At 72.0% G+C, this 57,671-nt stretch carries 45 protein-coding genes, 1 tRNA gene and 1 pseudogene (2 of these 47 cut by a window edge); 18 read left to right on the top strand and 29 right to left on the bottom strand.

Going from position 1 to position 57,671, the window contains the following annotated elements; translation table 11 throughout:
• Nucleotides 1-750, top strand: the 3' portion of a protein-coding gene (locus IE252_RS30295; RefSeq protein ID WP_190092609.1) for an FkbM family methyltransferase. The gene continues 174 nt to the left of window position 1, outside the view; the window shows 750 of its 924 coding nt (coding positions 175-924); its start codon lies off the left edge, out of view; the stop codon is at nt 748-750.
• Between the two features lie 68 nt (nt 751-818).
• On the opposite strand, the gene IE252_RS30300 is transcribed toward IE252_RS30295, so the two are convergent.
• Entirely contained in the window at nt 819-1,577 is a 759-nt protein-coding gene (locus IE252_RS30300) for a glycosyltransferase family 2 protein (RefSeq protein WP_190092610.1), read from the bottom strand.
• Between the two features lie 4 nt (nt 1,578-1,581).
• Complete coding sequence (locus tag IE252_RS30305; protein ID WP_190092660.1) at nt 1,582-2,370, bottom strand: GntR family transcriptional regulator; 789 nt, start codon at nt 2,368-2,370, stop codon at nt 1,582-1,584.
• A 172-nt stretch (nt 2,371-2,542) separates the two neighbouring features.
• Here IE252_RS30305 and IE252_RS30310 point away from each other — a divergent pair, with 172 nt between their 5' ends.
• Nucleotides 2,543-2,782 carry a hypothetical protein gene (locus IE252_RS30310; protein ID WP_190092611.1) on the top strand — a complete coding sequence of 80 codons (240 nt, stop codon included), beginning with the start codon at nt 2,543-2,545 and terminating at the stop codon, nt 2,780-2,782.
• Nucleotides 2,783-2,832: 50 nt separating this feature from the next.
• The gene (locus tag IE252_RS30315) at nt 2,833-3,195 is read left to right on the top strand and encodes a hypothetical protein (RefSeq protein ID WP_190092612.1); all 363 of its coding nucleotides are present in this window, start codon (nt 2,833-2,835) and stop codon (nt 3,193-3,195) included.
• 70 nt (nt 3,196-3,265) lie between these two features.
• Here IE252_RS30315 and IE252_RS30320 read toward each other — a convergent pair.
• The 11 genes from IE252_RS30320 to IE252_RS30370 form a co-directional block, all read right to left on the bottom strand.
• Nucleotides 3,266-3,339, bottom strand: a tRNA-Thr gene (locus IE252_RS30320).
• Between the two features lie 96 nt (nt 3,340-3,435).
• Nucleotides 3,436-4,986, bottom strand: a complete 1,551-nt coding sequence (locus IE252_RS30325; RefSeq protein ID WP_190092613.1) for an alpha/beta hydrolase — start codon at nt 4,984-4,986, stop codon at nt 3,436-3,438.
• A gap of 118 nt (nt 4,987-5,104) precedes the next feature.
• The gene (locus tag IE252_RS30330; RefSeq protein WP_190092614.1) at nt 5,105-6,310 is read right to left on the bottom strand and encodes a DNA polymerase III subunit delta'; all 1,206 of its coding nucleotides are present in this window, start codon (nt 6,308-6,310) and stop codon (nt 5,105-5,107) included.
• Between the two features lie 102 nt (nt 6,311-6,412).
• Nucleotides 6,413-9,715, bottom strand: coding sequence for a dTMP kinase (gene tmk, locus IE252_RS30335; RefSeq protein ID WP_190092615.1), 3,303 nt, complete (start codon nt 9,713-9,715; stop codon nt 6,413-6,415).
• Nucleotides 9,716-9,949: 234 nt separating this feature from the next.
• Nucleotides 9,950-12,757 (bottom strand): type I DNA topoisomerase, encoded by a 2,808-nt coding sequence (topA, locus tag IE252_RS30340; protein WP_190092616.1) that lies wholly within the window; start codon nt 12,755-12,757, stop codon nt 9,950-9,952.
• Between the two features lie 248 nt (nt 12,758-13,005).
• On the bottom strand, nt 13,006-13,221 hold the full coding sequence (locus IE252_RS30345) for a hypothetical protein (protein ID WP_229848867.1): 216 nt from the start codon (nt 13,219-13,221) through the stop codon (nt 13,006-13,008).
• A gap of 276 nt (nt 13,222-13,497) precedes the next feature.
• Nucleotides 13,498-15,021, bottom strand: a complete 1,524-nt coding sequence (locus IE252_RS30350; protein WP_190092617.1) for a DUF7059 domain-containing protein — start codon at nt 15,019-15,021, stop codon at nt 13,498-13,500.
• A gap of 112 nt (nt 15,022-15,133) precedes the next feature.
• Nucleotides 15,134-15,859, bottom strand: coding sequence for a small secreted protein (locus IE252_RS30355; protein WP_190092618.1), 726 nt, complete (start codon nt 15,857-15,859; stop codon nt 15,134-15,136).
• Nucleotides 15,860-16,048: 189 nt separating this feature from the next.
• Nucleotides 16,049-18,442 (bottom strand): sodium-translocating pyrophosphatase, encoded by a 2,394-nt coding sequence (locus tag IE252_RS30360; protein WP_190092619.1) that lies wholly within the window; start codon nt 18,440-18,442, stop codon nt 16,049-16,051.
• Between the two features lie 250 nt (nt 18,443-18,692).
• Nucleotides 18,693-19,136: an ATP-binding protein gene (locus IE252_RS30365; protein ID WP_190092620.1), complete on the bottom strand. Its 444-nt coding sequence runs from the start codon at nt 19,134-19,136 to the stop codon at nt 18,693-18,695.
• Between the two features lie 85 nt (nt 19,137-19,221).
• The gene (locus tag IE252_RS30370) at nt 19,222-19,575 is read right to left on the bottom strand and encodes an STAS domain-containing protein (RefSeq protein ID WP_053728100.1); all 354 of its coding nucleotides are present in this window, start codon (nt 19,573-19,575) and stop codon (nt 19,222-19,224) included.
• A 79-nt stretch (nt 19,576-19,654) separates the two neighbouring features.
• On the opposite strand from IE252_RS30370, the gene sftH reads away from it, so the two are divergent.
• The gene (gene sftH, locus IE252_RS30375) at nt 19,655-22,246 is read left to right on the top strand and encodes a DEAD/DEAH box helicase (RefSeq protein ID WP_190092621.1); all 2,592 of its coding nucleotides are present in this window, start codon (nt 19,655-19,657) and stop codon (nt 22,244-22,246) included.
• A 43-nt stretch (nt 22,247-22,289) separates the two neighbouring features.
• Here sftH and IE252_RS30380 read toward each other — a convergent pair.
• The 7 genes and pseudogenes from IE252_RS30380 to ssd form a co-directional block, all read right to left on the bottom strand.
• Nucleotides 22,290-22,673 (bottom strand): annotated as a pseudogene (locus IE252_RS30380) (Rv3654c family TadE-like protein); the annotation flags it as partial.
• Complete coding sequence (locus tag IE252_RS30385; protein ID WP_308434572.1) at nt 22,670-23,149, bottom strand: TadE family type IV pilus minor pilin; 480 nt, start codon at nt 23,147-23,149, stop codon at nt 22,670-22,672. The pseudogene IE252_RS30380 and the gene IE252_RS30385, both read right to left, overlap by 4 nt.
• On the bottom strand, nt 23,136-23,342 hold the full coding sequence (locus IE252_RS30390; protein ID WP_229848877.1) for a DUF4244 domain-containing protein: 207 nt from the start codon (nt 23,340-23,342) through the stop codon (nt 23,136-23,138). Before IE252_RS30390 ends, IE252_RS30385 begins: the two co-directional genes overlap by 14 nt.
• Before the next feature lie 111 nt (nt 23,343-23,453).
• Nucleotides 23,454-24,266 (bottom strand): type II secretion system F family protein, encoded by an 813-nt coding sequence (locus tag IE252_RS30395; RefSeq protein ID WP_190092623.1) that lies wholly within the window; start codon nt 24,264-24,266, stop codon nt 23,454-23,456.
• A gap of 68 nt (nt 24,267-24,334) precedes the next feature.
• Entirely contained in the window at nt 24,335-25,213 is an 879-nt protein-coding gene (locus IE252_RS30400; protein ID WP_229848868.1) for a type II secretion system F family protein, read from the bottom strand.
• Nucleotides 25,210-26,403, bottom strand: a complete 1,194-nt coding sequence (locus IE252_RS30405; protein WP_229848878.1) for a TadA family conjugal transfer-associated ATPase — start codon at nt 26,401-26,403, stop codon at nt 25,210-25,212. The genes IE252_RS30400 and IE252_RS30405 overlap by 4 nt, the downstream gene beginning before the upstream one ends.
• An 80-nt stretch (nt 26,404-26,483) precedes the next feature.
• Nucleotides 26,484-27,575: a septum site-determining protein Ssd gene (ssd, locus tag IE252_RS30410; RefSeq protein WP_190092625.1), complete on the bottom strand. Its 1,092-nt coding sequence runs from the start codon at nt 27,573-27,575 to the stop codon at nt 26,484-26,486.
• Between the two features lie 457 nt (nt 27,576-28,032).
• Between ssd and IE252_RS30415 the strand changes: the two genes are divergently transcribed.
• Complete coding sequence (locus IE252_RS30415; RefSeq protein WP_190092626.1) at nt 28,033-28,869, top strand: HAD family hydrolase; 837 nt, start codon at nt 28,033-28,035, stop codon at nt 28,867-28,869.
• Nucleotides 28,870-29,275: 406 nt separating this feature from the next.
• Here the strand turns inward: IE252_RS30415 and IE252_RS30420 are convergent, their stop codons facing one another.
• Nucleotides 29,276-30,103: a Fic family protein gene (locus IE252_RS30420; RefSeq protein WP_190092627.1), complete on the bottom strand. Its 828-nt coding sequence runs from the start codon at nt 30,101-30,103 to the stop codon at nt 29,276-29,278.
• A gap of 102 nt (nt 30,104-30,205) precedes the next feature.
• Between IE252_RS30420 and IE252_RS30425 the strand changes: the two genes are divergently transcribed.
• Nucleotides 30,206-31,192: an ATP-binding protein gene (locus IE252_RS30425; RefSeq protein WP_190092628.1), complete on the top strand. Its 987-nt coding sequence runs from the start codon at nt 30,206-30,208 to the stop codon at nt 31,190-31,192.
• A 27-nt stretch (nt 31,193-31,219) separates the two neighbouring features.
• On the opposite strand, the gene IE252_RS30430 is transcribed toward IE252_RS30425, so the two are convergent.
• Complete coding sequence (locus IE252_RS30430) at nt 31,220-32,512, bottom strand: polysaccharide deacetylase family protein (RefSeq protein WP_190092629.1); 1,293 nt, start codon at nt 32,510-32,512, stop codon at nt 31,220-31,222.
• Nucleotides 32,513-32,810: 298 nt separating this feature from the next.
• Here IE252_RS30430 and IE252_RS30435 point away from each other — a divergent pair, with 298 nt between their 5' ends.
• The 6 genes from IE252_RS30435 to IE252_RS43445 all read left to right on the top strand — a co-directional run bounded on the left by IE252_RS30435 (nt 32,811) and on the right by IE252_RS43445 (nt 41,155).
• Nucleotides 32,811-35,129 (top strand): bifunctional SulP family inorganic anion transporter/carbonic anhydrase, encoded by a 2,319-nt coding sequence (locus IE252_RS30435; RefSeq protein WP_190092630.1) that lies wholly within the window; start codon nt 32,811-32,813, stop codon nt 35,127-35,129.
• 203 nt (nt 35,130-35,332) lie between these two features.
• A complete protein-coding gene (acs, locus tag IE252_RS30440; RefSeq protein ID WP_190092631.1) occupies nt 35,333-37,288 on the top strand; it encodes an acetate--CoA ligase in 1,956 nt (651 codons plus the stop codon).
• A gap of 519 nt (nt 37,289-37,807) precedes the next feature.
• Nucleotides 37,808-39,208 carry a Na+/H+ antiporter NhaA gene (gene nhaA, locus IE252_RS30445; RefSeq protein ID WP_190092632.1) on the top strand — a complete coding sequence of 467 codons (1,401 nt, stop codon included), beginning with the start codon at nt 37,808-37,810 and terminating at the stop codon, nt 39,206-39,208.
• A gap of 75 nt (nt 39,209-39,283) precedes the next feature.
• Nucleotides 39,284-39,745, top strand: a complete 462-nt coding sequence (locus tag IE252_RS30450) for a phage holin family protein (RefSeq protein ID WP_190092633.1) — start codon at nt 39,284-39,286, stop codon at nt 39,743-39,745.
• Nucleotides 39,742-40,698: an alpha/beta fold hydrolase gene (locus tag IE252_RS30455; protein WP_190092634.1), complete on the top strand. Its 957-nt coding sequence runs from the start codon at nt 39,742-39,744 to the stop codon at nt 40,696-40,698. Before IE252_RS30450 ends, IE252_RS30455 begins: the two co-directional genes overlap by 4 nt.
• A 277-nt stretch (nt 40,699-40,975) precedes the next feature.
• On the top strand, nt 40,976-41,155 hold the full coding sequence (locus IE252_RS43445) for a hypothetical protein (RefSeq protein ID WP_079126084.1): 180 nt from the start codon (nt 40,976-40,978) through the stop codon (nt 41,153-41,155).
• 33 nt (nt 41,156-41,188) lie between these two features.
• On the opposite strand, the gene IE252_RS30460 is transcribed toward IE252_RS43445, so the two are convergent.
• The 4 genes from IE252_RS30460 to nth all read right to left on the bottom strand — a co-directional run bounded on the left by IE252_RS30460 (nt 41,189) and on the right by nth (nt 45,473).
• On the bottom strand, nt 41,189-42,529 hold the full coding sequence (locus tag IE252_RS30460) for a 6-phospho-beta-glucosidase (protein ID WP_190092635.1): 1,341 nt from the start codon (nt 42,527-42,529) through the stop codon (nt 41,189-41,191).
• 45 nt (nt 42,530-42,574) lie between these two features.
• Nucleotides 42,575-43,795 carry a MarP family serine protease gene (locus IE252_RS30465; protein ID WP_190092636.1) on the bottom strand — a complete coding sequence of 407 codons (1,221 nt, stop codon included), beginning with the start codon at nt 43,793-43,795 and terminating at the stop codon, nt 42,575-42,577.
• Between the two features lie 12 nt (nt 43,796-43,807).
• On the bottom strand, nt 43,808-44,605 hold the full coding sequence (locus IE252_RS30470) for an NUDIX hydrolase (protein WP_190092637.1): 798 nt from the start codon (nt 44,603-44,605) through the stop codon (nt 43,808-43,810).
• A 73-nt stretch (nt 44,606-44,678) separates the two neighbouring features.
• Entirely contained in the window at nt 44,679-45,473 is a 795-nt protein-coding gene (nth, locus tag IE252_RS30475; protein ID WP_373298642.1) for an endonuclease III, read from the bottom strand.
• Between the two features lie 545 nt (nt 45,474-46,018).
• Here nth and IE252_RS30480 point away from each other — a divergent pair.
• The gene (locus IE252_RS30480) at nt 46,019-46,693 is read left to right on the top strand and encodes a Crp/Fnr family transcriptional regulator (RefSeq protein ID WP_017947815.1); all 675 of its coding nucleotides are present in this window, start codon (nt 46,019-46,021) and stop codon (nt 46,691-46,693) included.
• A 207-nt stretch (nt 46,694-46,900) separates the two neighbouring features.
• Here the strand turns inward: IE252_RS30480 and IE252_RS30485 are convergent, their stop codons facing one another.
• Both IE252_RS30485 and IE252_RS30490 read right to left on the bottom strand, forming a co-directional pair.
• Nucleotides 46,901-47,731, bottom strand: a complete 831-nt coding sequence (locus tag IE252_RS30485; RefSeq protein WP_101389349.1) for an MBL fold metallo-hydrolase — start codon at nt 47,729-47,731, stop codon at nt 46,901-46,903.
• A gap of 46 nt (nt 47,732-47,777) precedes the next feature.
• Nucleotides 47,778-48,644 carry an NUDIX hydrolase gene (locus tag IE252_RS30490; protein WP_190092639.1) on the bottom strand — a complete coding sequence of 289 codons (867 nt, stop codon included), beginning with the start codon at nt 48,642-48,644 and terminating at the stop codon, nt 47,778-47,780.
• Between the two features lie 399 nt (nt 48,645-49,043).
• Between IE252_RS30490 and IE252_RS30495 the strand changes: the two genes are divergently transcribed.
• The 3 genes from IE252_RS30495 to IE252_RS30505 all read left to right on the top strand — a co-directional run bounded on the left by IE252_RS30495 (nt 49,044) and on the right by IE252_RS30505 (nt 52,451).
• Nucleotides 49,044-50,168, top strand: a complete 1,125-nt coding sequence (locus IE252_RS30495; RefSeq protein WP_190092640.1) for a S1C family serine protease — start codon at nt 49,044-49,046, stop codon at nt 50,166-50,168.
• A 112-nt stretch (nt 50,169-50,280) separates the two neighbouring features.
• Nucleotides 50,281-51,015 (top strand): response regulator transcription factor, encoded by a 735-nt coding sequence (locus IE252_RS30500; protein ID WP_101389346.1) that lies wholly within the window; start codon nt 50,281-50,283, stop codon nt 51,013-51,015.
• Nucleotides 51,012-52,451: a HAMP domain-containing sensor histidine kinase gene (locus IE252_RS30505; RefSeq protein WP_190092641.1), complete on the top strand. Its 1,440-nt coding sequence runs from the start codon at nt 51,012-51,014 to the stop codon at nt 52,449-52,451. The genes IE252_RS30500 and IE252_RS30505 overlap by 4 nt, the downstream gene beginning before the upstream one ends.
• 72 nt (nt 52,452-52,523) lie before the next feature.
• Here IE252_RS30505 and IE252_RS30510 read toward each other — a convergent pair whose 3' ends face one another.
• Complete coding sequence (locus tag IE252_RS30510; RefSeq protein WP_190092642.1) at nt 52,524-54,371, bottom strand: bifunctional metallophosphatase/5'-nucleotidase; 1,848 nt, start codon at nt 54,369-54,371, stop codon at nt 52,524-52,526.
• Between the two features lie 244 nt (nt 54,372-54,615).
• Between IE252_RS30510 and mshD the strand changes: the two genes are divergently transcribed.
• Nucleotides 54,616-55,554, top strand: coding sequence for a mycothiol synthase (mshD, locus tag IE252_RS30515; RefSeq protein ID WP_190092643.1), 939 nt, complete (start codon nt 54,616-54,618; stop codon nt 55,552-55,554).
• 276 nt (nt 55,555-55,830) lie between these two features.
• Nucleotides 55,831-57,671 carry the 5' portion of an RNA degradosome polyphosphate kinase gene (locus IE252_RS30520; RefSeq protein WP_190092644.1) on the top strand. The gene runs 409 nt beyond the window's last position, so only the first 1,841 of its 2,250 coding nucleotides appear in the window; the start codon lies at nt 55,831-55,833; the stop codon falls past the right edge of the window.

The following is a 57,671-nucleotide window of genomic DNA, read 5'->3' on the forward strand; positions in this document are numbered from 1 at the left end:
ACGACGGACCTGATCCAGCGGTACCTCTACCTGTACGGCGTCTGGGAACCGCACATGACGCGGTGGTTGGAGCGTCGGCTACGTCCCGGGGACACCTTCATAGACGTCGGCTCCAACATCGGTTACTACAGCGTGCTTGCCTCACGCCTGGTCGGTGGGGCGGGGCGCGTGGTGGCCGTGGAGGCCTCCCCGGCGTTCCATCGCCGGGTGCTCCAGCACGCCCGGCTGAACGACTGCGGCAACATCCGCGCGGTCAACTCCGCCGTCTCCGACCGGAACCAGCTGCTGAAGTTCATCCTGGCCAGCTCACGGAACATGGGCGCGACGAGCACCGTCCCGTACGAGGGCCCGGCAGAGTCCACCTTCGAGATCGAGTCGCACCCCCTGCCCGAGATCCTCGCCCCGCAGGAGATCGCCAACGCCCGCATCATCAAGATCGACGTGGAGGGCGCGGAGGGAAGCGTCGTACGGGGCCTGGCCCCCATGCTCGGCAAGCTCCGCCCCGACGCCGAGATCACCGTCGAGGTGACCCCCCACCGCATGCGGCAGCTCGGCGACGACGTCACCGAGCTGCTGGCCACCATGCGGGAGCACGGGTTTCACACGTACCACCTGACCAACGACTACTCCCCCGAGTCCTACCCGGCCGCGCTCAGCAGCCCGGCCGCGGTGCCGGTTCGCTGGCGCGCGCCGGTCGACTCGGAGAGTGACCTGGTCTTCTCTCGCGTCGACGCCGAGAGTCTCCCGTGACCACGTCGGGGAGCAGACTGCCCGCGTACAGCTCTCCCGTACAGCTCTTATGCGAACCGCAGCGCTGGTCAGTCCATCGCCGGGAAGTGCCACTGGAGGTTCGACAGCGCCGCGGCCCTCGCCTCCACCACCGCCATGCGCGCATCGCGCTCGGTGGTGTCCGTGTGGGCCGCCTGGCTCGTCGACTGCCCTTCCCACTTGCGGTAGATGAGGCCGACCTCGCGCGTGAAGTACCCGCGGCTGACCGCGTCCAGCGCGAGCAGCAGACCCGTGTCCTCCGAAGCCGGAAGCGCCATCCAGCCGCCGAGCGCGACGAGGAGATCACGGCGTACGAAGAGGGTCGCCGGGTGCACCTGTGCGCGGTAGCCGTGCTCCTGCCAGTGGCGCAGCACCTCGCCGCGCTCGATCGGGCCGCCTTCCGGGTCCTGGTCGAAGCCGAGGGTCGAGCCGTCGGGCAGGAGGTCGAGCACCCGGGACGTCGTCCAACCGATGGTGCGGTCGGATTCGAGTACGGCCAAGTCGCGGGCCAGCGCGCCGGGAGCGAGCTGGTCGTCGGCGTCGAGGATCTTGACGTAGTCGCCGTCGGCATCCGCCAGCGCCATCGTGCGCGCCACCCCGGGGCCACCGGCGCGCCCCTGCCGGAAGGTCACGCGCGGATCGTCGGGAACGTGCGGAGCGACGTCCTCGCTGCGCCCGTCCTCGCGAATGACCCAGTGCCACTCCCAGCCGTCCGGGAGCTCCTGGTCGCACAGCGACTTGTACGCCTCGGACAGGAACTTGGCGGACGGCGGGTGCACAGCGGTCACGACGATGATGCGCCGGGGCACGGCGTCACCACCTTTCCAGTGGAGTATTGAAGATCATTTCTGTGCGGTCGCCGGGCACCGTGACGTACGAGATCTCCACAGGCCGGTCATTGATGTCGTACGAGGTCTTCCGCAGCAGCACGACCGCCGTCCCGGGCGGGAGCTCAAGCTCCTCCGCCTCCTCCGGCGTCGGCGGGCGCGCGGTGACCCGCTCCTCTATGCGTCCCAGCTCGATGCCGATGGTGAAGAGCTGGTTCATGGTGCCGCCGGGCCACGGCTCCTTGGTCTCGTCCAGTAAAGCCGGATTGCCGGCGACGAGTTCGTGGATGAGATACGAGGTCACGAGGTTGAACGGGGCAGTCTCCGCGCTGTAGCGGGTCCGGTAGGTGCGCTGGAGGAGAAGCGTTCCCTCCGGGACTCCGAAGGCTTCCGCCAGCTCCGCGTCCGCCTTGGCCTCGCGGTACGACGCATAGAAGACGAGGTCGTTGACCGTCAGCCCGGTGTCGTGCTCCGTGGCGCCCGTCTGCAACCGCATGGGCTCCGGCTCGCGTGCCCGGTCCTTCTCCCACTGGTGGCGGACGTTCGAGCGCACCACCGTCGTACGCGGGCGGCGTACGAAGTTGCCCCGGCCGTGCTGCTTCTCGACGAGGCCTTCATCCCTCAGCAGACGTAGCGCCTCCCGGATCGTCGGCACGCTCCGCCCGAATCGCTCGGACAGCTTTGCTTCTGTGGGCAGTTGGTCCCCCGGAGCCAGCTGACCCGCCCGGATGGACTCCCTGAGCTCATCCGCGATCCGCTCGTAGACCTTTGCCACCGTGCTCACCGTTCCCGTCGTGCGACCTCGATCAGCATACGAGTCATCAAGAGGTCTTGACGAGTGGAGAGCCGTCCGCCACACTCCTGGAAACTCATAAGGAGGACTTGAGGACAAGACCTCTTAAGGAATCGCCACTTCATCAACTGACCTGCGACGAGGGAGACAACCCATGTCCGAGCCGAATGCGGCCACCTCCGAGCGCCCCACCCTGATGGCGGTCGGCGACCTGCGTGACGCCCTCGCCGCCTTGGAGCGAGGAAAGGTTTCCGTCGCGGTCGCCGCCCTGATGGCCATCGACGAGGACTCGTGGCGGGCCCTGGAGCGCCGCGTCGCCGCCGTGGGCGGAGACCTCCGCGGCCTGCTCCTCGCGGCCGCCGACGGAAACACCAGCCTGCTGACGGCCGGGTAGCGACCTACCCGCTCCGCCCGAGCGAACCACTTCCCCGAGGAGGATGCCCGATGACCAACGAACCGAGCGGACCCGAGGTCGCGTACGTGAGCGCTCCCGACATCGCGGCCGAGATCGAATGGATCGCGAGGCACGCCTACACCCCGCCGACCGACGCGTCAGCGGTCCGCGAGATCCGCCTCCGGGAGGCCGCGGCCCTCGACCGCATCGCGCTCCAGGAGGAGGCCGCGCGCCCGTCCGAGGTCGCCGCCGAGTCGATCGCGACGGCGGTCCAGGCGGCGGAGAGCCTCGCCGCGTACGACGCGAAGCACGGGACGCTCACCTACAGGGGAGCGGAGCTGGCCGGCGCCGAGGACTTCCGCGCGTACGTCCGCGAGGAGTACCGCGCCTGGCGCCACGCCCAGGCCTCCTGAGCTTCAGAGGCGGGGGTCAGCAAAAGCAAAAGCCCCAGGTCACGTCGAGTGAGTCCTGGGGCTTCCACGGAGCCGCCTTCGGGATTCGAACCCGAGACCTACGCATTACGAGTGCGTTGCTCTGGCCAACTGAGCTAAGGCGGCGCGCCGTCCGCACCATGGTGCGATCAGCAACGCGGCCAAGTCTACACAGTTTCCGGGGGTGCTCCCGACCACCCCTGTTCGAGAGACTCCCGCAGCTCAGGTGCACTTCTTGTCGGCGGGCGGGGGCGTGCCCTCCAGGAGGTACGTGTTGATCGCGGTGTCGATGCAGTCGCTGCCCCGGCCGTACGCCGTGTGGCCGTCGCCCTCGTACGTGAGGAGCCTGCCCGAGGCCAGCTGGGAGGCGAGGGACTCGGCCCACTTGTAGGGGGTGGCCGGGTCGCGGGTGGTGCCGACCACCACGATCGGGGCCGCGCCCTTCGCCTCGATGCGGTGCGGGGCGCCGGTGGCCCTGACCGGCCAGTACGCGCAGTTCAGGGCGGCCCAGGCGAAGCCCTGGCCGAAGACCGGGGAGGCCTTCTCGAAGGAGGGGAGCGCGGCGTCGACCGCGCCGGGGCCGGAGAAGGAGGGGGGCAGGTCGAGGCAGTTCACGGCCGCGTTGGCGTACATCAGGTTCGCGTACTTCCCCTCCGCGTCCCGTTCGTAGTACGAGTCGGCGAGGGTCAGCAGGCCACCGCCGTCGCCGTGCATCGCGCGCGTGAGGCCGGTGCGCAGCTCGGGCCAGGTCGTCTCGTCGTACATCGCGGCGATCACGCCGGTCGTGGCGAGCGCCTCGCCCAGCTTGCGGGTCTCGCCGGTCTCGATCGGCTTCGCGTCGAGGTCGGTGAAGAACTTCTTCAGCCGGTTCGACGCATCCGCGACCGACGTCGTGCCCAGCGGGCAGTCCTTCTCCTTGCGCCCGACACAGTCCGCAGCGAAGGACTGGAACGCCGTCTCGAAGCCCGCCGTCTGGTCGCGGTTCATCTCCAGCGCGGGCAGGGACGGGTCCATCGCACCGTCCAGGACCAGGCGCCCGGTGCGGTCCGGGAACAGCTCGGCGTAGGTCGCGCCCAGGAACGTGCCGTAGGAGGCGCCGAAGTAGTACAGCTTCTCGTCGCCGAGGAGCTGACGCAGGATGTCCATGTCACGGGCCGCCTCGACGGTGGAGACGTGCGGCAGCACCTTGCCGGAGTGCTTCTCGCAGCCCTTCGCGAAGTTCTCGAAGGAGGTCGCGAGCGCCGTCTTCTCGGCGGCGTCGTCCGGGGTCTGGTCGACCTGGGTGTACGCGTCCATCTCCTGGCTCGTCAGGCATTCGACGGGCTCGCTGCGGGCCACCCCGCGCGGGTCGACGGCCACCATGTCGTACCGGGCCCGGACCGGGGCGGGGTAGCCGAGGCCCGCGTACTGCTGGAGGTAGCCGACGGCCGTGCCGCCCGGGCCGCCCGGGTTGACCAGGAGCGAACCGATCCGCTTGCCCGGGCCGGTGGCCTTCTTGCGGGCCACCGCCAGGTTGATGGAGGTGCCCGTCGGCTTGTCGTAGTCCAGCGGCGCCTTCATGGTGGAGCACTCGAAGCCCGGTACGCCGCACGCCCGCCAGGTCAGCTTCTGCTGGTAGTACGGGCGCAGGGCGGCCGACTGCTGGGCGCCCGCCGCCGAGGTGGTGGACGCCGTCGCGGTGGTGGACGAGCTGCCGGACGAGCATCCGGAGGCGAGCAGCCCGGCGGTCGCGACGGCGAGGGCGGAGGAACGGAGCAGGCGCCTGGAGTCCATCCCCGGAGCGTAACCGGGGAGTGACGGCACGTGCCCTGTTGGCGGGTGGACGACGGCTCGTACGAGTGAGGCGGTCAACCGGGAGCACAGGGGATGCTGCCCGGGGGCGCCGGTCGGCTCAGCCCGCCCGCAGCGCCATCGTCATCGCCTCCACCGCGAGCAGCGGTGCCACATTGCGGTCCAGTGCCTCGCGGCAGGCGAGGACCGCCTCTATCCGGCGCAGGGTGCCCTCGGGTGCGGAGGCGCGCGCGATGCGGTCCACCGCGTCCCGCACCTCCTCGTTCGCCAGCGCGATGCCGGAGCCGAGCTGGAGCGCCAGGACGTCGCGGTAGAAGCCGGTGAGCTCGGTGAGGGCGAGGTCCAGGCTGTCCCGCTGCGTACGCGTCTTGCGGCGCTTCTGGCGGTCCTCCAGCTCCTTCATCGCCCCGGCGGTGCCGCGCGGCATACGGCCTCCGGCCTGGGCGCCGAGCGCCGCCTTCAGGTCCTCGGTCTCCTTGACGTCGACCTCTTCCGCGAGCTGCTTGGCGTCCTCGGCGGCGGTGTCGACCAGCTCCTGGGCGGCCTTGAGGCAGCCGCCCACGTCCTCGACGCGGAGCGGCACCTTCAGCACGGCGGCGCGGCGGGCGCGCGCGCGGTCGTCGGTGGCCAGGCGGCGTGCCCGGCCGATGTGCCCCTGGGTGGCGCGGGCGGCGGCCAGCGCGGTCTCCGGGGGGATGCCGTCACGGCGGATCAGCACGTCGGCGACGGCCTCGACCGGGGGCGTGCGCAGCGTCAGATGGCGGCAGCGGGACCGGATCGTCGGCAGCACGTCCTCTAGCGACGGCGCGCACAACAGCCACACCGTGCGCGGCGCGGGCTCCTCCACGGCCTTCAGGAGCACGTTGCCCGCGCCCTCGGTCAGCCGGTCGGCGTCCTCCAGGACGATCACCTGCCAGCGGCCGACGGCGGGCGACAGCTGGGCGCGCCGGACGAGCTCGCGGGTCTCCTTGACGCCGATGGAGAGCAGGTCGGTGCGGACGATCTCCACGTCCGCGTGCGTGCCGACCAGCGTGGTGTGGCAGCCGTCGCAGAACCCGCAGCCGGGCTGCCCGCCCAGCGCCCGGTCGGGGCTGACGCACTGGAGCGCGGCGGCGAACGCGCGCGCGGCCGTGGCCCGGCCCGAGCCGGGCGGGCCGGTGAACAGCCACGCGTGCGTCATCTTCGACGCGTCCGCGACGGGCTCGCCCGCCGAGACCGCGGTCACCTGCGCGTCGGCGTCGCGCGCGGCAGCGGCCAGCTGCTCCTGCACCCGGTCCTGGCCGACCAGGTCGTCCCACACCGTCATGGGTCACCGCCTCCGCGCTCTGTTCCGCCCCGTACGTCCCCGCTACGACCCCATTGTGAGGGAGGGGTCGGACAATCCCGTCCGGCGCGGCCTTCCCGCAGGTCAGCGGCGGCGGCCCCGGCGGTCGTCATCGTCGTCGGCGTGCGGCCCGAGCAGCTCGTCGGCGAGCGAGGGCAGATCGTCCAGCGGGGTCTCCTCGGCCCAGTCCGAACGCCGCCGGGGCCGACGCCCCCGCTTCGGCTCCGCTGCGGCCCCGGGCTCGGCGCCCAACTGGTCGGGGTTCACCTGCGGCAGCTCCCGCGTCCGCTCGTTCGGCCGCTCGGCCTCCTGCTCCCGCTCGTCCCGGAAGAGCCCGGGCGGGAACCGGTCCCCGTCGCGCACGGGTGGCAGGACCGCCGTCTCGTCGGCGTCCCGCGCCCCTTCCCGTACGGGAGGCAGCACGGTCGTCTCGTCCGCGTCCCGCACGGGCGGCAGCACCGTCGTCTCGGCGGCCTCGGCCGGGACCTGCGGCAGCACCGTGGTTTCGGCGGCGGCCGGACCCGGCTCGGCCCGGCGGGGGGCGTCCGCGCCCGGCACCGGGACTTCCTGGGTGATCTCGTCGGGGCTCACCTCGGGCCGGGCATCCGGCTTCAGGACGGGCGTGGGCACCGTCACCTCGGAGGCCGACTCGGCCTCGGGCTTCCGCTTCGCGCGCGTGGCCGAAGTGTCCTCCGGGCCCTGGGCGGGGGCGGAAGGAGAAGCCACGGGGGCGGACGGAGAAGCCACAGCGGTCGAAGCCGTCGCCGCAGCCGCGGCCGCCGCGCTCGCCGCCTCCGCGAGACGGCGGGCCTCCTCCGCCCTCCGCAGCGCCTCCTCGGCCCTGCGCTGCTTCTCCAGCCGGCGCTCCTCGGCCTCGGCGCGCAGCTTGGCCTGCTCCTCGGCCTGCTTGCGCAGCCGCTCCTGCTCGGCCGCGGCGGCCTTGGCCTCCGCCTCGCGCCGTACGCGCTCCTCCTCGGCGAGGCGCCTGGCCTCCTCGGCCCGCAGCCGGGCCTCCTCCGCCTGGCGCTCCTCCTCGCGGCGGCGCGCCTCCTCCAGCTCGCGCCGCTTGCGCTCTTCCTCCTCGGCGCGCAGCTTGGCGAGCTGCGCCTGGCGCTCGCGCTCCAGGCGCTCCTCCTCGGCCTTGCGCGCGGCCTCTTCCTCGGCCTTGCGCCGGGCCTCCTCCTCGGCCGCCTTGCGCGCCTCCTCCTGGGCCTTCACCTCGGCCTCGGAGAGCGGCAGCATCTGGTCGAGCCGGTGGCGGACGACCGTGGTGACGGCCTCGGGCTCCTGGCCCGCGTCCACCACCAGGTAGCGGGACGGGTCGGCGGCCGCCAGGGTGAGGAACCCGGCCCGCACGCGCGCGTGGAACTCGGGCGGCTCCGACTCCAGCCGGTCCGGCGCCTCCGTGAACCGCTCCCGCGCGGTCTCCGGCGCCACGTCGAGCAGCACGGTCAGGTGCGGTACGAGACCGCCGGTCGCCCAGCGGTTGATCCGGGCGATCTCGGTCGGCGACAGATCGCGTCCGGCGCCCTGGTAGGCGACGGAGGAGTCGATGTAGCGGTCCGAGATGACGATCGCGCCGCGCTCCAGGGCGGGGCGGACCAGGGAGTCGATGTGCTCGGCGCGGTCCGCCGCGTACAGCAAGGCCTCCGCACGGTTGGAGAGCCCGGCGCTGGAGACGTCGAGCAGGATCGAGCGCAGCCGCTTGCCCACCGGGGTCGCGCCCGGCTCACGGGTCACCACGACCTCGTGGCCCTTGGCCCTGATCCACTCGGCCAGCGCCTGCGCCTGGGTGGACTTTCCGGCGCCGTCGCCGCCCTCAAGGGCGATGAAGAAGCCGGTCGGGGCCGGGGCCTGGACCGGGTCGGCGCCGCGCACCGCGTCCCGCAGATCGCGCCGCAGCGGCACGCCCTGCCGGTCGTCGGTCTTGGCCAGGACGACCGCGGCGACCGGCAGCAGCAGCGCGCCGACCAGCATCAGCGTGAAGCCGGCGCCGCCGTGCGCGAAGACGAATCCGTCACCGGCGAGCCGGTGCGGGCCGATCGCGGCGGCGACCAGCGGGGCGAGGATCGCGCCGAGGCCGATCGCGACCCGTACGACCGCCTGGAGGTGGTCGGTGGTGCGGGCCCGGCGGTACTCCTCGGTCTCCTGGTCGACCAGCGTGTGTCCGCTGTTCGCGGCGACACCGGCGGCGACACCGGCGAGCAGCGCGATGAACAGGACGGTCGCGGTGTCCGGCACCAGGCCCATGGCCAGCAGCGCGACGCCGGTGACGGCGATGGCCAGCGAGAGCAGCCGCCGCCGGGAGAGCACGGGCAGGACCTTGGGCGCGGTGCGGATGCCCGCGCCCGTGCCGCCGACCAGCGCGAGGACCAGCAGCGCGAACGCCGCGGGCCCGCCGCCGAGGTCCGCCGCGTGCAGTACGGCCACGGCGACCGCCGACGCGATGGCGCCCGCGACGGCCCCGCAGGCCAGCACGAGCAGCGGGACCGCGCCCGTACGCCCCTTGTCGGGACCGGCGCCGGTGGAGGGCCTGCGCAGGCCCTCCAGCGGCGAGCGGGCGCGCGGAGTCTGGGAGTCCGGAAGTTCGAGCATCGCCAGGACCGAGACGGACGCGGCGAACAGCCCGGCCGCCACGTACGAGCCGAGCGCGGCCTGGTGCAGCGAGAACCAGTCGATGCCCTTGCCGAGGCCCTTGCTCACGAGCGCGGCCACCAGCAGGGCGGCGGCGGCCGTCGGCACGGACGCGAACGTCGTCCGCAGCGACAGGCGCCGCAGCGCGTCCAGATGGTCCGGCAGCGGGCGCACGGCGGCGCCCTCCAGCGGGGGCGCGGGCAGCAGCGCGGGCGCCGCGCTCTCCTTGCACACCGTCCAGAACCGCTCGGCGACCCCGGCCACGAAGGCCGTGGCCAGCAGGAAGACCAGCGCGTTGTCGGGGGTCCAGTCGATCCACAGCGGCGCGACGATCAGCAGCGCGGCGCGTACGCCGTCCGCCCCGACCATCGTCCAGCGCCGGTCCAGCGGACCGCTGGGCGCGGTCAGCGCGGAGACGGGTCCGAGCAGCACCGCCCCGAACAGGAACGTCGCGAGGACCCGGGCGCCGAGCACCGCGGCGACGGCGAAGGCCGCGCCCCGGTAGCCGCCGCCGAGGGCGTCCTCGGAGACCGCCGCTTGGAGTGCGAGGAGCAGGAGGACGAGGACGGCCAGGGCGTCGCCGATCCCGCCGACGAACTGCGCGCTCCACAGCCGCCTCAGCGGCGGGATGCGCAACAGGGCCCGTACGGCACGCTCGCGTGAGTCGGCGGCTAGGGCGTCGGAGATGGGGCTCACGACCGTGGGGGTCCCCCCTACGCCTTCGGAGCTCTGGGGATGCTCGGCTCGCGTCATCCGCCCAGCCTATCCGGAGCGCCCAGATCCTCGAGGCCCCGCCCGAACATACGGGCGGCGACCTACGGCCTACCTACCCAGCTGTGGGCAACAGTGCTACCCAGCTGTGGGCAATCGTGCCGCTAGGGCGATGGGGGTCCCCCCCTGCTCCTTAAGAGCTTGGGGGAGGGTGGGCACAGCGGCACCCCGGCCCGGGGCAACGAACGCACCCCGGACCCGCCGCACCCCGCCCTACTACTCGGCCGCCGCAGTCTTCTTGGCGGCCGTCTTCTTGGCCGGAGCCTTCTTCACCGCAGCCGCAGTCTTCTTAGCGGCAGTCTTCTTCGCCGCGGTCTTCTTCGCGGGCGCCTTCTTAGCCACGGCCTTCTTCGCCGTCTTCTTGGCAGGCCCCTTGGCGCGCTTCTCCGCGAGCAGCTCGTAACCCCGCTCGGGAGTGATGTCCTCCACGCTGTCCCCGGTCCGCAGGGTCGCGTTGGTCTCGCCGTCCGTGACGTACGGCCCGAAGCGCCCGTCCTTCACGACGACCGGCCGCTCGCTGACCGGGTCGGTGCCCAGCTCCTTGAGCGGCGGCTTGGCCGCCGCACGCCCGCGCGCCTTCGGCTGCGCGTAGATCGCCAGCGCCTCGTCCAGAGTGATGGAGAAGAGCTGGTCCTCCGACTCCAGCGAACGCGAGTCCGTGCCCTTCTTCAGGTACGGCCCGTACCGCCCGTTCTGCGCGGTGATCTCGACGCCCTCGGCGTCGGCGCCCACCACGCGCGGCAGCGACATCAGCTTCAGGGCGTCGTCGAGCGTGACCGTGTCCAGGGCCATCGACTTGAAGAGCGAGGCCGTCCGCGGCTTCACCGCGTTCTTGCCCGTCTTCGGGGTGCCCTCCGGCAGGATCTCGGTGACGTACGGCCCGTAGCGGCCGTCCTTCGCCACGATCTGGTTGCCGCTCACCGGGTCCGTGCCCAGCTCGAAGTCGCCGCTCGGCTTGGCCAGCAGCTCCTCCGCGTGCTCCACCGTCAGCTCGTCGGGCGCCAGGTCCTCCGGCACGTCGGCGCGCTGGTGGCCCTCGGCGTCCTTCTCACCGCGCTCGATGTACGGCCCGTAGCGGCCGACCCGCAGCACGATCCCGTTCCCCACGGGGAACGAGGAGATCTCGCGCGCGTCGATCGCGCCGAGGTCCGTGACCAGCTCCTTCAGACCGCCGAGGTGGTCCCCGTCGCCGTTCCCGGCGTCGGAGGCCGCACCGGCCGCACCGGCCTCGCCCTCACCGAAGTAGAAGCGCTTCAGCCACGGCACCGACTGGGCCTCGCCCCGCGCGATGCGGTCGAGGTCGTCCTCCATGCGCGCGGTGAAGTCGTAGTCGACGAGCCGGCCGAAGTGCTTCTCCAGCAGGTTGACCACGGCGAAGCTCAGGAACGACGGGACCAGCGCCGTGCCCTTCTTGAAGACGTAGCCGCGGTCGAGGATCGTGCCGATGATCGACGCGTACGTCGAAGGACGGCCGATCTCGCGCTCTTCCAGCTCCTTGACCAGCGAGGCCTCGGTGTACCTGGCCGGCGGCTTGGTCGCGTGGCCGTCCGCGGTGATCTCCTCGGCCGACAGCGCGTCGCCCTCGGCGACCTGGGGCAGCCGCCGCTCGCGGTCGTCCAGCTCCGCGTTCGGGTCGTCGGCGCCCTCGACGTAGGCCTTCATGAAGCCGTGGAAGGTGATCGTCTTGCCGGACGCGGTGAACTCCGCGTCCCGCCCGTCGCTCGCCCGGCCCGCGATCTTCACGGTGACGGAGTTGCCGACCGCGTCCTTCATCTGGGACGCGACCGTCCGCTTCCAGATCAGCTCGTAGAGCCGGAACTGGTCGCCGGTCAGACCGGTCTCCGCCGGAGTGCGGAAACGATCACCCGACGGGCGGATCGCCTCGTGCGCCTCCTGCGCGTTCTTGACCTTCCCGGCGTACGTACGCGGCTTCTCCGGGAGGTAGTCGGCGCCGTACAACTGCGTGACCTGCGCACGGGCCGCCGAGACCGCGGTCTCGGAGAGCGTGGTGGAGTCCGTACGCATATAGGTGATGAAGCCGTTCTCGTACAGCTTCTGGGCGACCTGCATGGTGGCCTTGGCCCCGAAGCCGAGCTTGCGGGAGGCCTCCTGCTGGAGCGTCGTCGTACGGAACGGGGCGTACGGCGAGCGGCGGTACGGCTTGGACTCCACCGAACGCACGGCGAAGGCCGAGTCGGCGAGGGCGGCCGCCAGCGCCCTGGCGTTGGCCTCGTCGAGGTGGAGGACGTCGCTCTTCAGTTGTCCGTCGGGACCGAAGTCGCGGCCCTGTGCCACTCGGCGGCCGTCGACCGTCGCGAGCCGTGCCACCAGCGAGGACGGGTCGGAGGCGTCGCCCGCCCGGCCGGTGGAGAACGTCCCGGTCAGGTCCCAGTACTCAGCAGAACGAAAAGCGATGCGCTCGCGTTCCCGCTCCACCACGAGCCGGGTCGCCACCGACTGGACGCGGCCCGCCGAGAGCCTCGGCATGACCTTCTTCCACAGGACCGGCGAGACCTCGTAGCCGTAGAGGCGGTCGAGGATGCGGCGGGTCTCCTGGGCGTCGACCATGCGCTGGTTGAGCTCGCGCGGGTTGGCGACGGCGTCCCGGATGGCGTCCTTGGTGATCTCGTGGAAGACCATCCGGTGGACCGGGACCTTGGGCTTCAGGACTTCCTGCAGGTGCCACGCGATGGCTTCGCCCTCGCGGTCCTCATCGGTGGCGAGGAAGAGTTCGTCGGACTCGGCCAGCAGCTCCTTGAGCTTCCTGACCTGGGCCTTCTTGTCGGCGTTGACGACATAGATGGGCTGGAAGTCGTGTTCGACGTCCACACCGAGGCGGCGCACCTCGCCGGTGTACTTGTCGGGCACCTCGGCGGCGCCGTTCGGGAGGTCGCGGATGTGCCCGACACTCGCCTCGACGACATAACCGGGGCCGAGGTAGCCCTTGATCGTCTTCGCCTTGGCAGGAGACTCGACGATGACGAGTCGGCGGCCGCCCTTTGCGGTCTCGCTGGTCGGGGACAACTTCGCTCTTCTCTCCGGTCGGCACTCGGGTGGCACGTACGAGCTGTACGGTCGCTGCGGAGTGTGACGGTACAACCCGCCCCCGTGTCAAACAGCAAAAGCCCGCAGCGGCCACTCGAACGGTAACCCGACTTACGGCGAGTCTGCCGCCTGGACCGTCCCAGAACGTTCTGAAAAGCGTTTCGTCCCAGCGCCGACCTGGGCACGAGCCCGAAGGGCTCGGCGCGGCGCCACAAGATCGCCTGGACTCACAGGCGTGTGAAGCACCACACCCCGGCGACCAGGAAGACCGCGCCGAAGAAGACGGCCAGCGCCGCCGAGGCCACCAGCCCCGCCCCGTCCGCCACCGGCGCCCGGTGCCGCACGCGCACCCCCGTCCACAGCAGCAGCGCGCTCCCGAACAGTACGAAAACCGTCCCCGCGAACACGGCCGGACCGACCTCCGCCCCACCCATCCCGTTCATGGCGCGGATCCTGGCACTCGCGGGAGGAGTCGAGGCGAACTCCAGGTGAACGACCACACCTCCATCCGGCCCAGCGGCGGGCGGACGGGCGTGTTGGGGCGGGGTGCGCGGTGGTGGGCAGCGGGGTTGGCCGAATTCACACCCTTGTTTTCCCTGCCCGCACCCGACGCCCACCGCCGGGCCGCCCCCGCCGGATGCGGGAGCGCCCCTACCTCACCTGTCGTACGCGGCCCCTTCGCGCGCGGCCGTCCCGGCGGCGGCTCCGGGGCGCACGCGTCACTCGCCGACCGGCTCCAGGAAGCCCTGGCCGACCAGCATCCGGATCGACTCCGGGGTGCGGTCGCGCAGCTGGACCGGGTCCTCGCCGATCAGCTGCGCGATGGCGTCGAGGATCCGGCCCGCGTCCAACTGGCCGTCGCAGACGCCCGCGAAGCCCGCGCCGACCGTGTCCACGGTGGTGGCCCGGCGCATGCCCCGGTTCTGCCGCAGCACCACGTGCTCCGGGTCCTCGGCGCCCGGCAGCCCGACCTGCTCCTGCACCACCTCGTCGGCGAGGCGGAACCGGTCGGCGAGCAGGGCCGCGTCGTCGTGCGTCCGCAGATACTCCTGCCGGGCGAAGTGGGCCCGGACGGTCTCGCCGAGCGGCTGCTCGACCGGGTGCGGCCACTCCTCGACGGTGATCGACGGCTCCTCGGAGCCCGACTTGAACAGCGTGATCCAGCCGAAGCCGACCGCCTTGGTCCTGCGCGCCTCGAACTCGTCGAGCCACGCCCCGTACCGCTCCGCGTAGGCCTCGGGGTCGGTGCGGTGGTCCCCGGCGTCCCGCAGCCACAGCTCCGCGTACTGGGTGACGTCCTGGACCTCGCGCTGCACGATCCAGGCGTCGCAGCCGCGCGGCACCCACGAGCGCAGCCGCTCCTGCCACTCCTCGCCCTCCACGTGCTGCCAGTTGGCGAGGAACTGCGCGTATCCCCCCTCGTTCAGCCGGGCTCCCGCCTGCTGGACGAGCGTGCGGCACAGGTCGTCCCCGCCCATGCCGCCGTCCCGGTACGTCAGCCGGGCGCCCGGCGAGATGACGAACGGCGGGTTGGACACGATCAGGTCGTACGTCCCGGAGCCCACCGGCTCGTAGAGCGAGCCCTCGCGCAGCTCCGCCTCGGGCGCGCCGGACAGGGCGAGGGTGAGGCGGGTGAAGGCGAGCGCGCGCGGGTTCAGGTCGGTGGCGGTGACCCGGGTCGCGTGCTGCGCCGCGTGCAGCGCCTGGATGCCGGAGCCGGTGCCGAGGTCGAGGGCGGTGGCCACCGGGGTGCGGACGGTGAGCCCGGCGAGCGTGGTGGACGCGCCGCCGACCCCGAGGACCATGCCCTCGTCGCGGCCGCTCGCGCCGCCCGCCCCGCCGACCGCGCAGCCGAGGTCGGAGACGATGAACCAGTCCTGGCCCTCCGGGCCGCCGTACGGGCGCACGTCAACCGCGGCGCGCACCTCGTCGCCCGTCCGGGTGAGCCAGCCGTCCTCCAGGGCCTCGTCGCCCGGCAGGGCTGCTCTGGCGCGCTCGTACGCCACGGGCTGCTGGAGCAGGAACAGCCGTACGAGCGTGTCGAGCGGCGAGCCGCCGCGGGTGGCCCGCAGGGCGGGCACGGTCTCGCTGCGGGCCAGCGCGGCGTAGGCGGGCGCGCCGAGCAGGTCGAGCAGGCCGTCGGCGGTGAACTCGGCCGCGAGCAGGGCGTCGCGGATCGCGGCGGCGCGGTCGGGCACGGGCAGGCCGGCGGGCGGGCTGGCGGAAACACTGGTCGTACTCACCCCGCCATTGTGGCGGCTGGCACTGACAAACACCCACGGCCCGGCACCCACACGGGGTCCGGGCCGTACGAGAGGGCGTCCGCGCGACGGCGTTGCCCCTACGGAGTAGGGGCTACTCGCCGCTCGCCGAGGACGACGGCTTGGCCGAGTCGGACGGCTTCGCCGACTCCGAGGGCTTGCCGGATCCGGAAGGCTTCGCGGACTCCGAGGGCTTCGCGCCCCGGGAGGCGGAGCCCGAGGGGGACGCCTGCTTGGAGGCATCGCCACCGGCGGCGGGCGACGCCGAGGAGGCGGTCTGCTTCTGGCAGCCGGGCTGCTTCTGCATCGCCTTGCCGAGGTCGCCGGACTCCAGCTTCTTGAGGGCGTCGTCGCTGCTCTTGCTGATGGTGTTCAGCTGGTCGGCGACGCCCTTGAGGCCGTCGGCGAACTTCGCCTGGTCACCGGTGTCGAGCGCGTCGACCTTCTTCTTGAGGTCGGCGTACGAGGCGGAGGACGCCGTCAGCTCCTTGGCGGCCTCCTGCTGGGTCTTGTCGCCGTCCTTGACGGGCGGGACACCGGCCTTGTTGAGGCTGTCGGCAAGCGACTTGTACGCGTCGGAGATCTGCTGGAAGGCAGCCGAGTCCGTCTTCTGGACGTCAACCGGCTTGCTCTCGTCGGCCGTCTGCTTCTCGATGGCCGCGTTGGCGTCCGTGATCTTCTTGATCTGCGGCTGGGCCTGGTCGCAGAAGGTCTTGGCCCAGTCCTTCACCTTCTTGTCCGAGTCGTCGCTGCTGCAACCCGACAGTGCGAGCACCAGTACCGCGCCGCCGGACAGTGCGGCCGCAAGCTTCTTGTTCACCGGATCGGTCCCTTCCAAGGCTCTCGGCCCCGGAACATACACGCCAAGTGGGCGACAACCGCGTGCCCTACGCCGGATCTGCTCGCTTTTGGAGCCATTTGCACCAAGGGAGACAAGGCTCACGACCACAAAGCGACGGGCGGACGGTGCGTCAATCCGCACCGCCCGCCCGTCCTTGCCGTGACTTCGCTAGGAAACGACCGCAGGGTCAGGCGACTTGGCGGTCATCTCGTGGTTTCCCTCGTCGCCCACCGCCACTCCGCGGCGCTTGGAGACGTACACCGCGCCGACGATGACGGCCGTGGCCAGCACCGCGACGACCGCGCGCACTCCGGGGCTGGCGTCCGCCCCGTAGCTGAACTTGACCACGGCGGGCGCGATGAGCAGCGCCACCAGGTTCATCACCTTCAGGAGCGGGTTGATGGCCGGGCCCGCGGTGTCCTTGAACGGGTCGCCCACCGTGTCGCCGATGACGGTGGCGGCATGGGCCTCACTGCCCTTGCCGCCGAAGTTGCCGTCCTCGACCATCTTCTTGGCGTTGTCCCACGCGCCACCGGAGTTGGCGAGGAAGACGGCCATCAGCGTGCCGGTGCCGATCGCGCCCGCCAGGTACGAGCCGAGCGCGCCGACGCCGAACGTGAAGCCGACCGCGATGGGCGCCAGCACCGCGAGCAAGCCGGGGGTCGCCAGCTCGCGGAGTGCGTCCTTCGTACAGATGTCGACGACTCGGCCGTACTCCGGCTGCTCGCTGTAGTCCATGATCCCGGGGTGCTCGCGGAACTGCCGCCGCACCTCGAAGACGACCGCGCCCGCCGACCGGGACACCGCGTTGATCGCGAGGCCCGAGAAGAGGAACACGACCGCCGCGCCCAGCATCAGGCCGACCAGGTTGTTGGGCTGCGAGATGTCCATGCTGAGGGTCATCTCGCTGGACTTGGCGCCCACGTCGTTCACCGCGGTGGCGATGGCGTCGCGGTACGAGCCGTAGAGCGCCGCCGCCGCGAGGACCGCGGTGGCGATGGCGATGCCCTTGGTGATGGCCTTGGTGGTGTTGCCGACGGCGTCCAGGTCGGTGAGGACCTGGGCACCGGCGCCCTCGACGTCGCCGGACATCTCGGCGATGCCCTGCGCGTTGTCGGAGACCGGGCCGAACGTGTCCATGGCGACGATCACGCCGACCGTGGTGAGCAGACCGGTGCCGGCCAGCGCCACCGCGAACAGGGCGAGCATGATCGACGTACCGCCGAGCAGGAAGGCCCCGTAGACGCTCAGACCGATCAGGAGGGCCGTGTAGACGGCGGACTCCAGGCCGATGGAGATACCGGCCAGGACGACCGTCGCGGGGCCCGTGAGCGACGACTTGCCGATGTCGCGGACGGGGCGCCGGGTGGTCTCGGTGAAGTACCCGGTCAGCTGCTGGATGACGGCCGCGAGCACGATGCCGATGGCCACCGCGACCAGCGCCAGGACCCGCGGGTCGCCGTCGTGCGCCTTGATGGCGGCGTCGGTGACCCCGTCCAACTCGGCGTACGTGGACGGCAGGTAGATGTAGACCGCCGCCGCCACCATGGTCAGCGAGATCACCGCGGAGATGAAGAAGCCGCGGTTGATGGCGGACATCCCGCTGCGGTCGGCGCGCCGCGGGGCGACCGCGAAGATGCCGATCATCGCGGTGACCACGCCGATCGCCGGGACGATCAGCGGGAAGGCGAGGCCCGAGTCGCCGAAGGCCGCCTTGCCGAGGATCAGTGCGGCGACCAGGGTCACGGCGTAGGACTCGAAGAGGTCCGCCGCCATGCCCGCGCAGTCACCGACGTTGTCGCCGACGTTGTCGGCGATGGTGGCGGCGTTCCTCGGGTCGTCCTCCGGAATGCCCTGTTCCACCTTGCCGACGAGGTCGGCGCCGACGTCCGCCGCCTTGGTGAAGATGCCGCCGCCGACACGCATGAACATGGCGATCAGCGCGGCGCCGAGGCCGAAGCCCTCCAGCACCTTCGGGGCGTCCGCGGCGTAGACCAGGACGACGCAGGAGGCACCCAGCAGGCCGAGGCCCACCGTGAACATGCCGACCACGCCGCCCGTACGGAAAGCGATCTTCATGGCTGTGTGCGAGACAGTCGTGAGATCTTTTTCGGGTTCGCCTTCCGCGGGGGTCGCCTCGCGGGCAGCGGCCGCCACGCGCACATTCGCGCGTACGGCCAGTCGCATGCCGACGTATCCGGTCGTCGCCGAGAAGAGCGCGCCGATCAGGAAGAAGGCCGACCGGCCCGCGCGCTGCGACCAGTTGTCGGCCGGCAGCAGGAAGAGCAGGAAGAACACCACGACGGCGAAGACGCCGAGGGTGCGCAGCTGCCGGGCCAGATAGGCATTCGCGCCTTCCTGTACGGCTGCCGCGATCTTCTTCATCGACTCGGTGCCCTCGCCGGCCGCCAGCACCTGGCGGACCAGCAGTTGGGCCACGACCAGGGCCGCGAGGGCCACGGCCGCGATGACGATCACGATCAATCGGTTGTCGTCGGTCAGAACCGCGGCCGCGAGTGAAGTGGGGTGATCGAGTTCTTGTGGGTTGAAGAGCCCCGCCATTCGTCCTCCTTGACGTTCAGAGCCCAAGATGTGGACGGATTGTAGGGAGCGGAACACGATCAAAACAGGGCGCGGTTAGCGGAATTGACCTTCAGTTGCTACTCAGCAAATGATCGCGCCACGAAAAGGCCCTCGAAAGCGGTAATGGGGCAAAAGCATTGACGCCTGATCAACGATCTAGAGAATAATCGCCAAAAATGAAAAAGGCCCTGCTCAGCAGGGCCTGTACAGCGGGGGTTGTACGGGTCGGTCAGGGCTCGGCGGTCGCCCCGGTGATCGGCCAGGTCATGCGGATGACACCACCGGACTCGTCCGAAGTGACCTCCACGTCGTCGACGAGGCCGCTGATGACCGCGAGGCCCATCCCGTCCTCCCCGCCGTCGTCCGGCTCCTCGTCGGCCGTGGCGCCGCGCACACCCGGCGCGGCACCCCCGGAACCCGGACCGGGCACCTCGTCGCCGACCTCGATGGAGAACGCCTTCTCCTCCTCGGTCAGCGCGACGCGCACCGGCGCCGTCACCCCGTACGCACGGTGCAGCCCCACAGCACGGCTGCACGCCTCGCCGACGGCGAGCCTGACCTCGTCGAGGACCGCCTCGTCCACCCCGGCTCGGCGCGCCACGGCGGCCGCCACCAGGCGGGCCGTCCGGACGTGTTCGGGCTGGGCGCTGAAGCGGAGTTCAACGGTGGCCATGCGATCCCCCTCGGACGTACGGGCGTGCTTCTCAGGGGCCCCGGGCGATGAGGAGCCCGGTGCCCCTGTCCTTCCTCCGGAGCCGTCAGTCAGTGGCGTTGACGGCTTCGTCGACCGAGCCGTGGATCGGGAACACCTTGGTGAGCCCGGTGATCCGGAAGATCTTCAGAATGCGCTCCTGGTTGCAGACCAGCCGCAGGGAGCCCTCGTGGGCACGGACACGCTTGAGTCCGCCCACGAGCACGCCGAGGCCGGTGGAGTCGAGGAAGTCCACGCCCTCCATGTCGACAACCAGGTGGTAGCTGCCGTCGTTCACCAACTCGACCAACTGCTCGCGCAGCTTGGGCGCGGTATACACATCAATCTCGCCACCGACCTCGACGACCGTACGGTCGCCACCAGGGCCGGACACATTGCGAGTCGACAGGGACAGGTCCACGGATCCTCCAGCACCTTGCTATCGAGCGGCCGCCCCCTGAGTCTCCCCGGCGGAGCCAGAGAACGGATCGCCAGCCGCGATGGCATTCAATCACTTACCAGCAGCCATGCACGACGCCTTGGGACCATTGTCCGTCACGCCAGTGACACACTCGGTGCCGATGGCCAGGAATCTCCGCCCCAGAACACCCGCCAAGGGCACGGGTGAACGACCCGACCCCGGCACGGTCCTGCATCGGCTCGCCTCGGGAGCGGACCGGGCTGCGCGCATCACTCATACGGAGCACTTGCCCCCGCGTGAGGGCCGTCATGCGGTCTGGCCGCACCGCATCCGCCCAGAAGTGATCAACGCCATTCAGCGGGCAGGCGTGGAACACCCCTGGGCCCACCAGGCGGCCGCCGCCGAGCACGCCCTGGACGGCGAATCCGTCGTGATCGCCACCGGAACCGCCTCCGGCAAGTCCCTGGCCTACCTCGCCCCGGTCCTCAGCACCCTCCTGGACGGCTCCGAGGCCCCGAACGGACGCGGCGCCACCGCCCTCTACCTGGCCCCCACCAAGGCCCTGGCAGCCGACCAGCGCCGCTCGGTGAAGGCCCTCGCCCAGCCCCTGGGCAACGCGATCCGGCCCGCCGTCTACGACGGCGACACACCGGTCGAGGAACGCGAATGGGTGCGCCAGTACGCCAACTACGTCCTCACCAATCCGGACATGCTGCACCGGGGCATACTCCCCGCCCACCCCAGGTGGTCCTCCTTCCTGCGCGCGCTGCGCTATGTCGTCATCGACGAGTGCCACACCTACCGGGGCGTCTTCGGCTCCCACGTCGCCCAGGTCCTGCGGCGCCTGCGCCGCCTGTGCGCCCGCTACGGCGCGAACCCCGTCTTCCTCCTCGCCTCCGCCACCGCGGCGCAGCCGTCCGTGGCAGCCCACCGGCTGACCGGCCTGCCCGTCGTCGAGGTCGCCGACGACGCCTCCCCGCGCGGCGAACTGGTCTTCGCCCTGTGGGAGCCGCCGCTCACCGACCTGCACGGCGAGAAGGGCGCCCCCGTCCGCCGCACGGCCACCGCCGAGACCGCCGACCTCCTCACCGACCTGGCCGTCCAGGGCGTCCGCACCGTCGCCTTCGTCCGCTCCCGGCGCGGCGCCGAGCTGGTCGCCGTGATCGCCCAGGAACGGCTGTACGAGGTGGACCGCACCCTGGCCCGCCGCGTCGCCGCCTACCGGGGCGGCTACCTCCCCGAGGAGCGCCGGGCCCTGGAGCAGGCCCTGCACTCCGGCGAGCTCCTAGGCCTCGCCGCCACCTCCGCCCTGGAGCTCGGCATCGACGTGTCGGGCCTGGACGCCGTGGTCATCTGCGGCTACCCCGGCACCCGCGCCTCGCTGTGGCAGCAGGCGGGGCGGGCCGGGCGGTCGGGCGAGGGCGCCCTGGCGATCCTGGTCGCCCGGGACGACCCGCTGGACACCTACCTCGTCCACCACCCCGAGGCGCTGTTCCAGCGGCCCGTCGAGTCGACCGTGCTCGACCCGGACAACCCGTACGTCCTCGCCCCGCACCTGTGCGCCGCCGCCGCCGAGCTGCCGCTCACCGAGGCCGACCTGGAGCTCTTCGGTCCGGCGAGCCCCGGCCTGATGCCGCAGCTGGAGGCCGCGAAGCTGCTCCGGCGCCGGGCGTCGGGCTGGCACTGGACCCGCCGCGAGCGGGCCGCCGACCTCACCGACATCCGGGGCGAGTCGGGCCGCCCGGTCCAGATCGTCGAGGCGTCGACGGGACGGCTGCTCGGCACGGTCGACGTGTCCGCCGCCCACACCGCCGTCCACGACGGCGCCGTCCACCTCCACCAGGGCCGTACGTACCTGGTGAAGCGTCTGGACCTGGACGACCCCGACGGCTCGGTCGCCCTCGTCGAGGAGGCCAGCCCGCCCTATTCGACCGTCGCCCGTGACACCACCTCCATCTCCGTACTCGAAACCGACACCGAGATCGCCTGGGGAGCCGGCCGCCTCTGCTACGGCTCCGTCGAGGTCACCAACCAGGTCGTCTCCTTCCTGCGCCGCAAACTCATCACCGGCGAGGTGCTCGGCGAGACCAAGCTGGACCTGCCGCCCCGCACCCTGCGCACCCGGGCCGTGTGGTGGACGGTCACCGAGGACCAGCTCGACGCCGCCCGGATCAACCCGGAGATCCTCGGAGGCGCCCTGCACGCCGCCGAGCACGCCTCCATCGGCATGCTGCCGCTCTTCGCCACCTGCGACCGCTGGGACATCGGCGGCGTCTCCATCCCGCTGCACCCGGACACCCTGCTGCCGACGGTCTTCGTGTACGACGGCCATCCGGGCGGCGCCGGGTTCGCGGAGCGCGCCTTCCACACCGCGCGGGAGTGGCTGACCGCGACCCGCGAGGCCATCGCGTCCTGCGAGTGCGAGGCGGGCTGCCCGTCCTGCGTCCAGTCCCCCAAATGCGGCAACGGCAACGACCCGCTCCACAAACGGGGCGCGGTCCGCCTCCTCACGGAACTCCTGCGCGGGGCGCCGGAGGTGACGGTCCCGGAGGCCCCGGTGGAGCCGACGGCCGGGGAGCCCGCGACTCGGGACCGTGGGGCTGCTCCCGAACCGGGCGCTGCGGCAGGAAGCGGTACGGAGGAGGAGCCGCCGGGCCCGCCCGCGACCTGACCTCCGGGCCGTACGGGCCGAATCTCGCCCGTACGGTCACGTCGGCGATCTCCCCGGTCACCGTGCACCGCACCACCTCGCCGCCCTGCGCCCCGGCCACCCTGGCCGCCCCGGCGCAGGCTTCGGCCGTCCCCCACAGCGCCCGGTCGGCCGCGGCCAGCGCGGCCATGTCCGCCGCACCGCCCGACCGGTGCCGAGCCGCCACGGCCTGCCCGAGGGCGAGGACGGCGGCGAAGACGACGCAGAGGGCGGAGGCGGCCACCGCCACCCAGATGGACGCCGAGCCCCGGTCCCGGGCGTGAGCCGAGTGGCCCTCTGCCGGGCTCCCGCTCGCCGCAAGCCCCCTCGCTCGTCCTCCACGAAGTCTCCGGCCTCGGGCGCGAAGGCCTTCTGCGAGAACACCGCGCATCATCGACCCGGGCCTCATCGCTCCTCCCCCACCATGGGCTCCCCCACCGTGTCCTCCGCCAGCGCGGCCGCGTCCCCGCTCAGCGTCAGGGCCAGTGCGCGGGGTCCGGGAGTCGGGGCCTCCACGCGTACGCGCCACAGGTCGCCGTCCCGGCGGAGCTCGACCCGCGCCCCGGCCGGGGCCGCCGAGCGGGCGGCGGCCAGCACCGCCGGCTCGGCCTCGGAGCGCGCGGCCGCCCGGGCCCCCGCCCTGGCCGCGTCCAGGCACTCGATCTGCGCGACGGCCGCCATCAGCCCCCACATCAGGGCCAGGGCGAACGCGGCCAGCGTGGGGATCACCACGGCCGCCTCGGCCGTCACGAAGCCCTGGTCGGCGTCCCGGTCAGCCTTGAGGCCCCGCCCGGCGAGCCGACGCCACCGGCCGCCGCCCAGCCCCCGTCCTCTCCCGGGCCGACCGTCGCCCAGCCCGGAAGCATCGCCCTCAGAACTGCGCATCGAGCGCCCTCTCCACCACCGACTGAAGCGCCGACGAGACGGCCCCGCTCGTCACCACCTTGTAGAGCACCGCCGCGAAGCCGCACGCGGCGATCGTTCCGACCGCGTACTCGCTGGTCGTCATCCCGGCGTCCCCGTGCCCGCGCACCCGCACTCGCACCCGTGCCACCGCCCGATGGGCGAAGCACCGCATCCATGTGTTCATCCCAACCCCCATGTGTGAGTCCTGCTCTTGAGCTACTGACTGTGTTGAGCTGTTTCGTGTTGGAGTGAGCCGTCGAAGCCCGTGTCCTCGGCCCGCGCATCAGCGCTTGAGCAACCCGCCCGCCAGTCCGATCACCACCGGCGCCACCCCGGCGGCCAGGAACGCGGGCAGGAAGCAGAGCCCCAGCGGCCCGGTGATCAGGACGCCCGCCCGGCGGGCCCGGGCGGCCGTCGTCCGGGCCCGCTCGGCCCGGCAGCGCTCGGCCACCCGTCCGACCGGGCCCGCCGCGGGCGCCCCCGAGGACGCGGCCCGCTCCAGGCACCGGGCCAGCCCGGCCGCGCCCGGTATCGCGCCCAACCTCCCCCACGCCTCGGCCGGTTCGCCGCCCAGCCGCAGCTCGACGGCGATCTGGGCCAGCCGTCGCCCCACCGGACCGTCCAGCGACTCCCCCACGGCTCCGGCCGCCTCGCGCGGTCCCGCTCCGGCCGACAGACAGGCGGCCAGCAAATCGGCCGCGAGCGGCAGTTCCGGGTCCACCGACTCGGCCCCCGGGCGGGCCCGTTGCGGCTTCCGGCGCCGGGCCCAGCGCCGGGCCCCGTACGCCGCAGCCAGCCCCACCACGGCTCCTGGCACCCCGCCGATCAGTACGTATGCGGCGGCCAGCACTCCCAGCGGCCCGGCCCAGGCCCGCACGAGCGTCCCGCGCGCCGCGGCACCGCCCATCAGCCGGGCGACCGGCGACCAGGGGCCCCGATGCCAAGTGCCCAGCAGCCGGGCCCTCTCCCCGTCCCGCCTCGTGGCCCCTACCTCCGCCCTCACCAGCAGGTCCACCCGCCGCCGCACCGCCCGCTCCCGCCCCCGGCGGGCCAACTCCAGCCCTGTCCACAGGACGAGGGCCGCGATCGCCGCCATCACCCCCAGCCTGTGGAAAACATCTCGGAGCGCTTCGCCGCCCGCGCCACCGAGTCCGAGCCGCCCGCTCACCGCCGCTCCCCCGCCCGGGTGATCCGCGCCGTCCAGTACAGCCCCGCCGCCTCCAGTACTCCGGCCAGAGCCAGACAGCCGAGCCCGGCGGGGGTGTGCAGCAGCACGCGCAGGGGTTTCGCGCCCATCGCCGTGCCGAGCAGGAGGCCGAGGACCGGCAGCAGGGCCAGCAGCGCGGCCGTCGTGCGCGGCCCGGCCAACTGGGCTCTCAGCTCCTCCCGTTGGTCCCGATCGGCCCGCAGCGCCGCCTCCAGGCGCTCCAGGCCGGCCGCGAGGCCCGCGCCGCCGTCGACCGCCACCTGCCAGCACGCGGCCACTCCCGCGAGCCCCTCCGCGCCCGGCTCCCGGGCCGCCTCCCGCAGGGCGCCGGGCACATCGCCGCCGAACCGCGCCGCCGCCAGCACCCGTGGCTCGGCCCCGCCCAGCGCCTCCGTGTCCCGGGTGGCCAGCGTCAGCGCCTGGCCGGGCTGGCGGCCCGCCCGCAGCTCCCCGGCGACCGCGCCGCACCAGGCGACCACCTCGTCGCCCCGGCGCCACTTCGCCCGCTCCCGCTCGCGGGCCCGCAGCCGCCGCCCCACCAGCGGCACCGCCACCGCCCCGGCGGCCAGAGGCAGCACCGAACCCGCCAGGACCGCCACGACCACCGCGACCGGCAGACACAGCCACTCCGGCCGTGCCTTGGCGCGCAGCCGCTCCCGAAGCCGCCCCCACGGCGGCTCCTCTGGCTCCACCACTCCTCCCGCGACGATCAGCCGTGCCCTGCGCAGCCCCTGCTCCCGCCCCACCGAGAGCCAGGCCGCCGCGAACGCGCACACGGCCGCCGCCGAGGCCGGAGTGAGCGGCCCGGGTGCCCCCGGGCCCGTCCAGGCCGTCACCAGGCACCTCCGAGCAGCACCCGCAGCCGTTCCCAGCCGCGCTCCTGGACGAAGCCGCCCGTGCCCCAGCGCAGCGCCGGGACGGCCACCACAAGCCCCGCCGCGTCCCGTTCGAGGACCCTGACCTCGGCGACCCGGCGCCGCCCGGCCCTGTCCCGTACGAGATGGAGCACCACCGAGAGCGCCGCCGCCAACTGGCTGTGCAGGGCCGCCCGGTCGAGCCCGGCCGCCGTGCCCAGGGCCTCCAGACGGGCGGGGACGTCCGCGGCGGTGTTCGCGTGCACCGTGCCGCAGCCGCCCTCGTGGCCGGTGTTGAGCGCGGCCAGCAGGTCGGTGACCTCGGCGCCGCGCACCTCGCCCACGACCAGCCGGTCCGGGCGCATGCGCAGGGCCTGGCGCACCAGGTCCCGCAGGGTCACCAGGCCCGCGCCCTCCTGGTTGGCGGGCCGTGACTCCAGCCGCACCACATGGGGGTGGTCGGGCCTCAACTCGGCCGAGTCCTCGGCCAGGACGATCCGCTCGCGCTCTCCGACGAGGCCGAGGAGCGTCGACAGCAGGGTCGTCTTGCCGGAGCCCGTACCCCCGCTCACCAGGAACGAGACCCGGGCACCGATCAGCGCCCGCAGCACCCCGTCCCCACCCGGCGGCACCGTCCCGGCCGCCACCAGTTCGTCCAGTGAGAACGCCCTCGGCCGCACCACCCGCAGCGACAGGCAGTCCGCCCCGACCGCGACCGGTGCCAGCACCGCGTGCATGCGGGTCCCGTCGGGCAACCGGGCGTCCACCCACGGCCGGGCGTCGTCGAGGCGCCGCCCGGCGACCGCCGCCAGCCGCTGGGCCAGTCGGCGCACCGCGGCCGTGTCGCTGAAGCGGACCCCCGTGAGTTCGAGCCCGGCGCCCCGGTCCACCCAGACCCGGTCCGGGGCCGACACCAGGACGTCCGTCACCGCGGGATCGGCGAGCAGCGGCTCCAGCGGGCCCGTACCGACCAGCTCGGAGCGCAACTCCTCCGCACCGCCCAGGATTTCCGCGTCGCCCAGGAGCCTGCCCTGGGCCCGCAGCGCCGCCGCGACCCGGGCCGGGGTGGGCTCGGCCCCGCTCTCCGCGAGCTGTTGGCGCACCGCGTCGAGCAGCGGCCTCGGCGACGCCCCGACCGGACCCGGCCCGCCCGGCACACCACCGGGAGGCATCCCCGCGCCCGTCCCCGCGCTCATGCGCCCCGTATCCACACGACCCGCACTCAGGCGACCCGTACGCGCGCGACCCGTGCTCATGCGACCGCACCCCCCATCAGCGCCTGCTCCCAGAAGGCCGTGCAGAAGCGGGAGAGAGGGCCGCGCACTTCGCTGCCCGGTGGGGACCCCTTCTCCTGGGCCTCCAGCAGGCCGTACTCCACCGGGAGTTCACCGGCCAGCGGGAGCCCGAGGGCGGCCGCCACCCACTGCTCGTCCAGCCCCGCCGCGTACGGACCGCGCACCACCGCCCGCAGGTCCCGCAGCACCATGCCGACCGAGGAGGCGACCCGGTTGGCCGCCGCGACCGCCCGCAGTTCGGCGGGGACGACCAGCAGCCCCAGGTCGAGCTGGGCCAGCGCCTCCGCCACCGCGTCGTCCACGCGCCTGGGCAGGTCGACGACCACGACGCCGCCGCGTCTGCGCGCGGCCGCGAGGACCGCCCGCATCGCCTCCGCCGGGATCGCCACCGAGTCGCCCCGGTCCCAACTCAGCACGCGCAGCGCGTGCAGATGCGGCAGCGACTCCTCCAGCGCTCCTCCGGCGACCCGGCCACGGGAAGCGGCGAAATCCGGCCACCGTCTGCCCTCGGCCTGTTCGCCGCCGAGCAGCACGTCGAGGCCGCCCCCCAAGGGGTCGCCGTCGATGAGCATGGTGCGCCGGCCGGACCTCGCCGCGGTCACCGCCAGGGCGCAGGCCAGCGTCGACGCACCGGCTCCGCCCCGCCCGCCGACGACTCCGACGGTCAGCGCCTGGCGGCCCACGCCCTCCGCCGCGTCCGCGATCCGGTCCACCAGCCACTGCTCCGCGTCGGGCAGCCGCAGCACGTGGTCGGCGCCGATCTCGACCGCGCGCTGCCACACCCCGGGGTCGTCCTGGTCCCGCCCGACGAGCAGCACTCCGCGCCTTCGCACGGCGCCGCGCACCCGGACGGCCGCGTCGTCGCCGACCAGGATCAGCGGTGCGCTCTCCCAGCCGGACCGGCGCTCGGGCAACGAGTGGTGCACCTCCGGCTCGGCTCCGGCGGCGGCGCACAGCCGCAGCAGATCGTCGAGCAGCGCCTCGTCCTCGGTCACGATCAGCGGCCCCGCACGCCGCCCCTGAGCACCCGCCGACCGGTCGGAAGCCATGGGTCCGTCCACGATCTCCGCCCCCTCTCACTGCGATTCCTGGCGTCCGCGGATCTCGCGAACTGGAATCACGGTGGAGCGGTTCCGGAAATTAAGTGGATCTTGGTCAAAAGCTGTGGACAACTCGCCGGTTGTGAATATTCCGTTCACCTATACCGGTGACTTCCAGAGCGCACCGGAACCATTACGCTCCGTGACGAGTCTGGACGGGCAGAGGGAGGAGCCGACGAGGCCCGAGGGAGGGGTGGAGGATCGTGTGCGAGGCCCGAAAATGCATCCGGACATGCGACGACCCCCGCCGGGGGGGAGAGCGGGGGTCGTCTCTCCGGCCGACTCGGGGGGGGAGGAGCCGGACCGGGTTAGCACGGTCGCGAACGATCCGTGACTTCCATGGTGTACCCGAGAGCCTTCTCAGGCAAACCCACACGCCCCAGCGTACGCCGAATGGTGGGCGCCTATGCTCGCCCTCGTGGAAAACCACTCCTTGCCGCGGACCGCCGCCTTCTTCGACTTGGACAAGACAGTCATTGCCAAGTCGTCGACTCTCACGTTCAGCAAGTCCTTCTATCAAGGGGGACTCATCAACCGCCGGGCCGTGCTGCGTACGGCCTACGCACAGTTCGTGTTCCTCGCGGGCGGCGCTGACCATGATCAGATGGAGCGGATGCGCGAGTACCTGTCGGCGCTCTGCAAGGGCTGGAACGTCCAGCAGGTGAAGGAGATCGTCGCCGAGACGCTCCACGACCTGATCGATCCGATCATCTACGACGAGGCCGCCTCCCTCATCGAGGAGCACCACACCGCGGGCCGGGACGTCGTGATCGTCTCGACCTCGGGCGCCGAGGTGGTCGAGCCGATCGGCGAGCTGCTCGGGGCGGACCGCGTGGTGGCCACCCGGATGGTCGTGGGCCCCGACGGCTGCTTCACGGGCGACGTCGAGTACTACGCCTACGGCCCCACCAAGGCCGAGGCCGTCAAGGCACTCGCCGCGTCCGAGGGCTACGACCTGGCCCGCTGCTACGCGTACAGCGACTCAGCGACCGACGTCCCGATGCTGGAGTCGGTGGGCCATCCCTTCGCGGTCAACCCGGATCGGGCACTCCGGCGCGAAGCGGCCATCAGAGATTGGCCGGTTCTCATCTTTAACAAGCCCGTCCGGCTCAAGCAGCGGCTACCCGCGCTCTCCATGCCGCCCCGACCGGCACTGGTCGCGGCGGCGGCCGTGGGCGCCGCGGCGGCCACCGCCGGACTCGTCTGGTACGCGAGCCGGCGGCGCGCCGCGACCGCGAGCTGACCGAGAGGCACCACGTCCGAGGGGCCTCCGATCAGCACTGACCGTTCTGCCCTGTTTGAACCTAAAAGTAAAGAAGTGCAGTCAGGGGTTCCGCTTCACCCCGGCCTGGAGTACAAATAAGGCAACGGCCCGCGAGACCTGGGACATCCGAGAGGATCACCTTCTACGCAACACGGCCCCACGGACCGAGCATGGACATCGAGCACCCACGCGACGTCGACCCGTCGATTACGGGCCAGCCGCACCAGGTGACGGGCAGAAGTTCCCGACCTGATGGGCAACATTCGAGGACGCTTGGTAACACGGTGAACATGCCAGCGGCGGTACCGATCCGGTACCGCCGCAACCCTTTTCCGGCACCTTTCGCCTTCCGGCTCCCGCCTTCCAGCGCCCCGCGCCGTGGCGCCTACGCCGCTCCGCGCTGAAGCGCCTCGCAGACGGCCGTCGACTCCCGCACACCGAGCTCGATCGAGCGCCCGCAGTGGGTGATCCAGGCCGCCACGCCCTCCCGCGTCCCCGAGGCATAGCCGTCCAGCGCCGCCGCGTACGCCGCGCGCCCCTGCTCCGCATGGCCGACCTCGGCCGGACAGATCGACTTCGGGTCGAGACCGCTACCGATCAGCACGATGCGCTCGGCGGCCCGCGCCACCAGCCCGTTGTACGAGCCGAACGGACGCAGGGCGAGCAGTTCGCCGTGCACCACGGCGGCCGTGACGAGCGCCGGGGCCGAGGAGCCCGCGATGATCAGCTGGGAGAGCCCTTCCAGACGGCCCGCCACCTCGTCGGCGTCCGGCAGCGGCAGCTCGATCAGCGGCTCGTCCACCGGCTCGCCCTGCTGACGGGGACGGCCCACCACGTCGGCGGAGTCGGCGGCCGCGACCAGGTGCAGCCGGGCGAGGACCCGCAGCGGCGACTGCCGCCAGATGGAGAGCAGCTGGCCGGCCTCGGCGGTCAGCCGCAGGGCCGCGCCGACCGTGCGCGCCTCGGCCTCCGAGCCGAAGTCGGTGCGCCGCCGGACCTCCTCAAGGGCCCAGTCGGCGCCGGAGAGCGCCGCGCTGCCGCGCGCCCCGCGCAGCGCCGCCTCCGAGGTGATCTCGTTGCTGCGGCGCCGCATGACCCGGTGCCCGTAGACCCGGTCGACGGCTTTGCGTACGGAGTCCACGGCGTCCGGGACACCCGGCAGCGAGCCCAGGGCGACAAGCGGATCGGGGGCCGACGAGGCGTTCGTACTCATAAGTAGGGAGGCTACGCGCCCCGCGCCCACACCCCACCTTCGAGTGGTCTTCTTCACTCGTCACCCCTACATCGTGCTGTCGCGCGATTACCGTTGGTGAACATGAAGATCGCTTTCGTAGGCAAGGGCGGCAGCGGCAAGACCACGCTGTCCTCGCTCTTCATCCGCCACCTCACCGCCAACGAGGCCGCCGTGCTCGCGGTCGACGCCGACATCAACCAGCACCTCGGGGCCGCGCTCGGGCTCGACGAGGCGGAGGCCGCCGCGCTGCCCGCGCTGGGCGCGCAACTGCCGATGATCAAGGACTATCTGCGCGGCACCAACCCCCGGATCACCTCCGCCGAGACGATGATCAAGACGACCCCTCCGGGCCAGGGCTCCCGGCTGCTGCGGATTCGCGAGTCGAATCCGGTGTACGAGGCGTGCGCGCGGCGGGTGGTGCTCGACGACGGGGACATCCGGCTGATGGCGACCGGCCCGTTCAACGAGTCCGACCTGGGCGTGGCCTGCTACCACTCGAAGGTCGGGGCGGTGGAGCTGTGCCTGAACCACCTGGTGGACGGGCCGGACGAGTACGTCGTCGTCGACATGACGGCCGGGTCGGACTCGTTCGCCTCCGGCATGTTCACGCGCTTCGACATGACGTTCCTGGTGGCCGAGCCGACCCGCAAGGGCGTGTCCGTATACCGCCAGTACAAGGAGTACGCGCGGGACTTCGGGGTCGCTCTGAAGGTCGTCGGCAACAAGGTGCAGGGCCAGGACGACCTGGACTTCCTGCGCTCCGAGGTCGGCGAGGACCTGCTGGTCACGGTCGGCCACTCCGACTGGGTGCGCGCGATGGAGAAGGGGCGCCCACCGCGCTTCGAGCTCCTGGAGGCGGACAACCGGCTCGCCCTCCAGGCCCTGCAGAACGCGGCGGACGACTCGTACGAGGCGCGCGACTGGGAGCGGTACACCCGCCAGATGGTCCACTTCCATCTGAAGAACGCGGAGAGCTGGGGGAACGCGAAGACGGGCGCCGACCTGGCGGCCCAGGTCGACCCCGCCTTCGTGCTGCGGGAGGAACTCGCCGTTCCGCAGCCGAGCTGATCCCGCGAGCGCGGCTCGCGGAAGGGGTCAGCGCGAGGCGGCCTGCTTGAGACCGGGCTGCGGAAGCGGCTTGGCGGGCTGGACCGGCTGGGCCGGCCCGGCGGGCTGGGCGGCCAGGAAGGCCGTCCAGCCGCCCTTCGGCGCCTCGCCGACCTTCAGCTGACGGAATTTGTCGAGTGTCGACGCGTCCTGCGCGTCCAGCCAGTCGGCGAGCTGACGGAACGACACGCAGTGCACCTCGCGCTTGACGCAGACCGTCTTGATCGTGTCCTCGACGGCCCGCATGTACGTGCCGCCGTTCCAGGACTCGAAGTGGTTGCCGATGATCAGCGGCGCGCGGTTGCCGTTGTACGAGCGGTCGAAGGCCTGGAGCAGGCCGTCGCGCATCTGGTTGCCCCAGTACTCGTGCTGGTCGGCCTCGCCCGTCACCGCGCCCGACTGGTTCATGTAGAAGTTGTAGTCCATCGACAGCGTCTGGAAGGCGCGGCCCGGGACGGGCACCAGCTGCATGGACAGGTCCCAGACGCCGTTGTCGTTCTTCTTCGGCCACACCTGGTCGTTGACGCCGCTGGTGTCATAGCGCCAGCCGAGCTGGCCGGCCGCCTGCACGAAGTTCTTGCGGCCCTCCAGACAGGGCGTACGGCCGCCGATGAGCTCCTTGTCGTAGTCGAACGGAAGTGGCGCCTCCGCCGTGAGCCCGGAGTTCGACTTCCAGTTCTTCACGAACGACTTGGCCTGGGCGATCTCGCTCTTCCACTCGTCCACCGACCAGGTGCCGACGCCGCCGTCGTTCCCGCAGAAGTGGCCGTTGAAGTGGGTGCCGACCTCGTTGCCCTCCTGCCAGGCGGCTCGCAGCTGGGTGACCGTGTCCTTGATGCCCTTCAGGTCGTTGAACCCGATGTCACTGCTGCCCGCCGAGTGCTTGGGCGCGGTGTACCGCTCGCGCTTCTCCTCCGGGAGCATGTACACACCGCTGAGGAAGTACGTCATCGTCGCGTTGTACTTCTTGCCGACCTCGCGGAAGTGGGAGAACAGCTGCTGGCTGTCCTCTCCCGCGCCGTCCCAGGAGAACACGACGAACTGCGGGGGCTGCTGACCGGGCGCCAGTTTGCGCGGCTTCAGCAGATGGGGCTGGAGTCCGGTGAACGCGGTGGAGCCGTCACCGATCAGGCGCACCGCCGTCTTGGGGGCGGCGGCACCGGCCGCTCCGGGGCCGGGCGCGGCCGCCTTGGTCCCGTTGCCCACCGAGCATCCGGCGGCGCCCGCGACCAGCGCGGCGACGACGGCCCCGGTGGCGATCCTCTTCGTGGCGGCCATCATCCGCCCACCCTCTTCCTCGCAGATCAGTAGATCCGAAGATCTCTCGCACTGAACGTCATCAAATCGCCGCAAAAGTGACACGGAGCATGAAGGAAGGGGGCGCGACAGGCCGCACGAAAAGCTGCTTATTCACCGTCAAGAGTGAATCATTGACCTATTTGCCCTAAATGCGAAGCGCTGACCTTTACTCTGCATTACGATTCGTTTACCGAGAGTTGAGAATCCCGCCGCTGCACGCCGTGACCCACGGCCGCGACCCCACATCCGCGACCGCGCTGCCCCGGAGGAGACGGGAAACATGTCTGCCTGCGTCCCCACTCGCACCCAGCCCCTCACTCACACCGACAGTCAGCAGCACTCGCACGCGCCACCGCCCAGGAAAGGGGGCCGCCGCTTCCGGATCGCCGGAGCCGATCTGTCCGCATCCGTCACCGTCTTCCTGCTCGCCGTCCCGATGTCGCTCGGCCTCGCCGTCGCCATCGACGCCCCGCTGGAAGCCGGTCTCATCGCCGCCGGCGTCGGCGGCATCGTCGCCGGGCTGCTCGGCGGCTCACCGCTCCTTGTCAGTGGCCCCTCCGCCGGACTCACGGTGGTATCGGCCGAGTTGATCCAGAGCTACGGCTGGCGCACCACCTGCGCCATCACCGTTCTCGCGGGTCTGCTCCAAATCGCACTCGGCTCACTGAAGACGGCGCGCTCCGCGCTCGCCGTGAGCCCCGCCATCGTGCACGGCACCCTCGCCGGCATCGGCGCCGCCATCGCGCTCGCCCAGCTCCACATCGTCCTGGGCGGCTCCCCACAGAGCTCGGCCGTGGACAACGCCCAAGCTCTCCCAGGCCAGTTGGCCAAGGTCGGCCCTGCCGCACCCCTCATCGGGGCACTCACCATCGCCGTGCTCATGACGTGGCCCCGCCTCCCAGGGCGGGCCGGAAAGGCGCTGCGCCGCATCCCCGCCGCGCTCGCCTGTGTGGTGATCGCCACCGGTGTGGCCGCCGTGGCCGCGCCCGGCATCGCCCGGGTCGACCTGCCCTCCTGGGACGCCCATGTGCTGCCGGAGCCGCCGCACGGACCGGTGGCCGGGCTGGTCGCCGCCGTGCTCACGGTGACGCTGGTGGCCAGTCTGGAGTCGCTGCTCTCCGCCGTCGCCGTGGACAAGCTGGCCGCCGAGCGGCCGGGGGCCGCCGCACCCGCCCGGGCCGACCTCGACCGGGAGTTGCGCGGACAGGGCATCGCCAACGCCGTCTCCGGGCTGCTCGGCGGAATGCCGGTCTCCGGCGGCGCGGTGCGCGGCAGCGCCAACGTACGGGCCGGGGCGACCGGCCGTGCCTCCACCGTGCTGCACGGGGTGTGGGTGCTGCTCGCCGCCGGGCTGCTCGTGGCCGTCCTGGAGTGGATCCCGCTGGCGGCGCTGGCCGCGCTGGTGATGATGGTCGGCATCCAGATGGTGTCGTTCGCCCACATCCGCAACGTCCACAAGCACCGCGAGTTCCTGGTGTACGTGGCGACCGTGTCCGGGGTGCTCGTGTTCGGGGTGCTCCACGGCGTGGTCATCGGGATCGCCGTGGCCGTCGCGGTCGCGCTGCGCCGGGTGGCACGCACCCGGATCACGGTGCAGCGCCGGGACGACCTGTCGTATCTGGTGCGGGCGCGCGGCCAGTTGACCTTTCTCGCCGTGCCCCGACTGACCCGGGCGCTGAACCAGGTGCCCCAAGGGGCGAGCGCCGTCGTGGAGTTGGACGGCTCGTTCATGGACCACGCGGCGTACGAGGCACTGCAGAGCTGGCAGGACACGCACACCGCGCGCGGTGGCGAGGTGCGGATCACCGGCCGGGCCGGCGGACGGATCACCGAGCCCGCCTCCAGCTCGCAGAGCTGCTGTCGGCCCTGGACGCCCTGGCGCAACCACCACTGCCACGACAAGACTCCGGCACCCAGGCGCCACGGGCACCAACTGGCCAGCGGGCTCAGCTCGTTCCAGCGCAACACCGCGCCGCTGGTGCGGGACGAGCTGGCGCGGCTGGCGCGCGAGGGGCAGCAGCCGTCCCAGCTCTTCCTCACCTGCGCGGACTCCCGGCTGGTCACCAGCATGATCACGTCGAGCGGCCCGGGCGACCTGTTCACCGTGCGCAACGTCGGCAATCTGGTGCCCCCGCCCGGCGCGGAGTGCGGCGACGACTCGGTGGGGGCGGCGATCGAGTACGCGGTCGAGGTGCTGCGGGTCGAGTCCATCACCGTCTGCGGACACTCCGGCTGCGGGGCGATGCAGGCGCTGCTGAACAGCAAGCCGGACGCGCCGCAGACGCCCCTGCGGCGCTGGCTGCGGCACGGGATGCCGAGCCTGGAGCGGATGGCGAGCCGCCGGCACTCCTGGGCGCGGATCGCCGGGCGGCTGCCCGCCGACGCCGTCGAGCAGCTCTGCCTCACCAATGTGGTGCAGCAGCTGGACCATCTGCGGCGCCATGAGTCGGTGGCGCGGCGGCTGGCCGAGGGCACCCTTGCCCTGCACGGGATGTACTTCCATGTGGGCGAGGCCCAGGCCTACTTGCTGGCGTCCGACGACTGCGAGGAGGTGTTCGAGGGGGTCGGTCCGACGGCCCTTGAGGCGTCCTCCACCTGATGTGGTGCGGCGCCGCGCCTTCCGCGCATCCCTGAACCCGGGGCGGACCTCGTCCGTGAGACCGTCTGATGACACGCCGATGACCCGGATCCCTTACAGGTCTAAACCAATTTTCGGGAGACTCTTGTCACCCGGCGATTGGCCTGATGAGCTATGGCCCGGGACACATAGGCACATAGGACGCCCTGGGAAAGGGAGATGTCGTGAGCAACGAAAGCCTGGCCAACCTCTTGAAGGAGGAGCGTCGGTTCGCTCCTCCTGCCGAGCTGGCTGCCGCCGCCAACGTGACGGCGGAGGCGTACGAGCGGGCCAAGGCGGACAGGCTGGGCTTCTGGGCCGAGCAGGCCCGGCGCCTGACCTGGTCCACCGAGCCGACCGAGACGCTGGACTGGTCGAACCCGCCGTTCGCGAAGTGGTTCGCCGACGGGCAGCTCAACGTGGCGTACAACTGCGTGGACCGCCACGTCGAGGCCGGGAACGGCGACCGGGTCGCCATCCACTTCGAGGGCGAGCCCGGCGACAGCCGCGCGATCACCTACGCGGAGCTGAAGGACGAGGTCTCCAAGGCCGCCAACGCCCTTACGGAGCTGGGTGTACGCGCCGGTGACCGGGTCGCGGTGTACATGCCGATGATCCCCGAGGCGGCCGTCGCGATGCTGGCCTGCGCCCGTATCGGCGCCGCGCACTCGGTGGTGTTCGGCGGGTTCTCGGCGGACGCCGTCGCCTCCCGTATCCAGGACGCCGACGCGAAGCTGGTCATCACGGCGGACGGCGGGTACCGGCGCGGCAAGCCGTCCGCGCTGAAGCCCGCGATCGACGAGGCCGTGGCCAAGTGCCCGCAGGTCGAGCACGTGCTGGTGGTGCGGCGCACCGGTCAGGAGACCGCGTTCACCGAGGGCCGGGACGTCTGGTGGGACGACATCGTCGGCCGTCAGTCGGCCGAGCACACCCCGCAGGCGTTCGACGCCGAGCACCCGCTGTTCATCCTGTACACCTCGGGGACGACGGGTAAGCCGAAGGGCATCCTGCACACCTCCGGCGGCTACCTCACCCAGGCCGCGTACACGCACCACGCGGTCTTCGACCTCAAGCCCGAGACCGATGTCTACTGGTGCACCGCCGACATCGGCTGGGTGACCGGTCACTCGTACATCGTGTACGGGCCGCTGGCCAACGGCGCCACCCAGGTCATGTACGAGGGCACGCCGGACACCCCGCACCAGGGGCGGTTCTGGGAGATCGTCCAGAAGTACGGGGTGACGATCCTCTACACGGCGCCCACGGCGATCCGTACGTTCATGAAGTGGGGCGACGACATCCCCGCGAAGTTCGACCTCTCCTCGCTGCGGGTGCTGGGGTCGGTGGGCGAGCCCATCAACCCCGAGGCGTGGATCTGGTACCGCAAGCACATCGGGGCGGACAAGTGCCCGATCGTGGACACGTGGTGGCAGACGGAGACCGGCGCGATGATGATCTCGCCGCTGCCGGGCGTGACGGAGACCAAGCCCGGGTCCGCGCAGCGGGCACTGCCCGGCATCTCGGCGACCGTCGTGGACGACGAGGCGCACGAGGTGCCGAACGGGGGCGGGGGTTACCTCGTGCTCACCGAGCCGTGGCCGTCGATGCTGCGCACGATCTGGGGCGACGACCAGCGGTTCATCGACACGTACTGGTCGCGGTTCGAGGGCAAGTACTTCGCCGGTGACGGGGCGAAGAAGGACGAGGACGGGGACATCTGGCTCCTCGGCCGCGTCGACGACGTGATGCTCGTGTCCGGGCACAACATTTCGACGACCGAGGTCGAGTCGGCGCTGGTGTCGCACCCGTCGGTGGCCGAGGCGGCGGTGGTCGGCGCGGCCGACGAGACGACCGGTCAGGCGATCGTGGCGTTCGTGATCCTGCGGGGGTCGGCGGCGGAGTCGGACGGGCTGGTGGAGGAGCTGCGGGCGCACGTGGGCGCGACGCTGGGGCCGATCGCCAAGCCGAAGCGGGTGCTGCCGGTGGCGGAGCTGCCGAAGACTCGGTCGGGGAAGATTATGCGGCGGCTGCTGCGGGATGTCGCTGAGAACCGGGAGCTGGGGGATGTCACCACGCTGACGGACTCGTCGGTGATGGATCTGATTCAGACGAAGTTGCCGAGCACTTCCAGCGAGGACTGAGCCGGGGGGCTGGGGGCCTGGCTGCGGGTTGTACGTGGCTGGGCCTCGGGCTGTTTCCCCCACCCCGCCCCTTCCCTGATCCCTCCGGGGGTGGGGTGGGTTGGGGTGGGGGCTCTCCCAGGGGCTTCGCCCCCGGGCCCCCGTTGCGGGGCCTGCGGCCCCTGCACCCCGCTCGGGGCTCCGCCCCGGACCCCGCCGGAGGGCATGGGGTGGGTGGGCAAGCCCGTTCGTCTGCGGACCGTCGTGGCTGGTCGCGCAGTTCCCCGCGCCCCTTAAATGCGCCCCTGCGGGGCGCCCCTTTAGGGGGGCGGGGAACTGCGCGAGCAACCCGCCACCCACCCGCAGGCGAACCCGCGCCCCCCGCCCTACTTGCGCATAAAGTAACAATCGCCGGAATCCTCCCACCGTACCCAGGTAAAGACTTAGGTAAAGTAAAGATCGAGGGACCTAGGTGCGCCGGGAAGTCTGGTCGGCAACGTGCTTTGTCATGCCCGCCGAACCGACCGGAGGTCGTCCCCCGTGGCCGCGCCCGTAACCCCGAAGGACCGCCGGAAGTTTCTCGAGCGGCTCTCCCTGCCCGAGCGGAACTTCGTCGCGGATGCGCTGCGCGCCGAGACCGTCGGCGGTGTGCTGCTGCTCGTGGCCGCGATCGTGGCTCTGATCTGGGCCAACACCCTTGGTGACAGTTACGCCGATGTGCGTGGGTTTCATGTCGGCGTCGAGGCCCTCGGGCTCGATCTCTCGCTTCAGCACTGGGCCGCCGACGGGCTCCTCGCCGTCTTCTTCTTCGTCGCCGGGATCGAGCTCAAGCGCGAGCTCGTGGCCGGTGAGCTGCGCGATCCCAAGGCCGCCGCGCTGCCGGTGATCGCCGCGATCTGCGGAATGGCCGTGCCCGCGCTCGTATACGCGCTGGTCAACACCGTGGGCGGCGGCGCGATGGACGGATGGGCCGTGCCGACGGCCACCGACATCGCCTTCGCGCTGGCCGTGCTCGCGGTCATCGGGACCTCGCTGCCGTCCGCCCTGCGCGCGTTCCTGCTGACGCTCGCCGTCGTGGACGACCTGTTCGCCATCCTCATCATCGCCGTGTTCTTCACCAAGGAGATCGACTTCGCCGCCCTCGGCGGCTCCGTCGTCGGTCTCGCGGTCTTCTGGCTGCTGCTACGCAAGGGCGTGCGCGGCTGGTACGTGTACGTACCGCTCGCGCTGGTCATCTGGGGCCTGATGTACAACAGCGGCGTCCACGCCACGATCGCGGGCGTCGCCATGGGCCTGATGCTGCGCTGCAGCCGCCGGGAGGGCGAGGAGCACTCCCCCGGCGAGCACATCGAGCACCTGGTGCGGCCGCTCTCCGCCGGGCTCGCCGTGCCGCTCTTCGCGCTGATGTCGGCGGGCGTGGGCGTCAGCGGCGGGGCACTCGCCGATGTGTTCACGCGGCCGGAGACGCTCGGCGTGGTGCTCGGTCTCGTCGTCGGCAAGGCGGTCGGGATCTTCGGCGGCACCTGGTGCGCGGCCCGGTTCACCAGGGCGGAGCTCAACGACGACCTGGCCTGGCCGGACGTCTTCGCCGTCGCCGCGCTCGCCGGGATCGGCTTCACCGTCTCGCTGCTCATCGGCGAGCTGGCCTTCGACGGCGAGGGCGCGCTGGCGGACGAGATCAAGGCGGCCGTGCTGATGGGCTCGCTGATCGCCGCCGTGTGTGCCACCGTCCTGCTGAAGCTGCGCGTACGCCGGTACCAGGCGCTCGTCGAGGAGGAGGAGCGCGACGAGGACCACGACGGCATCCCGGATGTGTACGAACAGCACAATCCGGCCTACCACCTGCGGATGGCCGCCATCTACGACGAGAAGGCCGCCGAGCACCGCCGCCTCGCGCAACTGGCGGGGGCGGGGAGCGACGAGGGCGGCCGTCCGGCATGATCTGACATCTGGGCCGGAGAAGGACATCTGGGCCGGGAGATGACGGGACCGGAGAAGAGAAGAGGGAGTCAGCGAATGAGCGACCCCAGCAACACCGCCGTCGGCGGCGCCGACCGCAGCCTCGGCCAGCTGGTCGCCTCGGCGACCGCCGAGATGTCCGCGCTGGTGCACGACGAGATCGCGCTCGCCAAGGCGGAGCTGCGCCAGGACGTCAAGCGCGGCGCGATCGGTGGCATCGCCATCAGTACCGCGGGAGTGCTCGTCCTGTTCTCGCTGCCGGTGCTGAGCTTCGCGGCGGCGTACGGGATCCACAACCTGGGGCTGGGCCTCGCGTGGTCGTTCCTGATCGTGGGCGGAGCGTTCCTGCTGCTCGCGGCCCTGCTCGGGGTGCTGGCCGTGGCCAAGTTCAAGAAGGTCAAGCCGCCGGAGAAGTCCATCGCCTCGGCCAAGCAGACCGCCGCCGTGCTCGGGGGCGTCAAGCCGCATCCCCGCCCGGTCACCGAGCAGGCCCCGGCTGTGGCACGCTCGTCTGCATGACCGCACCTGATACCGGTACCGGCGCCACGGGCAGCCCTGGCGGCAATGGCAGCCCTGTCCGCATCGATGGTCCCTGGACACACAGGGACGTAGCGGCCAATGGTGCGCGCTTCCACATCGCGGAGCTGGGTGACGGTCCCCTGGTGTTGTTGCTCCACGGCTTTCCGCAGTTCTGGTGGACGTGGCGGCACCAGCTGACCGCGCTCGCCGACGCCGGTTTCCGGGCGGTCGCGATGGACCTGCGGGGCGTCGGCGGCAGCGACCGCACGCCCCGGGGCTACGACCCGGCCAACCTCGCGCTGGACATCACCGGCGTCGTACGGTCGCTCGGCGAGCCCGACGCGGCGCTGGTCGGCCATGACCTGGGCGGCTATCTGGCGTGGACGGCGGCCGTCATGCGGCCCAAGCTGGTGCGCCGGCTGGTCGTGTCGTCGATGCCGCACCCCCGGCGCTGGCGCTCGGCGATGCTCTCCGACCTCTCGCAGTCGCGGGCCGGTTCCTACATCTGGGGCTTCCAACGGCCGTGGCTGCCGGAGCGTCAGCTCGTCGCGGACGACGCAGCGCTGGTGGGGCGGCTGGTGCGGGAGTGGTCCGGTCCGGTGGCGCCGGAGGACGAGGCCGTGGAGGTCTACCGGCGGGCGATGACCATCCCCTCGACCGCGCACTGCTCGATCGAGCCGTACCGCTGGATGGTGCGGTCGATGGCACGGCCGGACGGCATCCAGTTCAACCGCCGGATGAAGCGGCCGGTACGGGTACCGACCCTGCATCTGCACGGGTCGCTCGACCCGGTGATGCGCACCCGCAGTGCCGCGGGCTCCGGTGAGTACGTCGAAGCGCCCTACCGCTGGCGGCTGTTCGACGGCTTGGGCCACTTCCCGCACGAGGAGGACCCGGCCGCGTTCTCGGCGGAGCTGGTCAACTGGCTGAAGGACCCCGAGCCGGATAGGTGAAACCCCCTCGCGGCTGGGGGTCCGGGGGTTATCCCCCGGGAAGACACAGCCCGCACGAGGAGGACCCGGCCGCGTTCTCGGCGGAGCTGGTCAACTGGCTGAAGGACCCCGAGCCCGACCGGTAGGTCCGGCCGCGGGTCCCGCCCGTGCTCCCGCGGCTCTGTCCGGCAAGCGGACGGGAACGCTTGTCTGACGAACAGCCAAATGCCCGGCGCATAGGCCAATTGGCCGCCCGAGACGCGGTTACCGACCTTGGGGCCCGGGCAGACGTCGGGGTATGGGCTGGACGCACGACTACGGTGACGCAGCACGCAACCGCCGCTCGGCCACCGCGCCGATTTCGCACGAGAGGGGCGGCCCGCAAGGTCAGGGCCATGATCCCCAACTCGGTATTCCGCGTATCCTCCGCCGCCGGGCCCGCTGGGTCTCGGCGCGGCTGCGCCATTCGCGTACGTAGTACGGACCGCGCGTGGACCACGTACGTACGCGATTACGGGCGCAGATACGCGAGGCCCGGGTGGGCGTCCCGGTAGCCGTCCAGGAGCCGTCGGGCGACCTGGACCGAGTCGACCAGCGGATGCAGGGCGAAGGCCTTCACCGCCGCCCGCGCCGAGCCGGCCTCGGCGGCCTCCAGGACGCACCGCTCGACCGCCTTCACCGCGCTGACCAGGCCCGCCTCGTGGCCGGTCAGCTGGGTCACGGGCACCGGGCGCGGGCCTGACGCGTCCACGCGGCACGGGATCTCGACGACCGCCTCGGCGTCGAGGGCGTGCAGCGAGGAGCCGTTGCGCACGTTGAGGATGAGCGTCGCCGGTTCGTCGCGCGCGATGGCCCGCATGAGCGCCAGGGCGACGTTCTCGTACCCGCCCGACTCCAGGTCGTCGGCGGCGCGCTCGCCCGCGCCCGAGACCTCCCGGTTCTCGGACATGTACGTGGCCTCGCGCTCGGCGCGGGTGCGGTCCCAGGCGTCCCACGCCTGCTCGCCGTCCGCCACGGTCGCGTAGAAGCGCGCCTGCTGGTCCAGGAGGAAGGCACCGCGGGTGAGTTCGGCCTGCCGGTACGCGGCGACGGCCTCGCGGTTGAAGTAGTAGTAGTGCAGGTACTCGTTGGGCACCGAGCCCAGCGAGCGCAGCCAGTCGGCGCCGAAGAGCTTGCCCTCCTCGAACGAGGTCAGCAGCGCGTCGTCCGCGAACAGGCGCGGCAGCACGTCCTGCTCGCCCTCGTAGAGGCCGTGCAGCCAGCCCAGGTGGTTCAGACCCGCGTAGTCCAGCCGTACGGCGTCGGGGTCGGCGCCGACCGTACGGGCCACGCGGCGGGCCAGGCCGACCGGCGAGTCGCAGATGCCGATCACCCGTTCGCCCAGGTGGCGGGCCATGGCCTCGGTGACGAGACCGGCCGGGTTGGTGAAGTTGATGACCCAGGCGCCGGGGGCGACCGCCTTGATCCGGCGGGCGATCGCGTCCGCCACGGGCACGGTCCGCAGTCCGTACGCCACGCCGCCCGCGCCGACCGTCTCCTGGCCCAGGACGCCCTCGGCGAGCGCGATCCGCTCGTCGGCCGCCCGGCCCGCCAGGCCCCCGACGCGGATCGCGGAAAAGACGAAGTCGGCGCCGCGCAGGGCCTCGTCGAGGTCGGTGGTGGCCCGCACTGCGGGCGCGTCCGCGCTGTCGCGGGCCTGGTCGGCGAGGACCTTGGCAATGGCCGCGAGCCGGGCCGCGTCCACGTCGTACAGCGTGACCTCAGTGACCCGGCCGGGGGCGTGGTCGCGCAGCAAGGCACCGTACACGAGCGGCACGCGGAAACCGCCGCCGCCGAGGATCGTCAGTCGCATTCCGGCCTCTTCCGGGAGTCGGGGGTCAGCGGGGCGGGCCCGCGGTCACAGGGCGCACTGCTGGCTGTCGACCTGCTGGTTGGCGGTGCGGCCCAGTTCGATGTCCTCGCGGATCTCGCCGGCCGTCAGCGCGTACCCGGTGTTGGGGTCGTCGAGGGACTTGGCGAAGACCACTCCGTAGACCTTGCCGTCGGGGGTGAGGAGGGGGCCGCCGGAGTTGCCCGGGCGGACCGTGGTGAACAGCGAGTAGACCTCGCGGGTGACCGTGCCGCGGTGGTAGATGTCCGGGCCCGGCGGGGTGATCCGGCCGCGGACGCGCGCGGCGCGCACGTCGTACGGCTGGTCCTCGGGGAAGCCCGCGACGATCGCGCCGCTGCCGCTGTGCGCCGCCTGGGAGGAGAAGCGCAGCACCGGGGCCTTCAGGTCGGGCACGTCCAGGACCGCGATGTCGCGGCGCCAGTCGTAGACCACCACCGTCGCGTCGTACGTCCGCCCCTGGCCGCCTATCTGGATCTTCGGGTCCGTCACACCGCCCACTACGTGGGCGTTGGTCATCACACGGCGCTCGGCGAAGACGAAGCCGGTGCCCTCCAGGCGCTTGCCGCAGCTCGGCGCGGTGCCGGTGACCTTGACGATCGAGCGCTTGGCCTGGGCCGCCACGGGGCTGGTCGCCAGCGCCTGGTCGGGCGGCGGGACCTTGGTGATCGACTCGTTGGTGAACGGGGCGAAGACCTGCGGCAGCCCGTTCTGCGCCAGCATGGAGGAGAAGTCCGAGAACCAGGTGTACGCCTGCTTGGGCATCGCCTTGTCGACGCCGCGCAGGATCTGGGAGTCGTTGACCGCCCGTCCCAGCGCGTTCCCCCTGCTCGACGACTGGGGGTCGGCCAGCGGGGAGAGCGCGGTGCCGATCAGCCAGGCGACCAGGAGCATCGCCACGACGTTGACCAGTGCGCCGCCCGTGGCGTCCAGGGCACGCGCGGGCGACCAGGTGATGTGCTGGCGCAGTTTGTTGCCCAGGTGCGTGGTGAAGGCCTGGCCGACGGAGGCGCAGACGATCACGACCACGACCGCGACGATCGCGGCGGTGGTCGACACGTCACGCTTGTCGGTCAGCTGGTCCCAGATGACCGGGAGCAGATACACGGCGATGAGACCGCCGCCGAGGAAGCCGATCACCGACAGGATGCCCACGACGAAGCCCTGGCGGTAGCCGACGATCGCGAACCACACGGCGGCGACCAGCAACAGGATGTCCAGCACGTTCACGGGCCCACCCTGTCACGCGTGCCAGTCGAGCGGGACCCGCCTGGTGCGATCCCAGGGGCGCTCCCAGCCCGCGAAGTGCAGCAACCGGTCGATCACCCCGGCCGTGAAGCCCCAGACGAGGGCGGATTCGACCAGAAAGGCCGGTCCTGCGTGGCCCCTCGGGTGCACGGCGGTGGCCCGGTTGGCCGGGTCCGTGAGATCCGCCACGGGGACGGTGAAGACCCGGGCGGTCTCCCCCGCGTCCACCGCGCGCACCGCCGTCGGCTCGCGCCACCAGCCCAGGACAGGGGTCACCACGAAACCGCTCACCGGGATGTAGAGCCGGGGCAGCACGCCGAAGATCTGTACCCCTTCGGGGTCCAGGCCGGTCTCCTCCTCGGCCTCGCGCAGGGCGGCGCGCAGCGGGCCTGTGGTCTGCGGGTCGCCGTCCTCGGGGTCGAGGGCGCCGCCCGGGAAGGAGGGCTGGCCGCCGTGCGAGCGCAGCTGGCTGGCGCGCTCCATGAGCAGCAGCTCGGGCCCGGCCGGGCCGTCGCCGAAGAGGATCAGCACCGCGGACTGGCGCCCGGCACCGCTCTCGGGCGGCAGGAAGCGGCTGAGCTGGAGGGGCTCGATCCGGTCGGCCGCGCGCGCGACGGGGTCGAGCCACTCGGGCAGGCCGTCACGGCTCACGGCGGGGCCGTGGAGGCCCTGGGGGCCGCCGCCGGGGCCCCGGTGCCCGTCGGGCACGGCGGCGCCGCCCGCACCGCTCCCGTACCTCTCGTACGTCCTGCTGGTGTCACTCGTCTTGCTGGTGTCACTCGCGTGCGTCATAGGCACCCCCGTCGTCCACCGGTCACAACGTCCGGGACGGTCGCGTTCGTTCCGTCCGGTCATCCGCGATCCGTCATCCGGCCGCCAGCGGCGGGGCCGGGAGCCCCGGGTAGTCCGGGGGCGGGGAGAGCCGCTGGCCGGGGAAGCCGCCCTTCTCGTACTTCAGGAGCTTCTTGGCCTTGTCCGGGTCCGTCTCGCCCTCCCCGTACGCCGGGCAGAGCGGGGCGATGGGGCAGGCGCCGCAGGCGGGCTTGCGGGCGTGGCAGATGCGGCGGCCGTGGAAGACGACGCGGTGCGAGAGCATCGTCCACTCGCTCTTGGGGAAGATCTCGGCGACGACGGCCTCGACCTTGACCGGGTCCTCCTCGTCCGTCCACTTCCAGCGGCGGACCAGCCGGCCGAAGTGCGTGTCGACGGTGATGCCGGGGACGCCGAAGGCGTTGCCCAGCACCACGTTCGCCGTCTTGCGGCCGACTCCGGGGAGCTTCACCAGGTCCTCGAGGCGGCCCGGGACGTTGCCCCCGAAGTCGTCGCGGAGGGCGGCGGCGAGCCCCATGATCGACTTGGTCTTGGCGCGGAAGAACCCGGTCGGCCGGATCAGCTGCTCAACCGCCTCCGGGTCGGCCGCGGCCAGGTCCTCGGGGGTCGGATACGCGGCGAACAGCGCGGGCGTGGTCTGGTTGACCCGCAGGTCGGTCGTCTGCGCGGACAGGACGGTCGCGACCAGCAGCTCGAAGGGGTTGCGGAAGTCGAGCTCCGGGTGGGCGTACGGATACACGTCCGCCAGCTCGCGGTTGATCCGGCGGGCGCGGCGGACCATGGAGAGGTGGGACTCGGGCTTGGCGGGCTTGGTGGGCCGGGCGGGGATGGTCTTCGCGGCCTTGGCGACCTTGGCGCTTTGCGCGGTCTTCGCGGGCTTGGCCGGGGCCTGCTTGGCGGGAGCCTTCTTTGCCGCGGTCTCCTTGGCGGCCTTCGCGGGCACTGCCTTCTTTGCTGCGGCCTTCTTCGCCACGGTCTTCTTCACCGCCTTCTTGGGCGTGCCCGGGGTGGCCGACGCGCCCGGGGAGGGCGCGGGCGCCGACGCGGCCCGATTGGCCGATTCTGACTCTTTTGTGGCTTTTTTCAGATTAGCTGCGGGCTGTTCGCCCACAGCGGAATCGCTGCCTGCGGACACTCTTGTGGCCGCCCTGGCCTGCGCTCTCACCGGCGAATTGGACACCCGGCCAGCCTAAAGCCACGCACTGACATCCGCCCCGGCCACAGCGAATCACCACCCCAATCGGCCCCCTGCCGCACAGTCCGGCGCTCCGGTGCGTCATCCTTGTGATTACCCGTGTGATTGATCGCACTGTTTACCCCGTCCGGCAAAATGGGCAGCACGGTCCCCTGTACCGGTCGACAAGGAGAGAACTCGTGGACGACGTTCTGCGGCGCGCCCCGCTCTTCGCGGCGCTCGATGATGAGCAGGCCGCGGAGCTCCGCGCCTCGATGAGTGAGGTGACGCTCGCCCGCGGCGACGCCCTCTTCCACGAGGGCGACCCCGGCGACCGCCTCTACGTGGTCACCGAAGGCAAGGTCAAGCTCCACCGCACTTCCCCCGACGGCCGCGAGAACATGCTGGCGGTCCTCGGCCCCGGCGAGCTCATCGGCGAGCTGTCCCTCTTCGACCCGGGCCCGCGCACCGCCACCGCGACCGCGCTCACCGAGGTCAAGCTGCTGGGCCTGGGCCACGGCGACCTTCAGCCCTGGCTGAACGCGCGGCCCGAGGTGGCCACCGCCCTGCTGCGCGCCGTCGCCCGCCGACTGCGCAAGACCAACGACCAGATGTCCGACCTGGTCTTCTCCGACGTCCCGGGCCGCGTCGCCCGCGCGCTCCTCGACCTGTCGCGCCGCTTCGGCGTGCAGTCGGAGGAGGGCATCCACGTCGTGCACGACCTGACGCAGGAAGAGCTGGCCCAGCTGGTCGGCGCCTCCCGCGAGACGGTGAACAAGGCCCTCGCCGACTTCGCCCAGCGCGGCTGGCTGCGCCTCGAAGCCCGTGCGGTGATCCTGCTCGACGTCGAGCGGCTCGCCAAGCGCTCGCGCTGATACGGCCGTTCACCTGCGCGTTCGTACGTGACGGGGCCCGTCTCCCTCGGGAGGCGGGCCCCGTTGTCAGTGGTCGGTCCTAGTCTGTGGATACGTGGCAGACACCACGCGGCTGCTTGACAAGTGCACCGTGGAAATAGGCGAGTTACGGGCGGGCGGGCGACCCGGCCGTACGACCTGGCGGCCCCGCCCCAGCAGCCCCTGCGGTCAGATCAACCCGTGCTCGCTCAGATACTCCAGCTGCGCGCGTACGGAGAGCTCGGCCGCCGGCCACAGCGAGCGGTCGACGTCCGCGTAGACGCGGCCCACCACGTCCGCCGCCGTGGTGAAGCCGTTCTCCACCGCCGTCTCCACCTGGGCCAGCCGGTGGGCGCGGTGGGCGAGGTAGAACTCGATGGCACCCTGCGCGTCGTCGAGGACCGGACCGTGCCCGGGCAGCACGGTGTGGACGCCGTCGTCGACCGCGAGCGAGCGCAGCCGCCGCAGTGAGTCGAGGTAGTCGCCGAGGCGGCCGTCGGGGTGCGCCACGACGGTGGTGCCGCGCCCGAGGACCGTGTCCCCCGTCAGCACGGCCCGGTCGGCGGGGAGATGGAAGCACAGGGAGTCGGCGGTGTGGCCGGGGGTGGGCACCACCCACATCTCCAGGCCGCCGGTGGTGATCACGTCGCCGGCGCCGAGCCCCTCGTCCCCGAGGCGCAACGCCGGGTCCAGCGCGCGTACATGCGTGCGCGTCAGCTCCGCGAAGCGGGCGGCGCCCTCGGCGTGGTCGGGGTGGCCGTGGGTGAGCAGAGTGAGGGCGACCCGCTTGCCCATCCGCTCGGCGGTGGCGACCACGTTCCGCAGGTGGGCGTCGTCGAGCGGTCCTGGGTCGACGACGACGGCGAGGTCGGAGTCGGGCTCGGCGACGATCCAGGTGTTGGTGCCGTCGAGGGTCATCGCGGAGGGGTTGGGCGCGAGGACGTTGACGGTACGGGTCGTGGCGGGGCCGGACAGCACCCCGCCGCGGGGCTGGCCGGGGAGGGCCGCGGCTTCGGTCACGCGGGGACACCTTCCATGGAGAGCGGGGGCGTGGTGGCGAAGGGGGTCACGAAGCACCCCCGCCGGAGCGGATGCGCTTGGTGAACTCGTCGTGCCCGGGCCAGCTCAGCACGATCTCACCGTCGTCGCCGAGACTCGCCTTCGCCAGTACGGGGGTGAGGTCGCGGGTCGCCGAGGCGGCGAGGACGTCGGCGGGGGCGGCGTACGGGAGGAGGGCGCGCAGGGTCGAGACGGTCGGGGGCATCATCAGGAGCTCGCCCCCGTCGTACCCGGCCGTGGCCTCGGCGGGCCGGATCCACACCGTCCGGTCGGCTTCGGTGGAGGCGTTGCGGGTGCGCTGGCCCTCGGGGAGCGCGGCGACGAAGAACCACGTGTCGTACCGCTTGGGCTCGAACTCCGGGGTGATCCAGCGGGCCCACGCGCCGAGCAGGTCCGAGCGCAGGACCAGGCCGCGGCGGTCGAGGAACTCGGCGAAGGAGAGGTCGCGGGTGACGAGGGCCTGGCGGTCGGCCTCCCAGTCGTCGCCGGTGGTGTCGCGTACGACGCTGTCGGCGTCGGGCCCGGCGAGGAGGACTCCGGCCTCCTCGTACGTCTCGCGGACAGCCGCGCAGACGATGGCCTGGGCGTCGTCCGCGCCCACGCCCAGGCGGGCCGCCCAGGTCTCCCGGCTGGGCCCGGCCCACCCGATCCGGCGGGCGTCGTCCCGGGGGTCCACGCCGCCGCCGGGGTAGGCGTAGGCGCCGCCGGCGAAGGCCATGGAGGCGCGGCGGCGCAGCATGTGCACGGCGAGCGGCCCGCTGCGGAGCAGCATGACGGTGGCGGCGCGGCGGGGCTGCACGGGGGTGAGTTCGCCGTGGGCTAGGGCGCGGATGCGGTCGGGCCATTCCGGCGGGTACCACTGACCATTGGGCATGGCCGGAGGCTATCCCCTGACGCGCGCGTGTTCGAGCCCCCACCTCTCCCCCGTGGCTGCGCCCCGGCCCCCTTGTTCACCTGCAGCCCGGTGGGGGCTGGTCGCGCAGTTCCCCGCGCCCCTGAGATGCGCCCCTCCGGGGCGCCCAGGGGGATGCCGCGCAGCCGCATTCTTAGGGGCGCGGGGAACTGCGCGACCAGTTGGGGACGGCCCGCAGACGAACGGGGTCCCAGGGGCGAAGCCCCCCTCCCGCCCCCGGAGGGTTTAGGGAAGGGGCGGGGTGGGGGCAACTCCGCCGGATCACGGCGCGCGCCCCTTTATGTCGGGCAAACACCCTTCTGCCGTCCTTCTCACCCCGTCCTCAGACGGCTCTCATCCAGCGCCGCGAAGGTAATGCACATGACCTTCCCCGAGGAGCAGCCGAAGCAGCCGCAGCCGTACCCGCAGGCGTCCGGGGCCTACCCCCCGCCGCCCCCGTACGAGCCGAGCCGACCCGTGCACGCCGGGCCCGGGACCACGATCTGGCCGTCGAACGGCAACGGGGCCGACGGGGGCACCCCCGGCGCACCCGGCACCGCACCCACCCCCCACCGCCGCGCCCGCCGCTCCGTCGGCCTCCTCGCCGCCGTCGCGCTCGCCGCGGCCGCCGTGGGCGGCGGGACCGCCACGCTCGTGGAGCGGTGGGCCGGGGGCGACAGCAGCGCCAGCGCGCCCGGCGTCCCGGGGACGAACGCCTCCAAGAGCACCAACGGGACCGTCACGGGCGTGGCCCAGGCCGTCTCGCCCAGCATCGTGGAGATCAGCGCGACCTCCACCTCCGGGCAGTCCACCGGATCCGGCGTGATCATCACCTCCAGCGGTGAGATCGTCACGAACAACCACGTGATCGCCGGGGCCGACCAGGTCAAGGTGCGGACCAGCGACGGCAAGACGTACACCTCGAGCGTCGTCGGCACCGACCCCGACAAGGACCTCGCGCTCATCAAGGTGAAGGGCGCCAGTGGGCTCAAGCCCGCCAGCCTCGGCAACTCCGACAACCTCAAGGTCGGCGACCAGGTCGTCGCCATCGGCTCCCCCGAGGGCCTGACCGGCACGGTCACCAGCGGCATCGTCTCCGCCCTCAACCGCGATGTCACGGTCGCGAAGGAGCAGGGCCAGGGGCAGGGCCAAGGACAGGACCAGCAGGGCGGCGGGCGCGGCGGCTGGCCGTTCGAGTTCGGCGGGCAGCAGTTCAACGGCGACACCGGCTCGTCGAAGACCACGTACAAGGCCATCCAGACGGACGCCTCGCTCAACCCGGGCAACTCCGGCGGCGCGCTGATCGACATGAACGGCAACATCATCGGCATCAACTCCGCGATGTACAGCCCCAGTTCCGCGAACCAGTCCTCCTCCTCGGCGGGCAGCGTCGGGCTCGGGTTCGCCATCCCGGTCAACACCGTCAAGGCCGACCTCGCCTCCCTCCGCTCCGGCAGCGGCGGCAACAGCGACAGCGGTGACGGCGGCAACAGCAGCAACAGCTGATCCTCACGGCAGGCACAGGCGCGGCATGCGACGCTGGACAGCGCCCGACCCGGACCAAGCCGCACCGCGCCGGACCACCGCCGGACCACACCCCGAGGAAGACCCGAGACCGATGAGCCCCGCACCCGCCGAGGACGACACCCAGCGCATCCTGATCGTCGACGACGAGCCCGCCGTGCGGGAGGCGCTCCAGCGCAGCCTCGCCTTCGAGGGGTACGGGACGGAGGTCGCCGTCGACGGTCTGGACGCGCTGGCCAAGGCGGAGGCGTACCGGCCCGATCTGATCGTCCTCGACATCCAGATGCCCCGGATGGACGGGCTCACCGCCGCCCGGCGACTGCGCGGGGCCGGGTCCACCACGCCCGTCCTGATGCTCACCGCGCGCGACACGGTCGGCGACCGCGTCACCGGGCTCGACGCGGGCGCGGACGACTACCTGGTCAAGCCGTTCGAGCTGGACGAGCTGTTCGCCCGGATCCGCGCGCTGCTGCGCCGCAGCTCGTACGCCGCGACGGCGGGCGGCGAGCAGCCCGACGAGAACGTCCTGACCTTCGGTGACCTGCGGATGGACCTGGCGACCCGGGAGGTGACGCGGGGCGAGCGGGTGGTGGAGCTGACGCGTACGGAGTTCACGCTCCTGGAGATGTTCCTGGCCCACCCCCGGCAGGTGCTGACCCGCGAGCAGATCCTCAAGGCGGTCTGGGGCTTCGACTTCGAGCCGTCGTCCAACTCCCTCGACGTGTACGTCATGTACCTGCGCCGCAAGACCGAGGCGGGCGGCGAGCCGCGCGTGGTGCACACGGTGCGGGGGGTGGGGTACGCCCTGCGTTCGGGCGGCGCGGAGTGAGAAGAGCGCTGCGGTGGTTCCGCGAGCTGCCGCTCCGATCCCGGCTCGCGCTGCTCGTCGCGACGGCCGTGACGGTGGCCGTGGCCGCGGTGGCCGCCGCGTGCTGGTTCATCACCCAGGGCGTGCTGACCAGCCAGCTCGACAACCGGCTGCGCAACCAGGCGGCGAGCTCGGCCAGCGAGGAGTACGCCAACGTCCTGTTCCGCACCTGCCGCAGCCCCAACCCCGAGCCGATCCGGCTGCCGGGCAACACCCCGCTGACCCAGGTGGTCTTCCCGGACGGCTCGGTGTGCGCCAACCCCAGGTCCGCCCAGCTCCAGGTGGAGCAATCCGACATCGCCGTCGCGAACCGGCTGCGCGACCACGCCCTGCACACCACGACGGACAGCGCCGGGGTCGAGCGCCGCGTCTACACCCAGTCGGCCCAGATCAGCGGCCTCGGGCCGCAGGGCCGCGTCGCCGTCTCCATCGCGGTGCCGATGTCCGACGTGACGACGCCGCTCAACAAGCTGGCGATCGTCCTGCTGGTCGTCTCCGGCATCGGCGTCATCGGCGCGGGCGCCGCCGGTCTCTGGGTCGCGCGTACAGGGCTGCGCCCCGTGGACCAGCTGACCGGCACCGTCGAGCACGTGGCCCGCACCGAGGACCTCACCGTGCGCATCCCGGTCGAGGGCGAGGACGAGATCGCCCGGCTCTCGCGGTCCTTCAACGCGATGACCGCCGCCCTCGCCTCCTCCCGCGACCGGCAGTCGCAGCTGATCGCGGACGCGGGGCACGAGCTGCGCACCCCGCTCACCTCGCTCCGTACGAACATCGAGCTGCTGGCCAGGAGCGAGGAGACCGGGCGGGCCATCCCGCCCGCCGACCGCAAGGCGCTGATGGCGTCGGTCAAGGCCCAGATGACCGAACTGGCCTCGCTGATCGGCGACCTGCAGGAGCTGTCCCGGCCGGACGCGGTCCGCGAGGGGCCCCTCGAGGTCGTCGCCTTCCACGACATCGCCAGGGTCGCGCTGGAGCGCGCCCGGCTGCGCGGGCCCGAGCTGGAGATCAGGGCGGAGCTGGCGCCCTGGTACGTACGGGCCGAGGCGGCGTCCCTGGAGCGGGCGATCGTCAACGTGCTGGACAACGCGGTGAAGTTCAGCCCGCCGCACGGCACGGTCGAGGTCGTCCTAGACCGGGGCACCCTGACCGTGCGCGACCAGGGCCCCGGCATCCCCGCCGATGAACTGCCGCACGTCTTCGAGCGGTTCTGGCGCTCGCCCTCGGCCCGCTCGCTGCCAGGCTCGGGGCTGGGCCTGTCGATCGTGGCCCGTACGGTCCAGCACGCGGGCGGCACGATCGCGCTCGGCCCGGCGCCGGACGGCGGCGGCACGGTCGCCACGATTCGCCTGCCGGGCGCCCCTACCCCGCCGCCGGGCGACGTGCCCGGAGCCTGAACAGCCGGAGGGGCGGCGGGCCGTCGGGCCCGCCGCCCCTCGTACAGCGGTAGAACTACCTGCGACCGGCGACTACTCGCCCGCCACCTTCCCCACCACCGTGATCCGGCCCCCGGCCGGCGGTGCGAGCGGGGTGGAGGCCGAGGAGTTCGCGGACAGGTACGCGTCGAAGACGTCCAGGTCCGAGGCACCGACCAGCTTGTTCTTGCCCTGGCCGAGCGCCGCGAAGCCGTCGCCGCCGCCCGCGAGGAACTCGTTCATGGCGACGCGGTAGGTCTTGGCCGGGTCGAGGGCGACACCGTTCAGCTTGACCGTGTCGACGAGGACGCGGTCCGCGCCCGCCTTGGTCATGTCGAGGGTGTAGCTGAAGCCCTTGGAGACCTGGAGGATCTTCGGGGAGGCCGCGTTGCCGCCGCTGACCTGCTGCTGGAGGCCCTGGATGATCTGGGCGCCGGTCAGGTCGACGACGTTCATCATGTTGGTGAACGGCTGGACGGTGAACGCCTCGCCGTAGGTGACGACCCCGTCGCCCTCGCTGCCGCTCGCCTTGTAGACGAGGTCGGAGCGGATGCCGCCCGGGTTCATGAAGGCGAGCTGGGCGCCGCCCTTGTCGGCCGGGGAGAGACCGGCGAGCTGCGCGTCCGCGATCAGGTCGCCGAGCGGCTTCTCGGGCGCCTCGGAGCCGCGGCCGTTGATGTCGGCGGAGATGTAGCCCTGCGGGCGGCCCGCGATCGGCGCGGCCAGCTTGTTCCAGCGGGCGATCAGGTCGGTGATGTCCTGCGCCTTGGCCTGGTCGCGGCGGACGATGTGGTTCACCGACTTCGGCGACTTCACGGCGGTCCGGACGATGTCCTTGGTCCGCTTGTCGTAGGTGAGCGTGGTCTCGGTGAAGAGCTTGCCGTAGGAGGCGGCCGAGGTGACCATGCGCGGGTTGCCCGCCGGGTCCGGGATGGTGCAGGCGTAGGCCTGGTGGGTGTGGCCGGTGACCAGTGCGTCCACCTTGGGCGTGATGCCCTTGGCGATGTCGACGATCGGGCCGGACAGACCGCTGCCGGGACCGGCCGAGTCGCAGTCGTAGTTGTACGCGTTCGTCGTGGGCATCCCGCCCTCGTGGATCAGGGCGACGATGGACTTCACGCCCTGCCGGTCGAGCTCCTTGGCGTACTTGTTGATCGTCTCGATCTCGTCGTGGAACTTCAGGCCCTTGACGCCGGAGGCGGTCACGACGTTCGGGGTGCCCTCCAGGGTCACGCCGATGAAGCCGATCTTGACGCCGTTCTTCTTCCAGACCGTGTACGGCTTGAGGATCGGCTTGCCGGTCTTCTCGCTGGTCACGTTGGCGGCCAGATACGGGAAGTCGGCTCCGCGGAACTTCTTGCCCTTCTCGTAGCAGCCCTCGACCGGGTGGCAGCCGCCGTTCTGCATCCGGGCCAGCTCGACCGCGCCCTCGTCGAACTCGTGGTTGCCCACGGCCGTCACATCGAGGTCGATCTTGTTGAGCGCCTCGATGGTCGGCTCGTCGTGGAAGAGGCCGGACAGCAGCGGGCTGGCGCCGATCATGTCGCCGCCGGCGGCGGTGATCGAGTACGGGTGGCCCTGGCGCGCGGTGCGCAGCGAGGACGCCAGGTACTCGACGCCGCCGGCCGGTATGGACTTCACGGTCCCGTCGGGCTGCTTCTCGTTCACGGCCCCGGCCGAGCCGGCCGGCGGCTCCAGGTTGCCGTGCAGGTCGTTGAAGGAGAGGAGCTGGACGTCCACCGTCCGCGAGGGCTTCGGGTGCCCGTGGCCGTGCCCCTTGTCGTGGGCGTCGGCCGCGGGCATCGCGGCGACGAGCGCGCCGAGCGTGGTGAGCCCGGCGGCGGCCGCCAGGACCCGGCGGCCCGCGCGGCCGCCCTGGTGCTTCCGGGGTGTCGCTGTCATCTCTCCCCTAAATGATTCAGCTGGTCGTGCAACGAGTCGTCGAGCGCCTCGTGAAGCGAGTCACGAAGCGTGGCGTGAAGCGTGTGGTGGTGCGTGGTCCGCGTGGCCGAAACCCGTGGGTAGGGCCGCCGCGAGCGGAAGCCTAGAGTCAACGCGCGTAGCGCGACAGGGGGGTGGGGTTACGGGATGGTTGCCGTTTGGCGGTACGTCAGCTTTTGCCCCCGGTCGCCGTACGCTCGTACACATGACGACTGACCCCGCCGTGCCCGGCCCCTCCGGACGTGAGATCCAGACCCTCGACGAGCTGACCCACCCCCAGGCCCAGGAGGTCCTCGCGCTGCTCGCCGAGGCCGCCCGGACGGACGGGCAGCAGGCCGTGTCCGAGCAGGGGCGGCTCCAGCTGCGGGGCGGCCGACGACCCGGAATCCGCCATTTCCTCCTCACGGTCACCACGGCCGAGGGCGCCGAACTGATCGGGTACGCGCAGCTGGAGGACACCGACCCCATCGAGGCGCCGGCCGCGGAGCTCGTCATCCACCCCGCCCACCGCGGCCGCGGCCACGGCCGGGCGCTCGGCTCGGCGCTGCTGGGCGCCTCCGGCAAGCGGCTGCGGGTGTGGGCGCACGGCGGGCACTCCGCCGCCCGCCACCTCGCCCAGGTCCTCGGCCTCACCCTGTTCCGCGAACTGCGCCAGATGCGGCGGCCGTTGAGCCCGCCGGACATCGCCGAGCCGGTGTACCCGCCGGGCGTGACCGTACGGACCTTCGTGCCCGGGGAGGACGACACGGAGTGGCTGGCCGTGAACGCGGCGGCGTTCGCCCACCACCCCGAGCAGGGCGCGCTCACCCAGCGCGACCTGGACGACCGCAAGGCGGAGCCCTGGTTCGACCCGAAGGGCTTCTTCCTCGCCGAGCGCGACGGCCGGATCGTGGGCTTCCACTGGACGAAGGTGCACGCCGCGGAGAGGATCGGGGAGGTGTACGTGGTGGGCATCCGCCCGGATGCCCAGGGCGGCGGCCTCGGCAAGGCGCTCACGGCGACGGGGCTGCGGCATCTGGCGGCCGAGGGGGTGCCGACCGCGATGTTGTACGTCGATGCCGACAACACGGCGGCAGTGACCGTGTACGAGCGGTTGGGGTTCGCTGTCCACGAGGTGGATCTGATGTACCGCACCGAGTCCTGAACGCCTGCGTGACGTGCGGGCCGTCTGTGGCTGGTCGCGCCCACGCGGCGGAGCCGCAGATGTCCCAGCCCCGCGCCCCTAAGGGGGCGCCCCGATTCCCGCACGTCATGTCCTCGTTACCGGCCATTCAGACACGCTTGCGACGCTCACTCAATGCAGCCCGAGGTGCCACCCTCCCGGAACGGGACCGCCGCCCGCCCCAAGGCGCTCGCGCCTGCCCGCTCCGACGTGCTCTCCGACGCGCCTGACAGCGGTCCGGCGCGGAAGAATGGGTTTATGAGCCAGCAGCCCAGCGCCGAGGTCCACCTCCAGCCCGCGTCCCAGCCGTCGGTCGGTTCCATAGCCGCGCACCGGCCGCACACCCTCGCGGCCGCCGTCTCCGACCTGGAGCCGGACATCGACGCGGATCTGGACGGGTACGAAGGGTACGAGCGCGACCGCGAGGACGCGCCCGGGGACGACGAGCTGCCCTCCGGGCGCTTCCTGGACCGCGAGCGCAGCTGGCTCGCGTTCAACGAGCGCGTCCTGGAGCTCGCCGAGGACCCGGCCACGCCCCTGCTCGAACGGGCCAACTTCCTGGCGATCTTCGCCTCCAACCTGGACGAGTTCTTCATGGTCCGGGTGGCGGGCCTCAAGCGCCGCATCGCCACCGGCGTCGCCACCCGCTCCGCCTCCGGGCTCCAGCCCCGCGAGGTCCTGGACCTGATCTGGACCCGCTCGCGCGAGCTCATGGCCCGGCACGCCGCCTGCTACCAGCAGGACGTGGCCCCGGCGCTCGCCGACGAGAACATCCATCTGATCCGCTGGCCCGACCTCACCGAGAAGGAGCAGGCGCGGCTCTTCACGCTCTTCCGCCAGCAGATCTTCCCGGTGCTCACCCCGCTGGCCGTGGACCCCGCGCACCCCTTCCCGTACATCTCGGGGCTCTCGCTCAACCTCGCCGTGGTGGTGCGCAACCCGGTCAGCGGCCACCGGCACTTCGCCCGGGTCAAGGTGCCGCCGCTGCTCTCACGGTTCCTGGAGGCCTCGCCGCAGCGGTACGTACCGCTCGAGGACGTCATCGCGGCGCACCTCGAAGAGCTCTTCCCGGGCATGGAGGTGCTCGCCCACCACATGTTCCGGGTGACCCGGAACGAGGACCTGGAGGTGGAGGAGGACGACGCCGAGAACCTCCTCCAGGCGCTGGAGAAGGAGCTCATGCGGCGCCGCTTCGGGCCGCCGGTGCGCCTGGAGGTCGAGGAGTCCATCGACCCGTACGTCCTGGACCTGCTGGTGCGCGAGCTGAAGATCAGCGACGCCGAGGTGTATCCGCTGCCGGGTCCCCTGGACCTCACCGGTCTCTTCGGCATCGCGGCGCTCGACCGTCCCGAGCTGAAGTTCCCCAAGTTCGTGGCCGGAACCCATCGCGACCTCGCGGAGGTCGAGTCGGCGTCGGCGCCGGACATCTTCGCCGCGCTGCGCGAGCGGGACGTGCTGCTGCACCACCCGTACGACTCGTTCTCCACCTCGGTCCAGGCGTTCCTGGAGCAGGCGGCCGCCGACCCGGACGTGCTGGCGATCAAGCAGACGCTGTACCGGACGTCGGGCGACTCGCCGATCGTGGACGCGCTGATAGACGCCGCCGAGTCCGGCAAGCAGGTCCTCGTCCTGGTCGAGATCAAGGCGCGCTTCGACGAGCAGGCCAACATCAAGTGGGCCCGCAAGCTGGAGGAGTCGGGCTGCCACGTGGTGTACGGCCTGGTCGGCCTGAAGACGCACTGCAAGCTGTCGCTCGTGGTGCGCCAGGAGGGCGACACCCTGCGCCGCTACTCGCACGTCGGCACCGGCAACTACCACCCCAAGACGGCCCGGCTCTACGAGGACCTGGGGCTGCTCACCGCCGACCCGCAGGTCGGCGCCGACCTCTCGGACCTCTTCAACCGGCTGTCCGGCTACTCGCGCCGCGAGACCTACCGCCGCCTCCTGGTCGCCCCCAAGTCCCTTCGGGACGGCCTGGTCTCACGGATCAACAAGGAGACCGCGCACCACCGCGCCGGGCGCCCCGCCTACGTACGCATCAAGGTCAACTCGATGGTCGACGAGGCCGTGATCGACGCCTGCTACCGGGCCTCGCAGGC

It is taken from the genome of Streptomyces melanogenes (genome assembly GCF_014649795.1).
Classification (GTDB): domain Bacteria; phylum Actinomycetota; class Actinomycetes; order Streptomycetales; family Streptomycetaceae; genus Streptomyces; species Streptomyces noboritoensis.

Bases quoted from the DNA above. Each gene is read 5' to 3' on its own strand.
- IE252_RS30310 (WP_190092611.1), top strand. From the start codon at position 2,543: ATGTCCGAGCCGAATGCGGCCACCTCCGAGCGCCCCACCCTGATGGCG.
- IE252_RS30315 (WP_190092612.1), top strand. From the start codon at position 2,833: ATGACCAACGAACCGAGCGGACCCGAGGTCGCGTACGTGAGCGCTCCC.
- IE252_RS30325 (WP_190092613.1), bottom strand. From the start codon at position 4,986: ATGGACTCCAGGCGCCTGCTCCGTTCCTCCGCCCTCGCCGTCGCGACC.
- IE252_RS30330 (WP_190092614.1), bottom strand. From the start codon at position 6,310: ATGACGGTGTGGGACGACCTGGTCGGCCAGGACCGGGTGCAGGAGCAG.
- tmk (WP_190092615.1), bottom strand. From the start codon at position 9,715: ATGACGCGAGCCGAGCATCCCCAGAGCTCCGAAGGCGTAGGGGGGACC.
- IE252_RS30345 (WP_229848867.1), bottom strand. From the start codon at position 13,221: ATGAACGGGATGGGTGGGGCGGAGGTCGGTCCGGCCGTGTTCGCGGGG.
- IE252_RS30360 (WP_190092619.1), bottom strand. From the start codon at position 18,442: ATGGCGGGGCTCTTCAACCCACAAGAACTCGATCACCCCACTTCACTC.
- IE252_RS30365 (WP_190092620.1), bottom strand. From the start codon at position 19,136: ATGGCCACCGTTGAACTCCGCTTCAGCGCCCAGCCCGAACACGTCCGG.
- sftH (WP_190092621.1), top strand. From the start codon at position 19,655: ATGGCATTCAATCACTTACCAGCAGCCATGCACGACGCCTTGGGACCA.
- IE252_RS30385 (WP_308434572.1), bottom strand. From the start codon at position 23,149: ATGCGCAGTTCTGAGGGCGATGCTTCCGGGCTGGGCGACGGTCGGCCC.
- IE252_RS30390 (WP_229848877.1), bottom strand. From the start codon at position 23,342: ATGCGGTGCTTCGCCCATCGGGCGGTGGCACGGGTGCGAGTGCGGGTG.
- IE252_RS30395 (WP_190092623.1), bottom strand. From the start codon at position 24,266: ATGGCGGCGATCGCGGCCCTCGTCCTGTGGACAGGGCTGGAGTTGGCC.
- IE252_RS30405 (WP_229848878.1), bottom strand. From the start codon at position 26,403: ATGCCTCCCGGTGGTGTGCCGGGCGGGCCGGGTCCGGTCGGGGCGTCG.
- ssd (WP_190092625.1), bottom strand. From the start codon at position 27,575: ATGGCTTCCGACCGGTCGGCGGGTGCTCAGGGGCGGCGTGCGGGGCCG.
- IE252_RS30415 (WP_190092626.1), top strand. From the start codon at position 28,033: ATGCTCGCCCTCGTGGAAAACCACTCCTTGCCGCGGACCGCCGCCTTC.
- IE252_RS30420 (WP_190092627.1), bottom strand. From the start codon at position 30,103: ATGAGTACGAACGCCTCGTCGGCCCCCGATCCGCTTGTCGCCCTGGGC.
- IE252_RS30425 (WP_190092628.1), top strand. From the start codon at position 30,206: ATGAAGATCGCTTTCGTAGGCAAGGGCGGCAGCGGCAAGACCACGCTG.
- IE252_RS30430 (WP_190092629.1), bottom strand. From the start codon at position 32,512: ATGATGGCCGCCACGAAGAGGATCGCCACCGGGGCCGTCGTCGCCGCG.
- IE252_RS30435 (WP_190092630.1), top strand. From the start codon at position 32,811: ATGTCTGCCTGCGTCCCCACTCGCACCCAGCCCCTCACTCACACCGAC.
- IE252_RS30450 (WP_190092633.1), top strand. From the start codon at position 39,284: ATGAGCGACCCCAGCAACACCGCCGTCGGCGGCGCCGACCGCAGCCTC.
- IE252_RS30455 (WP_190092634.1), top strand. From the start codon at position 39,742: ATGACCGCACCTGATACCGGTACCGGCGCCACGGGCAGCCCTGGCGGC.
- IE252_RS43445 (WP_079126084.1), top strand. From the start codon at position 40,976: ATGGGCTGGACGCACGACTACGGTGACGCAGCACGCAACCGCCGCTCG.
- IE252_RS30460 (WP_190092635.1), bottom strand. From the start codon at position 42,529: ATGCGACTGACGATCCTCGGCGGCGGCGGTTTCCGCGTGCCGCTCGTG.
- IE252_RS30470 (WP_190092637.1), bottom strand. From the start codon at position 44,605: ATGACGCACGCGAGTGACACCAGCAAGACGAGTGACACCAGCAGGACG.
- IE252_RS30490 (WP_190092639.1), bottom strand. From the start codon at position 48,644: ATGCCCAATGGTCAGTGGTACCCGCCGGAATGGCCCGACCGCATCCGC.
- IE252_RS30495 (WP_190092640.1), top strand. From the start codon at position 49,044: ATGACCTTCCCCGAGGAGCAGCCGAAGCAGCCGCAGCCGTACCCGCAG.
- IE252_RS30500 (WP_101389346.1), top strand. From the start codon at position 50,281: ATGAGCCCCGCACCCGCCGAGGACGACACCCAGCGCATCCTGATCGTC.
- IE252_RS30510 (WP_190092642.1), bottom strand. From the start codon at position 54,371: ATGACAGCGACACCCCGGAAGCACCAGGGCGGCCGCGCGGGCCGCCGG.
- mshD (WP_190092643.1), top strand. From the start codon at position 54,616: ATGACGACTGACCCCGCCGTGCCCGGCCCCTCCGGACGTGAGATCCAG.